Source organism: Nocardia sp. NPDC060255 (assembly GCF_042727395.1).
Lineage (GTDB): Bacteria > Actinomycetota > Actinomycetes > Mycobacteriales > Mycobacteriaceae > Nocardia.
The window spans coordinates 224733-281428 of sequence record NZ_JBHXAU010000006.1 but is presented as its reverse complement, the minus strand read 5'-3'; the positions used below and the strand labels follow the sequence as shown (position 1 = coordinate 281428).

53 protein-coding genes (2 of these 53 cut by a window edge) are annotated in these 56696 nt (G+C 66.9%); 28 read left to right on the top strand and 25 right to left on the bottom strand.

Going from position 1 to position 56696, the window contains the following annotated elements; translation table 11 throughout:
- The 4 genes in view from ACFWF1_RS15020 to ACFWF1_RS15005 are tightly spaced (each overlapping or abutting the next) and all read left to right on the top strand, a layout consistent with a single transcriptional unit that may run on beyond the window.
- Positions 1–5670: the end of an amino acid adenylation domain-containing protein gene (locus tag ACFWF1_RS15020; protein WP_379287983.1), read on the top strand. It extends 7584 nt beyond the left edge of the window; 5670 of the gene's 13254 nt are visible here — the last part of the coding sequence; its start codon lies beyond the left edge, outside the window; its stop codon occupies positions 5668–5670.
- Positions 5667–6668, top strand: a complete 1002-nt coding sequence (locus ACFWF1_RS15015) for an ATP-binding cassette domain-containing protein (RefSeq protein ID WP_379287985.1) — start codon at positions 5667–5669, stop codon at positions 6666–6668. The genes ACFWF1_RS15020 and ACFWF1_RS15015 overlap by 4 nt, the downstream gene beginning before the upstream one ends.
- Positions 6665–7483 carry an antibiotic transporter gene (locus ACFWF1_RS15010; protein ID WP_379287987.1) on the top strand — a complete coding sequence of 273 codons (819 nt, stop codon included), beginning with the start codon at positions 6665–6667 and terminating at the stop codon, positions 7481–7483. Before ACFWF1_RS15015 ends, ACFWF1_RS15010 begins: the two co-directional genes overlap by 4 nt.
- A complete protein-coding gene (locus ACFWF1_RS15005; protein ID WP_379288209.1) occupies positions 7483–8301 on the top strand; it encodes an ABC transporter permease in 819 nt (272 codons plus the stop codon). Before ACFWF1_RS15010 ends, ACFWF1_RS15005 begins: the two co-directional genes overlap by 1 nt.
- Before the next feature lie 29 nt (positions 8302–8330).
- Here the strand turns inward: ACFWF1_RS15005 and ACFWF1_RS15000 are convergent, their stop codons facing one another.
- Positions 8331–9545, bottom strand: coding sequence for a hypothetical protein (locus tag ACFWF1_RS15000; RefSeq protein WP_379287989.1), 1215 nt, complete (start codon positions 9543–9545; stop codon positions 8331–8333).
- 91 nt (positions 9546–9636) lie between these two features.
- Between ACFWF1_RS15000 and ACFWF1_RS14995 the strand changes: the two genes are divergently transcribed.
- From ACFWF1_RS14995 to ACFWF1_RS14975, 5 genes are all read left to right on the top strand, one after another.
- A complete protein-coding gene (locus ACFWF1_RS14995; RefSeq protein WP_379287991.1) occupies positions 9637–10401 on the top strand; it encodes a glycosyltransferase in 765 nt (254 codons plus the stop codon).
- 334 nt (positions 10402–10735) lie between these two features.
- Positions 10736–11698, top strand: a complete 963-nt coding sequence (gene nrdF, locus ACFWF1_RS14990) for a class 1b ribonucleoside-diphosphate reductase subunit beta (protein ID WP_364720028.1) — start codon at positions 10736–10738, stop codon at positions 11696–11698.
- A gap of 135 nt (positions 11699–11833) precedes the next feature.
- Entirely contained in the window at positions 11834–12202 is a 369-nt protein-coding gene (locus ACFWF1_RS14985; protein WP_379287993.1) for a MerR family transcriptional regulator, read from the top strand.
- 74 nt (positions 12203–12276) lie between these two features.
- On the top strand, positions 12277–13128 hold the full coding sequence (locus ACFWF1_RS14980; protein ID WP_379287994.1) for a TIGR03619 family F420-dependent LLM class oxidoreductase: 852 nt from the start codon (positions 12277–12279) through the stop codon (positions 13126–13128).
- A gap of 412 nt (positions 13129–13540) precedes the next feature.
- Positions 13541–14596, top strand: coding sequence for a helix-turn-helix domain-containing protein (locus ACFWF1_RS14975; RefSeq protein ID WP_379287996.1), 1056 nt, complete (start codon positions 13541–13543; stop codon positions 14594–14596).
- A 101-nt stretch (positions 14597–14697) separates the two neighbouring features.
- On the opposite strand, the gene ACFWF1_RS14970 is transcribed toward ACFWF1_RS14975, so the two are convergent.
- The 4 genes from ACFWF1_RS14970 to ACFWF1_RS14955 all read right to left on the bottom strand — a co-directional run bounded on the left by ACFWF1_RS14970 (position 14698) and on the right by ACFWF1_RS14955 (position 17445).
- Entirely contained in the window at positions 14698–15204 is a 507-nt protein-coding gene (locus ACFWF1_RS14970) for a hypothetical protein (protein ID WP_379287998.1), read from the bottom strand.
- 96 nt (positions 15205–15300) lie between these two features.
- The gene (locus ACFWF1_RS14965) at positions 15301–15699 is read right to left on the bottom strand and encodes an FMN-binding negative transcriptional regulator (RefSeq protein WP_379288000.1); all 399 of its coding nucleotides are present in this window, start codon (positions 15697–15699) and stop codon (positions 15301–15303) included.
- A gap of 12 nt (positions 15700–15711) precedes the next feature.
- The gene (locus tag ACFWF1_RS14960) at positions 15712–16239 is read right to left on the bottom strand and encodes an RICIN domain-containing protein (RefSeq protein ID WP_379288001.1); all 528 of its coding nucleotides are present in this window, start codon (positions 16237–16239) and stop codon (positions 15712–15714) included.
- A gap of 117 nt (positions 16240–16356) precedes the next feature.
- Positions 16357–17445 carry an AraC family transcriptional regulator gene (locus tag ACFWF1_RS14955; protein ID WP_379288003.1) on the bottom strand — a complete coding sequence of 363 codons (1089 nt, stop codon included), beginning with the start codon at positions 17443–17445 and terminating at the stop codon, positions 16357–16359.
- 366 nt (positions 17446–17811) lie between these two features.
- Between ACFWF1_RS14955 and ACFWF1_RS14950 the strand changes: the two genes are divergently transcribed.
- Entirely contained in the window at positions 17812–19842 is a 2031-nt protein-coding gene (locus tag ACFWF1_RS14950) for a CocE/NonD family hydrolase (RefSeq protein WP_379288005.1), read from the top strand.
- 18 nt (positions 19843–19860) lie between these two features.
- On the opposite strand, the gene mraY is transcribed toward ACFWF1_RS14950, so the two are convergent.
- The 4 genes from mraY to ACFWF1_RS14930 form a co-directional block, all read right to left on the bottom strand.
- Positions 19861–20937 (bottom strand): phospho-N-acetylmuramoyl-pentapeptide-transferase, encoded by a 1077-nt coding sequence (gene mraY, locus ACFWF1_RS14945; RefSeq protein ID WP_379288007.1) that lies wholly within the window; start codon positions 20935–20937, stop codon positions 19861–19863.
- Between the two features lie 251 nt (positions 20938–21188).
- Complete coding sequence (gene mgtE / locus ACFWF1_RS14940; protein ID WP_379288009.1) at positions 21189–22547, bottom strand: magnesium transporter; 1359 nt, start codon at positions 22545–22547, stop codon at positions 21189–21191.
- 280 nt (positions 22548–22827) lie between these two features.
- Positions 22828–23307 carry a hypothetical protein gene (locus ACFWF1_RS14935; RefSeq protein ID WP_379288011.1) on the bottom strand — a complete coding sequence of 160 codons (480 nt, stop codon included), beginning with the start codon at positions 23305–23307 and terminating at the stop codon, positions 22828–22830.
- A gap of 94 nt (positions 23308–23401) precedes the next feature.
- The gene (locus tag ACFWF1_RS14930; protein WP_379288012.1) at positions 23402–23992 is read right to left on the bottom strand and encodes a DJ-1/PfpI family protein; all 591 of its coding nucleotides are present in this window, start codon (positions 23990–23992) and stop codon (positions 23402–23404) included.
- A gap of 305 nt (positions 23993–24297) precedes the next feature.
- Between ACFWF1_RS14930 and ACFWF1_RS14925 the strand changes: the two genes are divergently transcribed.
- The 12 genes from ACFWF1_RS14925 (at position 24298) to sthA (ending at position 37373) form a co-directional block, all read left to right on the top strand.
- Positions 24298–25698: a glycosyltransferase gene (locus ACFWF1_RS14925; RefSeq protein WP_379288014.1), complete on the top strand. Its 1401-nt coding sequence runs from the start codon at positions 24298–24300 to the stop codon at positions 25696–25698.
- A gap of 65 nt (positions 25699–25763) precedes the next feature.
- A complete protein-coding gene (locus tag ACFWF1_RS14920; RefSeq protein ID WP_379288016.1) occupies positions 25764–26495 on the top strand; it encodes a class I SAM-dependent DNA methyltransferase in 732 nt (243 codons plus the stop codon).
- 92 nt (positions 26496–26587) lie between these two features.
- Complete coding sequence (locus ACFWF1_RS14915; protein WP_379288017.1) at positions 26588–27322, top strand: IclR family transcriptional regulator; 735 nt, start codon at positions 26588–26590, stop codon at positions 27320–27322.
- 298 nt (positions 27323–27620) lie between these two features.
- Positions 27621–28703 carry an ABC transporter substrate-binding protein gene (locus ACFWF1_RS14910; RefSeq protein WP_379288019.1) on the top strand — a complete coding sequence of 361 codons (1083 nt, stop codon included), beginning with the start codon at positions 27621–27623 and terminating at the stop codon, positions 28701–28703.
- Positions 28700–29551 carry an ABC transporter ATP-binding protein gene (locus ACFWF1_RS14905; RefSeq protein ID WP_379288021.1) on the top strand — a complete coding sequence of 284 codons (852 nt, stop codon included), beginning with the start codon at positions 28700–28702 and terminating at the stop codon, positions 29549–29551. Before ACFWF1_RS14910 ends, ACFWF1_RS14905 begins: the two co-directional genes overlap by 4 nt.
- The gene (locus ACFWF1_RS14900; protein ID WP_379288023.1) at positions 29544–30422 is read left to right on the top strand and encodes an ABC transporter permease; all 879 of its coding nucleotides are present in this window, start codon (positions 29544–29546) and stop codon (positions 30420–30422) included. The genes ACFWF1_RS14905 and ACFWF1_RS14900 overlap by 8 nt, the downstream gene beginning before the upstream one ends.
- A 29-nt stretch (positions 30423–30451) precedes the next feature.
- Complete coding sequence (locus ACFWF1_RS14895; protein WP_379288025.1) at positions 30452–31792, top strand: LLM class flavin-dependent oxidoreductase; 1341 nt, start codon at positions 30452–30454, stop codon at positions 31790–31792.
- Positions 31789–33369, top strand: coding sequence for an FAD-dependent oxidoreductase (locus ACFWF1_RS14890; protein WP_379288026.1), 1581 nt, complete (start codon positions 31789–31791; stop codon positions 33367–33369). The genes ACFWF1_RS14895 and ACFWF1_RS14890 overlap by 4 nt, the downstream gene beginning before the upstream one ends.
- Positions 33366–33692: a 4Fe-4S dicluster domain-containing protein gene (locus ACFWF1_RS14885; RefSeq protein WP_379288028.1), complete on the top strand. Its 327-nt coding sequence runs from the start codon at positions 33366–33368 to the stop codon at positions 33690–33692. The genes ACFWF1_RS14890 and ACFWF1_RS14885 overlap by 4 nt, the downstream gene beginning before the upstream one ends.
- 111 nt (positions 33693–33803) lie before the next feature.
- On the top strand, positions 33804–34748 hold the full coding sequence (locus tag ACFWF1_RS14880) for a TauD/TfdA dioxygenase family protein (protein WP_379288030.1): 945 nt from the start codon (positions 33804–33806) through the stop codon (positions 34746–34748).
- A 123-nt stretch (positions 34749–34871) separates the two neighbouring features.
- A complete protein-coding gene (locus tag ACFWF1_RS14875) occupies positions 34872–35864 on the top strand; it encodes an LLM class F420-dependent oxidoreductase (RefSeq protein WP_379288032.1) in 993 nt (330 codons plus the stop codon).
- Positions 35865–35972: 108 nt separating this feature from the next.
- A complete protein-coding gene (gene sthA / locus ACFWF1_RS14870; protein WP_379288034.1) occupies positions 35973–37373 on the top strand; it encodes a Si-specific NAD(P)(+) transhydrogenase in 1401 nt (466 codons plus the stop codon).
- A 229-nt stretch (positions 37374–37602) separates the two neighbouring features.
- Here sthA and ACFWF1_RS14865 read toward each other — a convergent pair whose 3' ends face one another.
- From ACFWF1_RS14865 to ACFWF1_RS14840, 6 genes are all read right to left on the bottom strand, one after another.
- Positions 37603–38490, bottom strand: coding sequence for a sigma-70 family RNA polymerase sigma factor (locus ACFWF1_RS14865; RefSeq protein ID WP_379288035.1), 888 nt, complete (start codon positions 38488–38490; stop codon positions 37603–37605).
- Entirely contained in the window at positions 38483–38881 is a 399-nt protein-coding gene (locus ACFWF1_RS14860) for a VOC family protein (protein WP_379288036.1), read from the bottom strand. The genes ACFWF1_RS14865 and ACFWF1_RS14860 overlap by 8 nt, the downstream gene beginning before the upstream one ends.
- 157 nt (positions 38882–39038) lie before the next feature.
- Positions 39039–41144, bottom strand: a complete 2106-nt coding sequence (gene nrdE, locus ACFWF1_RS14855; RefSeq protein ID WP_379288037.1) for a class 1b ribonucleoside-diphosphate reductase subunit alpha — start codon at positions 41142–41144, stop codon at positions 39039–39041.
- 38 nt (positions 41145–41182) lie between these two features.
- The gene (gene nrdI / locus ACFWF1_RS14850; protein ID WP_379322183.1) at positions 41183–41650 is read right to left on the bottom strand and encodes a class Ib ribonucleoside-diphosphate reductase assembly flavoprotein NrdI; all 468 of its coding nucleotides are present in this window, start codon (positions 41648–41650) and stop codon (positions 41183–41185) included.
- Between the two features lie 34 nt (positions 41651–41684).
- Positions 41685–41918 carry a redoxin NrdH gene (locus ACFWF1_RS14845; protein ID WP_069163300.1) on the bottom strand — a complete coding sequence of 78 codons (234 nt, stop codon included), beginning with the start codon at positions 41916–41918 and terminating at the stop codon, positions 41685–41687.
- A 392-nt stretch (positions 41919–42310) separates the two neighbouring features.
- Positions 42311–42880, bottom strand: coding sequence for an NAD(P)H-dependent oxidoreductase (locus ACFWF1_RS14840; RefSeq protein ID WP_379288039.1), 570 nt, complete (start codon positions 42878–42880; stop codon positions 42311–42313).
- Positions 42881–43005: 125 nt separating this feature from the next.
- On the opposite strand from ACFWF1_RS14840, the gene ACFWF1_RS14835 reads away from it, so the two are divergent.
- Complete coding sequence (locus tag ACFWF1_RS14835; protein WP_379288211.1) at positions 43006–43629, top strand: TetR/AcrR family transcriptional regulator; 624 nt, start codon at positions 43006–43008, stop codon at positions 43627–43629.
- 22 nt (positions 43630–43651) lie between these two features.
- Positions 43652–44479, top strand: coding sequence for an ammonia-dependent NAD(+) synthetase (nadE, locus tag ACFWF1_RS14830; RefSeq protein WP_379288041.1), 828 nt, complete (start codon positions 43652–43654; stop codon positions 44477–44479).
- Here the strand turns inward: nadE and ACFWF1_RS14825 are convergent.
- The 7 genes from ACFWF1_RS14825 to moaA form a co-directional block, all read right to left on the bottom strand.
- Complete coding sequence (locus ACFWF1_RS14825; protein ID WP_379288043.1) at positions 44476–45957, bottom strand: M28 family peptidase; 1482 nt, start codon at positions 45955–45957, stop codon at positions 44476–44478. The two genes, nadE and ACFWF1_RS14825, sit on opposite strands and share 4 nt — an antisense overlap.
- A gap of 134 nt (positions 45958–46091) precedes the next feature.
- Positions 46092–46715 (bottom strand): methyltransferase family protein, encoded by a 624-nt coding sequence (locus ACFWF1_RS14820; RefSeq protein WP_379288045.1) that lies wholly within the window; start codon positions 46713–46715, stop codon positions 46092–46094.
- A gap of 143 nt (positions 46716–46858) precedes the next feature.
- Entirely contained in the window at positions 46859–48106 is a 1248-nt protein-coding gene (locus tag ACFWF1_RS14815; protein ID WP_379288047.1) for an RNA polymerase sigma factor, read from the bottom strand.
- Positions 48107–48108: 2 nt separating this feature from the next.
- Positions 48109–48816, bottom strand: coding sequence for a YciI family protein (locus ACFWF1_RS14810; protein ID WP_379288048.1), 708 nt, complete (start codon positions 48814–48816; stop codon positions 48109–48111).
- A 96-nt stretch (positions 48817–48912) separates the two neighbouring features.
- Complete coding sequence (locus ACFWF1_RS14805; protein WP_379288050.1) at positions 48913–49308, bottom strand: DUF1003 domain-containing protein; 396 nt, start codon at positions 49306–49308, stop codon at positions 48913–48915.
- Positions 49309–49414: 106 nt separating this feature from the next.
- Positions 49415–49657, bottom strand: coding sequence for a MoaD/ThiS family protein (locus ACFWF1_RS14800; RefSeq protein WP_379288052.1), 243 nt, complete (start codon positions 49655–49657; stop codon positions 49415–49417).
- Complete coding sequence (moaA, locus tag ACFWF1_RS14795; protein ID WP_379288054.1) at positions 49650–50708, bottom strand: GTP 3',8-cyclase MoaA; 1059 nt, start codon at positions 50706–50708, stop codon at positions 49650–49652. Before moaA ends, ACFWF1_RS14800 begins: the two co-directional genes overlap by 8 nt.
- Before the next feature lie 139 nt (positions 50709–50847).
- Between moaA and glp the strand changes: the two genes are divergently transcribed.
- The 4 genes from glp (at position 50848) to ACFWF1_RS14775 (ending at position 54684) form a co-directional block, all read left to right on the top strand.
- The gene (glp, locus tag ACFWF1_RS14790; RefSeq protein WP_379288055.1) at positions 50848–52095 is read left to right on the top strand and encodes a gephyrin-like molybdotransferase Glp; all 1248 of its coding nucleotides are present in this window, start codon (positions 50848–50850) and stop codon (positions 52093–52095) included.
- A gap of 24 nt (positions 52096–52119) precedes the next feature.
- Positions 52120–53166 (top strand): bifunctional molybdenum cofactor biosynthesis protein MoaC/MoaB, encoded by a 1047-nt coding sequence (gene moaCB, locus ACFWF1_RS14785; RefSeq protein ID WP_379288056.1) that lies wholly within the window; start codon positions 52120–52122, stop codon positions 53164–53166.
- On the top strand, positions 53153–53587 hold the full coding sequence (locus tag ACFWF1_RS14780) for a molybdenum cofactor biosynthesis protein MoaE (protein ID WP_379288057.1): 435 nt from the start codon (positions 53153–53155) through the stop codon (positions 53585–53587). Before moaCB ends, ACFWF1_RS14780 begins: the two co-directional genes overlap by 14 nt.
- Positions 53588–53676: 89 nt before the next feature.
- Positions 53677–54684 carry an AraC family transcriptional regulator ligand-binding domain-containing protein gene (locus ACFWF1_RS14775; protein ID WP_379288059.1) on the top strand — a complete coding sequence of 336 codons (1008 nt, stop codon included), beginning with the start codon at positions 53677–53679 and terminating at the stop codon, positions 54682–54684.
- 4 nt (positions 54685–54688) lie between these two features.
- Here the strand turns inward: ACFWF1_RS14775 and ACFWF1_RS14770 are convergent, their stop codons facing one another.
- The 3 genes from ACFWF1_RS14770 to ACFWF1_RS14760 all read right to left on the bottom strand — a co-directional run.
- The gene (locus ACFWF1_RS14770; protein WP_379288061.1) at positions 54689–54880 is read right to left on the bottom strand and encodes a hypothetical protein; all 192 of its coding nucleotides are present in this window, start codon (positions 54878–54880) and stop codon (positions 54689–54691) included.
- Between the two features lie 212 nt (positions 54881–55092).
- The gene (locus ACFWF1_RS14765) at positions 55093–56136 is read right to left on the bottom strand and encodes a CobW family GTP-binding protein (RefSeq protein WP_379288063.1); all 1044 of its coding nucleotides are present in this window, start codon (positions 56134–56136) and stop codon (positions 55093–55095) included.
- Between the two features lie 75 nt (positions 56137–56211).
- On the bottom strand, positions 56212–56696 hold the 3' portion of the coding sequence (locus tag ACFWF1_RS14760) for an N-acetylmuramoyl-L-alanine amidase (RefSeq protein ID WP_379288065.1). Its footprint extends 1045 nt past the window's final position; only the last 485 of its 1530 coding nucleotides appear in the window; the start codon falls outside the window, past its right edge; it ends in the stop codon at positions 56212–56214.

The window sequence follows — 56696 nt, the reverse complement described above, 5'->3', positions numbered from 1 at the left end:
GTCAATTCGGCGCTCGGCTCGACCATCGCGCTGCGGGATCTGTTCGACGCCCCCACCGTCGCGCAGCTGTCCGGGCGGGTGGTCCCGAGCGGCGGCCGCCTCGCGCTCGCCCCGCGGATCCGGCCGGACCGTATCCCGTTGTCGCCTGCGCAGCAGCGCATGTGGGTGCTGAATCGGCTCGATCCCGCCTCGCCCGCGTACAACATCGCGGTCGCCTTGCGTTTGACCGGCGAACTCGACGTCGACGCCATGCGCCTGGCCTTGACCGACATCATCGAGCGGCACGAAAGCCTGCGCACGATCTACCCCGCCGACGCCGAAGGCCCACGTCAGGTGATCATGGGCACCGAGCCGGCCGCACCCGCACTGACCGTGGTCGGCACCGAAGATGGTGCGCCCCTGCGGGATCGGATCAATGCGTTGGCGGGCAGCGGATTCGACATCGCCAAGGAGCCGCCGCTGCGTGTCGGCTTGTTCCGCGTCGCCGCGAGTCCGGGGGCAACGGACCGGGCCGAGGTCGGCGGCACTCCGGTATCCGCCGAAACCGGCTCGGTGCACGTTGTCGTGTTGGTGGTGCACCACATCAGCGCGGACGGCGCCTCGATGGCACCGCTGGCCGCCGACTTGGTCGCCGCGTACTCCGAGCGATCCTCCGGTGCGGAGACGACCAGGGTTCCGCTTGCCGTGCAGTACGCCGATTTCGCGCTGTGGCATCGCGAGGTGCTCGGCAGCGAGGCCGATCCGGAATCGCTGGCGGCGCGCCAAGTTCGGTTCTGGACCGACACCCTGGCCGGGGCCCCTGATGTACTGGAGCTGCCCGCGGACCGGCCGCGGCCCGCCGTGCAGACGATGCGCAGCGCCGATGTCGAGTTCGCCGTCGATGCCGAACTGCACAGCGCGCTGGTGGCATTCGCCGGAGCGCACAACGTCAGCGTGTTCATGGTCGTGCACGCGACCCTCGCGGTGCTGCTGGCCCGGCTCGGCGGCACCGACGACGTGGTCGTCGGGACGCCCGTGGCCGGGCGCGGCGAGGAAGCCCTGGACGAGCTGGTCGGCATGTTCGTCAACACGCTCGCGTTGCGCACCGCCGTCGATCCCGGTGCCGGGTTCCTCGACTTCCTCACCGCAGTCCGCTCGGCCGATCTCGACGCGTTCGGGAACGCCGACGTGGCCTTCGAACGACTGGTGCAGGCGTTGAATCCGGCCCGGTCGACGGCGCATCATCCGCTGTTCCAGGTGTCGCTGTCGCTGCAGAACTTCATCGAGCCGAAGCTCGAGCTGCCCGGCCTGCGGTTCGAGGTGGAGGACTTCGACCGGCGCGCTTCGCAATTCGATCTGACCCTGGATCTGCGGGAACGTTTCGACGCGACGGGTCCGGCCGGGCTGGCCGGTGTGCTGACCTACGCGACCGACCTGTTCGACGAGACAACGGTGGCGTCGTTCGCCACGCGCTGGCGGCGCGTGCTCGCGACCGTCATGGCCGAGCCGAACGTGCGGGTCGCCGATATCGACATCCTCGACGACGGCGAGCGCGCGACGCTGGTGCCGGTGCGTGGCCTCGACAGCGTGGGAACGACAACACTTCCCGAGCTGCTCGCCGCGACCGTGGCACGGTATCCGAATCGGCCCGCCGTGGTCGCCGCCGGCGACACGACCACCTACCGGGAACTCGACGCGCACGCCAATCGGCTGGCGCGGCTCCTGCTGGAGGCGGGAGCGGGCCCGGAAACCGTGGTCGCCCTCGGCCTGCCACGCTCGCCGGACCTGCTCACCGGCATGTGGGCGGCGGCGAAGATCGGCGCGGCCTTCCTGCCGGTCGATCCGAAGCACCCGATCGAGCGGATCGATCACATGCTCACCGATTCCGGTGCGCGCGTGGGCCTCACGCTGGTCGCCTACCGATCGATGCTGCCGGACAGCACCCAGTGGCTGGTGCTCGATGATCTGGGCCTGGTGGAACGCTGGTCTGCCGCCAGCCCACATCCACTGCGGGACAGCGAGTTGCCGCGACCGGTCCGGTTGGACAACCCCGCCTGGCTGATCTACACCTCCGGGTCGACGGGCACACCGAAGGGTGTCTCGGTCTCGCATCGCGGTGTCGCGGACTTCGTTGCCGCGCAACGTGACCTGCTCGACCTGGATTCGAGCTCGCGGGTGCTGCACGTCGCCTCACCGAGTTTCGACGCCTCGATCCTGGAGGCGCTGATGGCGTTCGGGTGGGGCGGCGCCTCGGTGGTCGCGCCCGCGGAGGTCTTCGGTGGTAGCGCGCTCGCCGAGCTGATCGACTCGGAGCAGGTCACGCACGTGATGATCACCCCGTCCGCGCTGGCCACCATCGATCCCGCCGAGGTTTCGGGCGTGCGGGTGCTCGCGGTGGGTGGCGAGGCGGTGGGTGCCGAACTCATCGAGCGGTGGATCGGCTCCGACGCGGTGGATCAGCGCGGTCGCGGCGATGCGGCGCGGCGGCGCGGTGCGCGGAACCGGCGGATGGTGAATCTGTACGGGCCGACCGAGTTCACCGTTGTAGCAACGGGTTCCGAACTGGCTACCGGCGCTGCGGTCTCACTCGGCCCGCCCATTCGCGGTGCGTCCGCCATGGTGCTCGACGGTCGGCTGCATCCGGTTCCGATCGGCGTCGCCGGTGAGCTCTATCTCGCAGGGCCCGCACTGGCGCGCGGTTACCACGCCAGGCATGGGCTGACGGCAGGCCGCTTCGTCGCGAATCCCTATGGGGCGCCGGGCGAACGGATGTATCGCACGGGCGACCTGGTGCACTGGACGCACGATTCGCCAGAGCACGCGCTGACACTGGAGTACTTGGGCCGCACCGATTTCCAGGTCAAGGTGCGCGGGCAGCGGATCGAGCTGGGCGAGATCGACGCCGTGCTCGGCCGGATCGACGGCGTCGACTTCGCCCTCACACTCGGTGTCAAGAGCCCCGCAGGCTCGACCGCATTGGCGGCCTATCTGGTGCGTAAACCGAACGTAGCGCTCGACATAGCTCGGGTGCGCGCCATCGCGGCGGACACGTTGCCCGGCTATATGGTCCCGTCCGCCTTCGTCGTCCTGGACGAGATCCCGCTCACCGCGGTCGGCAAGCTCGATCGAAAAGCCTTGCCCGCGCCGCAATTCGGTGCGGAGGATACCGAGTATCTGGCGCCCCGGACACCGACGGAGCAAGCGCTGGCGCAGATCGTCGCCGAGTTGCTCGGTCGCGACAAGGTAGGTGTCGACGATTCGTTCTTCGAGCTCGGCGGCGACAGTATCCTCGCCATCCAGCTGGTGTCGCGGGCAAAACAGCGGGGCATCGTCTGCACACCGCTGCAGGTGTTCGAGCACCGCACGGTAGCGGCGCTGGCCGCAGCGGTGGACACCGGCAGTGCCGTGGTGACCCTGGCCGAGCTGCCCGGCGGCGGCATCGGCGAGGTGCCGCTCACGCCGATGATGCGGTACCTGATCGAGCGAGGAGGGCAGCTCCGTTCGGCTCGGACGGCAGTGCTCGAGCTTCCGGTCGGCATCGAGCGGGCACAGCTGGTGGCCACGCTCGCGGCGGCCGTCGACCGGCACGACATCCTGCGTGCGCGGCTGGCGAACGAGGTGGACGGCTGGCACCTGGTGGTAGGCGCGCCCGGCTCGGTCGATGTCGACGCACTGGTGCGACGCGTCGAGTTCGACAGGGCCGCCGATTCGATCGATCTGCGCGAATACGTTGCCGCGGAACTGAATTCCGGGTCGAATCGACTGGATCCGGCGAACGGCATTGTGCTGCGGTTCCTCTGGCTCGATCCGGTCGGCGACGCGGGGACGCGGACCAGGGCCGGTCGGCTCATCGTGCTGGTGCACCGCCTGCTGATCGACGATGCCTCGTGGGGCATTCTGCTGCCGGACCTGATGGCCGCCTGGGCGCAGGTGTCGGTCGGCAACGCCCCGGTGCTCGCCGAGACCGGCACCTCGATGCGGCGGTGGGCGCACGCCCTCGTGGACGAAGCTCGCTCGGCCGAGCGAGTTTTCGAGCTCGGGCATTGGCAGGGCGTGCTCGCGGGCGCGGACCCGCTGCTCGGTTCCCGCGCGCTGGACTCGACCGTGGATCAGGCACACACACTGCGCACCGTGCGATGCGAGGTGTCGCCGGAGGTCACCACCGCGGTGCTCACCACGTTGCCCACCCAGTTCGCGGGCACCGCCGGCGACACTCTGCTCGCCGCGCTCGCGCTGTCGCTGATGCGCTGGCGTGCCCGACGATCCGGGGAGACCGGGACCGGCATCATGATCCGGGTCGAGGGTGACGGCAGGGTGCTCCCCGGTGCGGCGCTTTCTCGCACGATCGGCTCGTTCAGCACCGGCTACCCGGTGCGGCTCGAGCTGGACGGCGTCGACGTCGACGACGCGTTCGCGGGCGGGCCGGCGCTGGGTGCGGCGATCCGCGCGGTGAAGCATCAGCTGAAGTCGGTGCCGGACAACGGAATCGGGTTCGGACTGCTGCGCTATCTCAATCCCGACACGGCACCGCAACTGGGCGGGGCCAACTCGGGCCAGGTCAGCTTCAGCTATCACGGCCGCAGCACTGCGGGCGACGTCCCGGCCGGGCTGGACGGCCTCGGCTGGACGCCGACCGACGAGTTCGGTGATCTGCCCACCGGCGAAGATCCGCGGGCGCCCGCGCAGTCGGTGCTCGAGGTGAACGCGATGGTGGCCGGTGATCGACTGCGGGCGGACTTCACCTACCCGAAGACCCTGCTGGACCGTGGTGAGGTCGCCGAGCTGGCGGGCCTGTGGGTCGACGCGCTCCGTGCGGCGGCCGCGTTCACCGAAACCCCGGCAGCGCAGGCCGCCGCGGCCGAGGAGGCAGCGGCCGTCGCGGCCGGTCAATCGGCCCTGGAAGCCACCCTCGGGCTGGACGTGGTGTTGCCGATCCGGACGCAGGGCACCGAGCCCGCGTTGTTCTGCATCCACCCGTCCTCCGGAATCTCCTGGAGCTACCTGGGATTCGCGCAGGCGCTGCGCCCGGGCCGCCCGATCTACGCGTTGCAGGCACCTGATCTCAGCGGCAACGAACCGACCCTGCGCTCGATCGAGGAGTTCGCCGCCCGGTACGTGCGCGAGATCCGCGCCATCCAGCCGTCCGGCCCGTACCACCTGCTCGGCTGGTCGTTCGGCGGGCTGATCGCGCACGCGATGGCGGCCCTGCTGCAGGAAACCGGTGACCGGGTCGGGCTGCTCGCGCTGCTGGATTCCGATACCGCCGACGTCGACGGTGACGCCGTCGAGCAGCTCACGGCGGGGGCCTTCGTGAACAGTTTCGGCGCCATCTTCGGGATCCATGATGTGCCCGCCGAGGCCACCGCGAGCGAGGCGGCCGACCTCATCCGCGACCGGCTCGGCGGCGTGACGGTCGTCGACGCGGACATGATCGAGCGGCTGGCCGAGTCGTACAACGCGGCGGCGCGCGCCCGAGCGGGCTATCAGCGGCCGGTATTCGACGGTGATGTGCTGTATTTCAGCGCGACCGTGGACAGCTCCGACGTCGTCGGCCCGGACGGCTGGCGGCCGTACGCGACCGGGGACGTCATCAACTACGACATCGACGTCACCCACAACGAGCTGACCGCACCGCACGTGCTGCCGGTCATCGCGCGCGTACTCGACGAACATTTGAAGGGACAGGCATGAATTCCGATCAGGGCGTAGTCGTCGAGGGAGTCGAGAAATCCTTCGGCACCGTAAAGGCATTGCGCGGCGTCGATTTCGCGGCGGCGCCGGGTGAGATCCTCGGCATCCTCGGCCCGAACGGCGCGGGCAAGACCACCATGGTGAACATCCTCTCGACGCTCATCGCGCCGGACCGGGGACGGGCGCTGGTCGCCGGGCACGATGTCGTCGCCGATCCGGCGTCGGTGCGCCGCTCCATCATGCTGACCGGGCAGTATGCCGCGCTCGACGACATGCTCAGCGGTTACGAGAATCTCGTGATGTTCGGCAGGCTGATGGGGCTGCGCAAGCGGGCCGCCCGGGCTCGCGCGGACGAGCTGATCACCGAGTTCGATCTGGTCGGCGCGGCGGGCCGCCGGGTCGGCACCTATTCGGGAGGTATGCGGCGACGCATCGACATCGCCTGTGGTCTCGTGGTCCGACCGGATGTGGTGTTCCTCGACGAACCGACGACCGGGCTGGATCCGCGCAGCAGGCAAGGGGTTTGGGACCTGGTGCGCAGCTTCAAGAAGGCGGGCATCACCACGTTGCTCACCACCCAGTATCTGGAAGAGGCCGACGCGCTGAGTGATCGGATCATCGTGATCGATCACGGCGTGGTGATCGCCCAGGGCACCGCGGACGAACTGAAGTCGCGGACCGGTGGCAGTTATTGCGAAGTGGTGCCGCTGGATCTGAAGGATCTGTCCGTCATCGCCGAGGCGCTCGGAACGTTGCTGCCGGAAGACAATCGGGCCGCGATGACACCTGACTCGGACCGCATCACCATCCCCGCGCCGGACGGCGCGAAAACGCTCGCGGAGGCATTGCGGCGGTTGGACGGGGCGGAGGTGGAACTGGTCGACATCGCGCTGCGCAGGCCGTCACTCGATGATGTGTTCCTCCAGTTGACCGGGCACCTTGCGTCCACCGACGGCCAGGCCGACGCGAAAGCTGTTGAAGTGGAGGCTGTCTCGTGACCGCCGGTACCTGGCTGGCCGATGTCAGAGCGACGCCGGATCGCGCGCGGCAGTGGTGGGTGCTCACGACGCGGCTGATCGTTCCCTCGGTCAAGACCGGTGAGGTGTTGACCTCGCTCTTGGCGCCAGCGACCTTCACGGCGGGGTTCTACATTCCGCTGAAGACGGTGATGACGTTCGCGGGCACCGGATTCAGCAGCTATGCGCAGTTCATGATGCCGCTCGTCGTGCTACAGGCCGCCGCGTTCACCGCCATCTCGGCGGCTTTCCGATCGGCCACCGACTCGGTCGCCGGTCTCAATCGGCGATTCGGGTCGATGCCGGTCGGGCGGCTGGTGCCCGCCGCGGCACGGATGTCCGGCAACATCTTCCGGCTAACGCTCTCCCTGTGTGCTGCTATCGCCTGTGGCTATGTGATCGGGTTCCGGTTCTATCTGGATACCGCGCACACCATCGGCTTCCTCCTGTTGTCGATGCTTATCGGGACCGCATTGACGCTCGGAGCTGACGTGATCGGTACGGTGTCACGCAGCCCGGAAGCGGTCACCCAGGCACTTGTGCTGCCGCCCTTGATCTTCGGCATGCTGTCGGCGGGCCTTGCTCCGGCGCACCAGTTTCCGGCATGGGTGCAGCCGTTCGTGCGCAATCAGCCGGTGTCGCAGTTCGTGCTCGCGCTGCGCGCATTGGCAGGCGACACGTTGGGGAACGCGGGCCAGGTGACGTGGGCGCTGATGGGACCGTCGCTGGCCTGGACGGCCGCGATTCTCATCCTGTGTATTCCGCTGACCATCCGGCTGAGCTCGGGGAGGGCATGATGGCACTACTCGCCGATCGCACCGAAGAGGTTCGCATCCAATCCGAGGTGTCGTCCGCATCGCTGGTGCGGCACACCATGATTCAGACGCAACGCCTGTTGCTTCGCTGGGTGCGCAACCCGATCACTCTGCTGGAAGCCCTGATCATCCCCTGCCTGCTGCTGATCATGCTGGAAACAGTTGTCGGCGGCCAGATTCGGAAGTTCACCGGCGACAGCGCCCTCTACGGTTCCGTCCCGATGGTCACCATCACCGGCGCCGTCTCCGGCGCCGTCGCCTGCGGTGTCCTACTCGGACGTGAACGCGAAGCAGGCCTACTCGCCCGCTTCTGGGTACTCCCCGTACACCGCGCCTCCGGTCTCGCCTCCCGCATCCTCGCCGAAGGTTGCCGCATCTTCGTAGGCACCCTGGCCATCATCGTCGTCGGCTACCTACTCGGCTTCCGCTTCCACCAAGGCTTCCTCCCCACCCTCGTATTCCTCACCATCCCGGTACTTTTCGGCCTGGCCTTCGCCACCGTCGTCACCTCGATAGCCGTCTTCACCGCCAAAGCCGCCCTGGTAGAGGGCATCACCATCCTCACCTCCCTGATGATGTTCTTCAGCACCGGTTTCGTGCCTTTGGCCGCCTACCCGCGGTGGATCCAACCGGTAGTACGCAACCAGCCCATGTCGGTCGCCGTGGACGCCATGAAAGCCCTTGCCCTCGAAGGCCCCTTGGCCCGCCCCCTGACCCTCACCCTCATCTGGTGCCTCGGCGCGATCATCCTCTTCGCGATCCCCGCCACCATCGGCTACCGCCGCGCCAGCAGGCGATAACAGCCGAACCCGTCTGTTCAGGGTGATCGCTAGTCGCTGCGCTCGCCGGACAAGCGGCGGGCGATGAGCCAGCTGCCGCCGATTATCAGGAGGGCGAAGAGGAGGAGACCGGCGCCGAGGACAGTGACGATCCACAGGCGCTCGGACAGGCGCAGATTGCCATTCAGGGAGACATTCAAGGAGCCGACGGCGAAGGCGATGACAGCCGCGAAGATCGAGACGACCTCGATGGTGCGCAGCATCGAGTTGCGCACCGTGTCGGTCATTCCGGCGATGCTGTGCTCGTGTCGCTGCACGCGGGCACGGTCGGCCGCGGCGCGCTGTGCTTCGGTGCGGCCGTTGAGAATCGCTTCGCGCTTGGTCAGGTATTGGCCTTGAAACAGTTCGTGACTGACCCGCCAGCCGATCGCGGGCAGCAGGCGCAGGGCGGTGTCGATGCTGTTCAGCGCGGCATCGTGGGCTCCGGACAGATATTGGCCGGTGGCCAGCCGGTAATGGAAGAGGTGGCTGTCGGGATAGTCGGCCAGCGCCTCGGTCGCGTGGGTGCTCAGTAGTTCGCCCTGATCGTCGAAGGGCACACCGACGGCAAGACCGTTGAGCGCGATATCCGTTGCCGCGTATGTCCGCTCAGGCGCGCTCCACGCGCGGTCGAGCAGGCTGCGCGCGAACTCCTCGGTGATCCGGCGGCTGCCGAACGCCGCGAAGGCCTGCAGTGCCACGAAAAGCGTTGTCTCGCGATGTGATCCGGCGGCCATCGACAGCGGCGACGACTCCAGGAACTGGTTGAGCTCGTCGAAACAGAAGTTCGCACGCAGCTTTCCGGCGTGATAGAGCGTGGCGAAATAGGCTCGGCTGCACTCCTGGTCGTCGTTGGCGACGATGTCGCGGGTCGCGTCGGCCACCTCGTCCAACGACTCCACCGAGTCGCGGGTGATGAATGCGTAACCGAGCGCCCACTTCTCGCGTATCGCGGTGCGGCAGCCCGGTGCGACGTGCTCGCGGAGCCACCCCGCGCATTCGACGGCGATCTGCAGGGTCGGTTCGTTGGTCAGCCGGTAATTCCAGTATCGGTCGGCACAGATGAGATAGGGATCGCTATCGAAATCCGTTGAGCTGACATCGAACTGTGGTTCCACCCCTTCGGCGATATAGCGCCGCGCATAGAGATCGCAGTCGCGGTCCAACTGTCGCGAACCCGACGCCACCAGTGCGGCGAGTGCCTGTTCGACCACTTCGTGATCCATGCCTGCCCCTGCCTCCCGACGACCCCAGAATGCCCGAGTCCACTGCCTACCACATCCGAACCACGATCGTCACGATGGCACACTGCTCGATATGCGGGTAGAGGTCGTCACAGCGGTGCACGCCGACTACGCCCGCTATCTACCGGCGGCGTGGCGGTCGCTGCGCGCGCAAACCCATCCGGACTGGCACTGGTTGGTGCAGGTCGACGGCGACGCCGCGGCGGTGCGCGCGACCCTGATCGACTGCGGCGCCGCGGACGATCCGCGAACCCGCCTGGCGTTCAACGGCACCCGCGAGGGCCCCGCGATTACCCGGAACGTCGCGCTCGGCCGCGCCACAGCGGCACTGATCCAGAACCTGGACGCCGACGACGAGCTCGAACCGACCGCCTTGGCGATACTCAGCGCCGCGCTGTACCGGCATCCGTCCGCCGGTTTCGCCGTCGGCCCGGCCGGTGACCTGCTGAATTCCGGTGAGCTGGTAGATGTTCCACTCCCCTTCGAGCCCGGCCTGCTCCCCCGCGGCGCGCTGTTCGACGCTTGGACAACCGACCCGGAACATCGCCTACCTGTGCACCCCGCCGGTGTGATGTGGCAGCGCGATCTCCTCCTCGCCACCGGCGGCTGGGCGGCCATGCGCGGCATGGAGGACACCGGCCTGATCATGTCCGCGTCCGCGTTGTCCCCCTGCGCGATCGTCGATACCCGCACCCTGCGCTACCGCCGCCACCGCAACCAACGCTCTACCCAGAAGTCGCTTTTCACAGGGGGGGGGGATCAGATTTCGCTGATTCGCCAGCGCGCCGCGACGCTTCGCGCTGGACCAGGGTGGTTCGGCCTACTCCCCAACAGGTGAGCAGCACTCAGCAGGTCATCGGTGCTCGGTTCAGGTCGGGCAAACGTGTCGCGCCTCGATCAGCCGGTGGTGCCCGCGCACGGCGGACCAGGAGAAGTCCGCAAGCAAACAATTGGCGATCTCGTGCGGCGCGCCAGCACCGATGTGGCTGTTCGCGCGATCGTGGCGCAGAATAGGGGCCGCGCGCGATGGCTCCCGGCGATTCTCGCCTCGGTGACACGCATCGCAGCGACACAAGGTGTTGTGCTGCACGGACTTGTCACCCCCAAGGAGTAGTGTCCCGGGGAGAGAAGATCCGTCACGGCAGCGGGCTCGGGAAAGGTGTGGAGGCAGGATGAAACTGATCGATCGGGTATCGGCCATCAACTGGAATCGGGTGCCCGACGAAAAGGATGCCGAGGTCTGGGACCGGCTGACCGGCAACTTCTGGCTGCCCGAGAAGGTTCCGGTCTCCAACGACATCCCCTCCTGGGGCACGTTGACCGCCGACGAGAAGCAGCTCACCATGCGGGTCTTCACCGGCCTCACGCTGCTGGACACCATCCAGGGCACTGTCGGCGCGGTGAGCCTGATCCCGGACGCGCTCACCCCGCACGAGGAGGCGGTGTACACCAACATCGCGTTCATGGAGTCGGTGCACGCCAAGAGCTACAGCTCGATCTTCTCCACGCTGTGCTCCACCAGGGAGATCGACGACGCGTTCCGCTGGTCGGAGGAGAACCGCAACCTGCAGCGCAAAGCCGAGATCGTGCTGGACTACTACAACGGCGACGATCCGCTCAAGCGCAAGGTGGCCTCGACGCTGCTGGAGAGCTTTCTGTTCTACTCCGGCTTCTACCTGCCGATGTACTGGTCGTCGCGGGCCAAGCTCACCAACACCGCGGACCTGATCCGGCTGATCATCCGCGACGAGGCCGTGCACGGCTACTACATCGGCTACAAGTACCAGAAGGGCCTGGAGCTGGTCAGCGAGGCCGAGCGCGACGAGCTGAAGAACTACACCTTCGAGCTGCTGTTCGAGCTGTACGACAACGAGGTCGAGTACACCCAGGACCTCTACGACGAGGTCGGCCTCACCGAGGACGTCAAGAAGTTCCTGCGCTACAACGCGAACAAAGCGCTGATGAACCTCGGCTACGAGGGCCTGTTCCCGAAGGACGAGACCGAGGTGAATCCGGCCATCCTGTCGGCGCTTTCGCCGAACGCCGACGAGAACCACGACTTCTTCTCCGGGTCGGGTTCGAGCTACGTGATCGGCAAGGCCGTAAACACCGAAGACGAAGACTGGGAGTTCTGAGCGACCCACCCGGTAGCGACGGCGGCGGATTCTTCCGCCGCCGTTTCGCGTCTCGGGGATGGGGTGCGGCGACGCTTGCGTTGACACCGGCGACAACGTTTAGCGTGGCCGTGACGGTCGCTCGGAGGAGGTCGGATGCTGATCGGTGAGCTGGCGCAACAGGCCGGCACGAGTACCCGCACCCTGCGGTACTACGAGCAGCACGGGCTGGTGCGGGCGCGGCGCTCCACCAACGGGTATCGCGTCTACGACGAGACGGAGCTGCCGGTCGTCCGGCAGATCCGGCGGCTGCTCGACGACGGTTTCGATCTCGACGACATCCGCCCGTTCGTCACCTGCCTGCGGGCGGGCAACAGTTCCGGCGACGGCTGCCCGGATTCGGTGGCGGTGTTGCGGCGCAAACTCGACGAGGTGGACGACGCGCTCACCCGGCTGACCGCGTTGCAGGCCGAACTCCGGCTCCGGCTCGCCGGTGCCGGGAAGCCTGCCTGCGAATTCGGGTAATCACCTGTCCGGCAGCCGGTTTCGATAGGCCGGTTGTGCGATCGTCGCTGCCCACGTCACCCGAGGAACGCTCGATGAAGTTTGCGATCAGTTACAGCACACCGTTTTACGGCACCGATCCCGATCGGCTCATCGCCTTCGCCCAGCATGCGGAGGCCTGCGGATTCGAGGGGCTGTATCTCCCGGATCACATCGCGCTGTATCCGGGAGCGAAGGTCGGCAATTTCGAGATGCCTGCCACCCTGCCCTATCCCGATCCGCTCGATTGCCTGAGCTTCGTCGCCGCGGCCACCCAGCGGATCCTGCTCGGCACGGGGGTGCTGCTGCTGCCGTATCGGCACCCGGTGGTGCTGGCCAAGCGGCTCGCGACCATCGATGGGTTGTCTCGCGGACGCATGCGGTTGTTGACCGTCGGGCTCGGGACATTGCCCGGCGAGGCCACCGCGACCGGCGTCGATTTCGCCACCCGTGGTCGGCGGACCGATGAGGCGATCGATGTGCTGCGGCTGCTGTGGTCTGGCGGGGCGGACGGGGTCAGCTTCGACGGTGAGTTCTTCGGTTTCGACTCGCTGGTCAGTTTCCCGAAACCTGTTGGCGTGTCCCAGTTGCCGATCCACGTGGGCGGTTCCAGTCGAGCCGCCGCCCGGCGGGCCGGGCGACGGGGCGACGGGTACTTCCCCGGTGGCATGCTCAGCCCCACTGAGCGCGGCATCCAATTGGACCTCGCCAGGTCCGAAGCCGTTGCCGCGGGGCGTGATCCGGCGGCGCTCGAGTACACGCGGTGGGGATCGATCGATATGCCCGTCGAACGGGTCGAAGGGCTTGCGGCAGAGGGCGTTACCCGAATCGTCGTCGGCAGCATCGATCCCGAGGACCAGTTCGACGAAATGTCGCGCTTCGCTGAGCGATTCGGTCTCAGCGGCTGACCTGACCGATCAGCCGTACTCGGCCCCGGCACTCCCCTCCGAATGCCGGGGCCGAGCGCTGTCCGCCCCGGTTGCCCGCCTAACACCTGCGGCTATAGAGGTCCCGGAGCAGGCACAGCACATCCGCGCTGTCCGCCGCGAGACCGCCCACATCGAACCGGACGGCACCGACGGCTGCCTCCAGCGATCGCAGTCGCTCCTCGATCCGCCCCGTTCGGTCCGCGAGCGCCGATAGCCCGAACTCCACGTGGGACTCTCGATTTTCGATGGCATCCAGCCGACATTTCATGTTTCCGCACACTTTCTATTGAACCTTTCCGATAAGGAATTGCCGTTCTGGATTGTTCCTGTTGTCGTGCGGCACTGAGCAATTCGGCAATTCGGTGCACCTCCATTACAGTCAGCTGATTGTATGAGCACGGAAGCCGATTGGGGTCGGCTTTCTGACAGACCAGCAGTACAACTTTCGCAGCCAAACATTTGGAACATTCCAGGACTGAGCTCGCCAGCATTTCTGGAATGTTCCACAGTTGCTGCCGCATATGAATTCCACAACAGACCCTCTTCAGCAACCTTCGGAGAAGCCACCATGACGACTGGTTCGACCCTTCCGCGCAGGCTACTGGCCCGCGAGCTTCGCAACGCCCGTGCGGCGGCGCGTATGAGCTCGGAAGCCGCGCGGAATCAGATCGGTGTCAGCAAACAAACGTTCTGGCGGATGGAGAACGGAATCCCGACGCGGTTGAACCCGTTGTTCGTCAAGCGGTTATGCGAAATCTACGGGATACCGGCCGACCTGACGCAGACACTGCTCACGCTCGTCGAAGAGACGAAGGACAAAGGGTGGTGGCATGCGTTCGACGAGGCGGTCCCCAAGAGCTTCGAACTATTCCTCGGGTTGGAAGACGCGGCTCACCGGGCTATTTCATATCAGACAACGTTCCTGCCTGGAATGTTGCAAACCAATGAGTACCGCCGCGCACTGCTGTGGATCGAGAAGCCGAACAGGCCGGAATCGAATGTCGAGACGGCGATCAATATCGTGGCACTACGACGGGCTCGGCTGTTCAGTGACGACAACCCCATGACACTGGAGGTGTTCATCGACGAATCGGTGCTACGCCGCTCGACCGGCGACGCGGGAGTCATGGCCGGTCAGTTGACGCATCTCGCCGAAACCGCACAGCGGCCGAATGTTTCCGTGCGGGTGGTGCCGACTTCGGCGGGCACCTATCAGGCGCTGACGTTCGGCACGTTCGTCCTGCTCGAGTTCCCGCCACACCCCGTCGCGCACCTGACGGAGCCGCCGGTGGTCTACGTCCAAGGCTTTACCGACGATTTGTATTTGGAGAACCCCGGGGAGGTGGCGATGTATCGATCGGCGCACAGAGACCTCGAGCGCCTGGCATTGAGTGCGGCCGATAGCGAAGCTGTCATCGTTGCTATCGCAAAGGAGTTCGGGGCATGAACAGCGCCACCCGCGTTGCGCACGGCGATTTCAGCCGCCAATAGAGCGACTCAGCACACGAGGCCCCCACTTCCCGTGGGGGTCTCGTGCGCTGCGTCGAACTACTTGTCGCCGTTGGGCTTCCGCAAAATACTCAGGATCTGTGCGACATCGGTCTTGATATCGCCGACCCCCGACTCCACTGTCGCCAGCCGACCATACATCGACCCAATCCGATCATCCATCGACCCAATCCGATCATCCATCGACCCGATCCGATCATCCATCGACCCGATCTTGGCGTCCATAGAATCCTGCCGAGACATCAAATTTCCGATGTCGATACTCATCGAGATCAATCGGGACGCAACCGAGCGCCCGTCCAAATCGCCGATACGCCCGTCCAAATCGCCGATACGGCTGTTCAAGTCGCCGATACGGCCGTCCAAGCCATCGATACGGCCGTCCACCAAGGCGATGCTGGCTCGAATGTCACGCAGGCGTGCGTGGACGGCGTCGAACTTCTCCCCGAATCCGGTCACTGTGACAGTATCGCGCGTGATTTGCTGATCCCGCCACCTTTCCAGCTCACAAACACGTGCTTCCAAAGACTCCTTGCTACCGCTCATGGTCGAGTTCTCCCCTCGTCCGGTACTGCATCGAAAATTACGAGCGGAGCGTAGCTCGGGGCACCGACACTTAATTGCTATGCGAGAGAGCGGTTTTCAGGATGTGTGCGATTGCCGCATTGCCTCGGCAACGTCGTCGTGACCGTCGGCGGCCAACCCCGAGATCACGCCATCGATGTCCGCGGCCGACCGGTTCTGACTGAGCTTGAACTTGGCCTCGACGCGAGTGATCGCCAACTCGACTCCGACAATGGCGCGCAATTGACCCGCGATGAACCGCAGCGGCGCGTCATCGACGGACCACGGTTGCGGCCGGCCCGCCTCGTGGCGTTCGGTCAGGTCGCGCACCAGCCGTTCGACCCAGGCCGGGTCGTCGTGCACGGTGAGCCGTCCATAGACGTGCGCGGTGACATAGTTCCAGGTGGGCACCACCCGCCCGTGCTCGGCCTTGCTCGGATACCAAGTCCACCAGAGCCACTTCGCCCCCGGTGGCACTGGTGAACAAGGTCAGTGGCCGACTACTACCAGGACGAATTGTTGGGTCGGGTTGTTCTGTGCCGGGCGGCTTACTACGCCGTAGTCCTTTTCGGCGTATTCGTGGGCGTCCATGTAGCGGTTGTTGGAGGCTTGCTGGATGGTGTACTTGCCTGCGCCGATGGAGTTGATGTGCCAGACCTGGGTGGAGTTGTTCTGGGCAGGGCGAGTAACCAGGTGGTAGTCGAGGGACTCGATCTCGTGGGCGTCGAGGTAGCGGTGGCTGCTCACTTGCTGCACCGTGCCGGTTCCGGTGCCGCTCTGATCCCAGTGAATGCGCCATTGCTGGCTGGCGTCGCCCTGCTTCGGTCGGGTGACGACGTTGTAATCGTGCGTACCGTCGGCCCATGCGTCGAGATAGCGGCCACTGGAGAACTGCTGGATCGTGACGACGTCGTCCGGCTGTGCGGCGTTCGCGGTGGCGGGAACTGCGACGATGCTGACGGCGGTCAGGGTTCCGAAGAGCAGTCCTGCTGCTGCGCGGCTGATGAATTTAGTCAAGGACTGATCTCTCTGGTGGAAGTTGTTGCGTTGCTTGCCTGAACCAATGTTCGAGCAATCGCAACCACTTCATAAGGCACCCTTGGGCGGTAGCTGGGCCGCAACGGGGTGCGGAAATCACCCCCGAGGGTGGCAGTTCGTGAACGAGAGGGAATTGTCCCGGTGCCGCACCGTGACTTGTGCTTCGCCACCACGTCGGGCGCGGGCCGCGCGGCGGATCTGCTGGGGGGTCGCACCGAACCATCGGCGCGCCGCGCGGGTGAGCGCGGACTGCTCGCGTAATCCGATCAGGGTGGTGATGCGCGACAGCGGCATGTCGGTTTCGCACATCAGCCGGTATGCGGCGTCACGGCGGGCGCCGTCGAGGATTTCGGTGAACGTGGTGCCCTCGGCGGCGAGCGCCCGCTGCAAGGTGCGCTCGTGGATCGACAGCGTTCGAGCGACCGCGTCGATATCAGGCCTGGCGTGCGTGATCAGACCCTCGATCGCGACCCGGACCTGGACCGAGATGGACTTGTCCCGCTCGGAGAACTTTTCGGTCAGGAAATGCATCGCCATCGTGTACGTGGTGGCGTTGCTGCCCGAGATCGGCCGCGCCAGCAGCTCTTCGGGGATCCGCAGCAAGGTCGTCGCGGAGTCGAAAAATACTTCGGCGCTGAAGAATTCGACGTATCGCGCGGCAGGCGCGAGCGGCGGATGCGGCAGGTGGACCGAGCGCGGACCGTAGTCGCCCGCGACGGCTTGCCGCAGTGCCCGGTGGATGTTCCCGGCGGCCAGATCGATGCTCTGGGCGAATCCGTTGGACTCGGCCGGGTCGCGGAAATTGATCGCGACCGTGCCCGGCTGCTGGTGCGGATCCGCGATCAGCGCGATCGAGATTCCGGGATGGTTGGTGAACAGGAAACGCGACGCACAGGCGATGGCCGCACCCACCGTCGCGGCATTGGCGACCGCGATCGCCAGCGGTCCGGTCACCGTACCGAGTTGGCGCTCGGCGAGCCGCAGGCCGAAATCGGAGCAGCCGAGCTCAGCGGCGGCGATCTCGAGCGCCCAGCCCACCGACTCGCCCGACACGACGGCGTCGTCATTGTCGGTCGCCGCGGCCGTGATGCCGAAACGCTCGAGCATTGCCGCGCCGTCACCACCGAGTTCATCGACGAGCGCGGGGTATCCGCGCAGGTTCGCGGCCCTTGTCATCACCACCATCGCCGACTCCCTTGCCTCCGCTCGAGACACCTCGTCCCGTCCGGAGGCAGGTAGACCCGATTGCCGGAGCGTAGCGGAGGTGCCGGTCCGCCCGGAAGGTAAATCTTTGTCGCCTCAGGGCAATTCCGCGCGCTGCCGGTCTGGACATAATCAGTCGGCTCGAGATCAGCAACCAGGCTGGCCACAGTTCCGAGACACTGTGGCGGGCGCGGTGCCGTGACCAGACCGGTCGGTGCCCCGCCGGCCTGCCACTCACTGCGCGCGACCTCGCACATCAGCGATCCGGCAGCGAGATTCAGCGTCGACTTGGAATGGATCGAGATGAGATTGCGGGCACGGACAAAGCGGTTCGCCCCACGAGTAACGGTGATCGTTGCGGTCGTCGTATGCGCTCCCTTCGTCACACCGCTGGCCGGGGCCGAGCCGCCGGACGGTTTCACCGATATCGACGGCGGCGGATACGCACCCGCCTGGACGGCCGCGGTCGACGGGCCCCAGCCGTACACCGGGATCTTTTCCGATCTCGCGATACCGGTCACCATGCGCGACGGCACCGTGATCAAGCTCGACGTTCAGCGACCGGGGAACGGCCGCGCGACCGACGAAAAGCTACCGACCATCGTCGAGTTCGAGACCTACAGCAAGCTCGCCGTCAACGTGGCCTCCGCGCTGCTGCAGATTCCCGGCATCGACGACGTGCTGCTACCCGCACTGGCCTCCGTCGGTGCGCCGCCCGGCTCCGGCCTGGAAGGTTTGACCGATTTCAGCAGGCAACTCGATGCCGGCGTACTGCAGACCGCCGCACACAATTTCGACCTCGTCAGAGGCGGCTACAACCTGGTGCACGTCGATATCCGCGGCACCGGAAGCTCGACGGGACAGTGGCAGTTGTTCGGCGACAAGGAGCGCGACGACGCGGCCGAGGTGATCGACTGGATCACCGCGCAACCGTGGAGCGACGGGGCAATCGCGGTGAAAGGCACCTCCGCCACCGGCATCGCGGCACTGCGCGCCGCCGACCGCGGCAACCCCGCTATCAAGGCCGTCTTCAGCTACCTCGCCAGCGGCGACCTGGTCGACGACATCGTGATCCCCGGTGGCGCTGTGGGATTCGGTTTCGCGGCGTTCTGGCCGCTGGCGGTGAACCTGGCCAAATTCGCGCCGGACGTCGAGTCGGTCATCGCGGGGCGGTTCGACCCGGCGCAACAGTTGCAATGGCTCAAAGACCGCCTCGCCGAACCACTGACCTTCATGGACGTGGTCGTCAACGCGTTCACCGCGATGGACACCGGTCAGCTCACCCCGAAGACCCGCGAACTCGTCGATCCGGACTCGGATCTGCGAAAAGGGTTGCAGGCGAACATGGCACAGATCACCGCACCGACGTTCATGGTCAGCGCATGGTGGGACGAGTTCGGCAGCACACCGACCGAAACATACGGCGACATCACGCAATCGCCGGAGCGGAAGAAACTGATCGTCGGCGAGGGATACCACACGGGCGGTGGCCTGGCCGGGTTCGGGCACGCCGGTATGCCGCCCCGCCTTGATGTGCTACAGCGGGCCTGGTTCGACAAGTGGCTCAAGGGAATCGACAACGGCATCGACAAGTACAGCCCGCTCACCCTGAAACAGCAAGGTGGCCAATGGACCTCGGCACCGTCGTTTCCGCGTGCGCAGCACACCCAGCAGCGGATGTACCTCGATGATCGTCGTTCCGGCACCGCGAATTCGCGATACGACGGCAGCCTGTCCGCCACCGCGGCGCAGCGCGCCGTCACCGACTTGACCGTCGCACCGAGCTTGCTGAGCCTGTGCTCCCGTGACACCTCCCGAATCTGGGCGGGCGTTCCGGCCGTCATCCTGGCCTGCGACCAGGATTCACGGATCTGGGAACGCGACGGGCTCACCTTCACCAGCAACCCGGTCGCCGAACGCACCGTGATCTCCGGACCGATCAACGCGCACCTCAACACCGTCCTCGACCATCCCGACGGCTACTGGGTGGTCACGGTCAACGATGTCTTTCCCGATGGACGCTCCCGCGAAATCAGCTCCGGCCAGCTGGTTTCGTCGCTGCGGCAGATCGACGACGCCAAGAGCACCACATCACCCAATGGCGACTACATCGATCCGGCGTATTACCTCGACCTCGGCCGCCGCGACCTCGTCACTCCCGGACAGCCGGTCGTCCTCGACATCGGGATCGACCCGACCGACGCGGTACTCGAACCCGGCCACCGGCTGCGCGTCGACGTCTACGCCAGCAATCTCCCGAAAGGGTTGCCGCCCATGCCGGTGCTGGTCGACAGCCAACTCGCGCCGCAACATCTGCGACTGGACCCCGGCCAGCCGAGCTGGGTGAACATCCCGCTCAGCGTCGCTATCCCGGAATGAGCTGTCGGCCAACGCGGGTCAGCCGATGGCTGCGAGGTATTCGCCGTAGAAAAGCATCAGGCCTACTGCGGAGGCTATCCCTGCCAGTAGCCAGAAGCGGATGATGACGGTGGTTTCGGCCCACTCGCTGAGTTCGAAATGGTGGTGGAAGGGGGCTAGTTTGAATAGTCGGTTGCCGGTGGTGCGGAAGACGACGATCTGTAGCAGCACCGAGAGGATTTCGGCGAAGAACAGGGCGCCGACTACCGCGGTGAGCAGCTCGGTGCGGGTGGTGATGGACAGCCCTGCGAGCATGCCGCCGAGTGCGAGGGAACCGGTGTCGCCCATGAATATTTTGGCCGGGGCCGCGTTCCACCACAGGAAGCCCATGCAGGCGCCCGCGCCCGCAGCGCAGACCACGGCGAGGTCGAGCGGGTCGCGGACGTCGTAGCAACCGGCGTTCGGGGTGGCCGCGCAGGAGTTGGTGTACTGCCAGAAGGTGATGATCACGTAGGCGCCGAGCGCGAAGCTCATCGATCCGGCGGCCAGGCCGTCCAGACCGTCGGTGATGTTCACCGCGTTGGACCAGGCCACCACCAGGAAACTGACCACCAGCAGGAAGCCGATCAGCCCGAACGACACCGTCTCCACGTCTCGGACATAGGACATGTGCCGACTGCCCGGCGTCAGCCCGGTGCTGTCCGGAAACCGCAGCGCGAGCACCCCGAAAATGATTGCGGCAGCGAGCTGGCCGATGTATTTGCCGGTCGCGGTCAACCCGAGGTTGCGCCGCTTGTGGATCTTGATGAAGTCGTCGAGGAAACCCACCACGCCGAGCGCGGTGGCCAGGCCGAGCACCAGCAGCCCCGACACGGACAACCCTTGCGGATCGTGTCGGACGCCGAGCAGGTGCGCTCCGAGATATCCCGCCCACATGCCGATCAGGATCGCGATGCCACCCATCGTCGGCGTGCCGCGCTTGGCCTGGTGGCTGGCCGGCCCCTCGGCTCGGATCTCCTGCCCGACCTTTCGCCTGGTCATCACCTTGATCAACAAGGGTGTCAAGGTGATCGAGACCGCCAGCGCGATCATCGCCGAGTACAAAATCTGTCTCATGCGCCCCTCATGCGGCCGTCATCGGAAAGTCGGGTAATTGAAACATCAACGCACGGGCACCTTTTCACTGCCCGGCCTGGTCCATACCCGACGCATGCGCGCACCACCGTTGTCACCGAACCCACCATCGTCCCTCGCGAATTGCACCGACGTTAGCAAGCCGAACGGATCCGTGCGGTGTCCTGAAGGTGCGCTAAACACCGCTGCCGCGACCGTCCGGCGGGACGGCCGCGGCAGCGGAAGGCGTCGGCTCAGATGCCGAGGACCAGCTTGGCGGTGGTGAAGTAGATGATCAGGCCGGTGGCGTCGACGAGGGTGGTGACCATGGGCGCGGACACCACGGCCGGGTCGATCCGCAGCTTCTTGGCGAGCAACGGCATGGTGCCGCCGATGGTCGCGGCCCAGCCGCAGATCAGCACCAGGGTGATGCCGACGACCACCGCGACGCGCGGCCCGACGAACAGCCCGCCGATCACCAATCCGGCTGCGGCGAGCATGGATCCGAGCACCAGACCGACCCGGCATTCGCGCCAGATCACCTTGAACAGGTCGGACACCCGCACCTCGCCGACGGCGAGCGCCCGCACACAGGACGTGGCGGCCTGCGCCCCCGCGTTACCGCCCGCGCCGATGAGCAGCGGAATGAACAGCGCGAGATGCGCGGCCTGTTGCAGCGTGCCCTCGAACATGTCGGTGACGCTGACCGTCAGGGTGGCGGCGAACAGCAACAGCAGCAACCACATCGCGCGATACCGGGCCAGCTGGAACACGCCTGCGGCCATGTAGTGGCCCTCCCAGGGCGCCGAGCCCGCCTGCCTGGCCACGTCCTCGCTGTCCGCGGCCTCGATGACCTCGACCGCGTCGTCGATGGTCAGCAGACCGACGAGCCGATTCTCGCTGTCCACCACGGGCATGTTGAGGTCGTTGGTCTCGCGCATCAGCCGGGCCGCCTTCTCGGCGGAGTCGGTGGCGCGGGCGCAGACCGGTTCGGTGACGACCAGTTCGGCGATCATCGTGTCCGGCTTGCTGAGCACCAGCTCGCGCAGTTCGACGATGCCGGTCAGCCGTCGGCCCGCGTCGACAACGGGCAGCGTGTAGACGGTTTCGGCGTTGGCGCCCTTGGCCCGCACCATGGCCAGCGCCTCGGCGACGGTCAGGTTCTGCGGCAACGCGACGACCTCGGGGGTCATGTACTGGCCCGCCGACCCCTCCGGGTAGCCGAGCAGCGCGGCGGTCATCCGCCGTTCGCGCGGGCTGAGTCCGGCGAGCACCTTCTTGGCGACCTTCGCGGGCGCCTCACGCAGCATCCTGGCCCGGTCGTCGGGGGCCATGCCCTCGATCAGGTCGCGGAAGCTCTGGTCCCGCAGGCCCTGCAGGATCTGCTGCTGGTCGACCGGTTCGAGTTCTTCGAAGACCGCCAGCGCCAGGTCCTTGTCGAGCAGCCGGAACGCCATCCCGGCCTGGACGGCGTCCATCCGGGCGAGCTGGTCGGCGATGACATGCGGCGGGTGGTTGTCGAGCCAGGCGAGCGCGGCGTCGACGCGGTGGCTGTCGTCGATGTCCCGCAGGGATTCGGACAGCGTCGGACGTACTTCGATGATCTGCGACATGGGATGTCCTCAGCAAATACGCGTGAGTGAATGGGAGCGCGAAAATTCACACCGCGGGCGCCGGCCCCATCCGTCGCTGACTACTCAGGAGTGCGAAGGGGCGACGCCGCGCGGCCTTCGACTGGGAGGTTCGCTGCGCATGGCAACCCCACCTCCTTCTCGTCGCTGCCGCAGACCTGACTCGCCTGCACCATCAGTGAAACGTTGATCGAATGCGAAAGCATCCTTGTGCAGGATACAGCCAAAAGGTTGAAGTTCTCACCACGAACGAGCGCGATGGTCAGTCGATCAGGGTGGCTGTGACGGCCGTCTCCACGTCACGCCAGGCAGGCACGTGCTGGACCCAGTCGGGCACCGGCTCCGATTGCACGCCGAACAAGTAGAGGTGCGGCACCAGGTCGCGCAGCGCGCGGTGCACGTCGATCCGGTCATCGATCATGTGCGTGATGCCGAGGTCGGCACAGTGGCCCGCCTTGTCCGCACGCTTGCGGCAGAAGCGCAGGTTGTCGCGCGAGATCCCGGTCCGGTCATAGAAGTCGTGATGGTCGAGCCATTGCCGGGTGCGCTGTTCGATCCGCTCCCCGCACTTGGAGATCACCCACGCCCGGCCCTCGAACAGCTGGACCAGCCGGGGTAGGACGTCGAAAGCGTTGGGGCTGGGCGGAGTTCGCAGGGCCTCGTCGAGTCCGCCTGCGAGAAATACCGTGTCCGCGACACCGGCCCGCAAGGCCGCCCCCTGGATGACCCGACCGAAATCCACGCCGAGTCTTGGTTGTCTATCTGTATTCATTCTCGTCCAAGCATGACCCGGACGGGCGGGCCGAGTCCAGCGAATTTCCTTCCCGCGCAGCGGATCAGACGGGCGGCATCGGGTCGTACTGGATGAGGCGGCGCACCGCTTCGGCGCGCTCGGCGCTCGCCAGCCGTCGCACCAGGTGCAGTGCCATATCGATGCCGGCGGAGACACCCGAGGAGGTGATGATGTCGCCGTCGTCGACGTATCGATCCTCGGCGCGTACCTCGATGGTCGGATCCAGTTCGGCGAGCCGACCGAGTGACTTCCAGTGCGTGGTGGCCGGCCGCCCGGCCAGCAGCCCGGCCGACGCGAGGACCAGCGAACCGGTGCACACGCTGGCGATCAGCGGTGTCGTTTCGCGTTGGGCCCTGGTCCAGGTCAGCATCGCCTCGTCGTCGATCATCGGCCGGGTGCCCATGCCGCCGGGGAAGATCAGCACGTCCCGGCGCGGCGCGGTGCCGAACGAGTACTCCGCCTCGATCGTCATCCCTTTCGCGCACTTGATCGGTCCGCCGTCCATCGAGAACGTGAAGGCCGTGTAGCCGTCGTCGGGGTAGTACTGGGTCCAGAAGGCGAGCACCTCCCACGGGCCGACCGCGTCGAGCTCTTCGACTCCGGGGAACAGCAGCAGGCCGATGGTGCGCGTCATGGTTCTCCTCACGCCGGGAGCTCGTTGGATCTGGTATCGACCGTAGCGGTCGATGGCGGACGGCAAGGTGTCCCGAACTGTCAGCCAATCGTTTGCCAAGAAACTCACGATGAGTTAGAGGCTTTCGCATACCTCAAGTTTGGTTCCCACCCGGCTGACGGACCGGACATCGCGGTCGCCTGGCATAAAGCCGCTGGCATCAAGCGTTATGGTCCATAGAATCACGGACTGCAGCCCACTTCCATGGCCCATAACGTTATCTTCGAACAGGTGACGCGACTATTAGCTGCAAGTTAGCCTGTGGCATGACCAAAATACTGGCATTCACCTCACCGGCAAAAGGACACCTGTATCCGGTCGCGCCGGTCCTGGCGGAGCTGGTATCGCGTGGCCACGACGTGACCGTGCTGACGCTGCCCGGCAGCGAGGAGGCGTTGGAACCGTTCGGCATCACGGTGCTCGACCTGCCGCCGGCGCTGGCGCGCGACACCCTCGACGACTGGGCGACCACCTCGCGGATCGCGACCCTGCGCGCGGCGCTGCGCGCCCTCATCGGCCGCATCCCGGACGAGATCCAGGCCTTGCGCAGCGCGATCATCGCCGAACGACCGGACGCGCTGCTGATCGACGTCACCGCGCCCGGCGCCCACATCCTCGCCGAGGCCAGCGGGCTGCCGTGGGCGTCCTGGGCACCGGCGCTGCTGCCGATCCCCTCGCGCGACGCACCGCCCTTCGGCCCCGGACTGCGGCCGCGCACCGGCCTGCTCGGCCGGGCCCGCGACAACAGCCTGGCCTGGTTCCTCAATCGCCGGTGGAACGAGGTGCTGCCGCAGCTCAATCACATGCGCCAGTACTACGGGCTGGATCAGTTGGACAACACCGTCGACTATCTGCGGCAGCCGCCTCTCATGCTCAACTTCACCGCGCCACCGTTCGACGACGCGCGCGGCGACTGGCCGTTGACGGTGCACCAGATCGGGCCGGGCCTGTGGGCACCGGACGTCGAACCGCCCGCCTGGCTGGCCGAGATCGATCGGCCGCTGGCGCTGGTGACCTGTTCGACCGAGTTCCAGGACGACGGCAAGCTCGCGCAGGCCGCGATGGACGCGCTGGCCGACAGCGGGCTGTACACGGTCGTCACCTCGGGCGCCATCGACCCCGGCACGTTCACCGTCCCGCCGAACGCGCGGGTCGAGCAGTTCGTGCCGCACCACCTGCTCCTCGACCGGGCCGCCGTCGTCGTCTCGCACGGCGGCATGGGGATCACCCAAAAGGCCTTGGCCGCAGGCGTTCCGGTGTGTGTGGTGCCGTTCGGCCGTGGTCAGTCCGAGGTGGCGCGGCGGGTGGTCACCAATGAGGCGGGTAGCTGGGTGTCCGCGAAGCGGCTCACCGTCGCCACCCTACGCGCCGGTATCGACAAGGCGATGGCCTGTCGCCCAGGTGCCGCCGGAGTGGCCGCCGGTTTCGCCGCCGCCGGTGGCACACTGCGCGGCGCGGAGCTACTCGAACGGCATTTCGCCGGGCACCCGATCGGACACCAGGCCAAGACCGGTGCCATGCCGATCCACAGTTCACATCCCTATCCGACCAATGAGGTTGCGCCGGAGATCACTCAGGGCGAGCCGGACCCGATTGTCCTGCCGCCCAACGACTCTCCGCCCACCGAAGACCGCTACTGGACGACCTGGCAGCGGCGCGATCGCTGACCCGGCAGACCAGGACGCGTGAAAAGCATGTGCGCCGTGTGGGTTTGGCGCGGTACGGTCCGGCCATGGACGACCACTTCGGCGAGCGGGTAGCGGCCAAATACGACGAGTCGTACGCGGAATTGTTCGAGCCGGACGTCGTCGGACCGATAGTCGAGCTGCTCGTGCGGCTCGCGGACGGTGGCCGGGCCCTGGAGCTCGGCATCGGCACGGGCCGGGTCGCCTTACCACTGGCACGCCGCGACGTCCCAGTGCACGGCATCGACCTGTCGCCCGCCATGGTCACCCGGCTACACGCCAAACCCGGCAGCGCCGCGATCGGCGTGACCATCGGCGACTTCGCGACGACCCGGGTGGACGGCCCGTTTTCCGTCGCTTACCTGGTCTTCAACACCATCATGAACCTGACGGCACAAGCCGAGCAGGTCGCGTGTTTCGCCAACGTCGCCGCCCATCTCGAGCCCGGCGGCTCCTTCGTCATCGAGGTCGGCGTCCCCGACCTGCGCAGCCTGCCGCCCGGTCAGACCATGGTCCCGTTCCACGACAGCCCGACCAGCTGGGCCTTCGACCGCTACGACGTCGCCACCCAGCAGATGAGCTCGAACTACCTCGATATAGCCGACGGCCGCGGCGAATACCGATCGATCCCGTTCCGCTACGTGTGGCCCGCCGAGCTGGATCTGATGGCGCAGCTCGCCGGGCTGCGACTGCGCGAGCGCTGGGGCGGCTGGCTGCGCGAACCGTTCACCAGCGAAAGCCGCAAACACGTGTCGATCTGGGAAAAGCCCCTCGGCTGACAGGGTTAGAAGCATCCGGCGTCGAAGGGTTGTTCGCGCCGTCGTGCCACGGGAGAGTTGGCCGGTTGGAGCGAAACAGCCAGGAGGGCGCTATGGCTACTGCCGACCAGCCACGTTCGGGATCGCAGGCCGTCGAGCGGGCGGTGCATCTGCTGAATTGCTTCGAGGGTGACGATCCGGAGCTGTCGATCAGCGAACTGGCGCATCTGGCGGGGGTGCCGGTGAGTACGGCGCATCGGCTCGCCCAGGCGTTGGTGCGCGGGCGGCTGCTGGAGCAGGATCCGGTCACCGACCGGTACCGGGTCGGGCAGGGGCTGGCGACGCTGGCTCGGCCCGCGCTGACCAGGCTCGGGATCGACTCGGCCGCACCACATATGTACGCCCTCGCGGCGGGGATCCGGATCACGACGAGTCTGAGCGTCGCCGACGCGCGCGATGCGGTGACGGTGCTGCAGGCGCGGCCGCCGGTGCGGTTCTGCACGCATCAGCTGCCGCGGTTGCGGCAACCGCTGGGGTCGAGCGCGTCGGGGCGGGCGCTGCTCGCCCATCTGCCCGCCGCCGCCTACCTCGCCACCGAGCTGGATCTGGTGCGGCGCAAGGGTTTCGCGGTCGAGGAGTTCGAGGGTGCGGACGATCCGATCCGATCCGTCGCGGTGCCGGTGTTCGGCGCGGACAAGCAGGTGTGGGGCGCGTTGAGCGTGCAGGCGCGGTCGGCGCGGCTGAACGAAGAACTGGTGCGCGAGATCCTGCCCGCGATGCGCCAGATCGCCGTGCGGATCGGCGGGGTCGTGCAGAACAGCTCCGCCCAGGGCATATACACGCCGTAATTAAACTCACCGCGGTTTTCACAATGTGGAATGGCCGTTGTCTGGCGCAGCGCAGGGCAACACCATAGAAGGCCACGGGCACCGAATCCGGCGCCCGCCACAGTTCACGGAAGTCTCGAAGAGTTGACACCTACCGCGCTGATCCGCCGCCGCGCGATCGACCTGATGCGGGTGCCGCACGGGATCTGTCGCCGCTGACGCCAGTTTTTCCGGCGCCCGCATTCCATTGTCGCTTCTCTTCTGTTGTCGCCGTGCCCTTTTCCCTTTCGCACGCGCTTTTATTCGAAGGACTTCCATCATGCCCTCCTCCGCTCCCCCACGCCGCGCGGTCCGCGCGTTCGCCGTGGCCCTCGCCCTGCTCACCGGCGTTTCCGTACTCGCAGGCTGCGGCAAGTCCGAGCCGGGCAGCACCGCCGACGGCAAGACCGTGCTCCGTTATCAGGGCGCCACCGGTCAGGTCTCCGCCTACGAATTGGCCGAGGATCTCGGCTATTTCAGCAAAATCGCGTTGCGCTGGGAGGGCGACACCACCAGCGGCCCGGCCAATATTCAGGCGGCGGCCACGAATCAGGTGGAATTCGGTAGCGCATTCAATGGCGCGGTGGTGAAACTGATCGCGGGTGGCGCGAAGGTGACCGCGGTGCTCAGTTCCTATGGTTCGGACGAGGATTCGTTCACCGGCTACTTCGTCCGCGACGATTCCGGCATCAATTCGGCCCGCGACCTCATCGGCAAGAAGGTCGGCGTGAACACCCTCGGTGCGCACCACGAGTTCATCACCCGGGAATGGCTGCATCAGCAGGGCCTGTCCGACAAGGAGATCAAGCAGGTGGAACTGACGGTGGTGCCGCCGGCGAACACCGAGGACGCGCTGCGCAAGAACCAGATCGAGGTGGGCACGCTGGGCAGCGTCTTCCGCGAGACCGCGGTCGAGCGCGGCGGTATCCACCCGCTGTTCACCGACAAGGGGCTGTTCGGCACCTTCGACTACGGCACCTACGTCTTCCGCAACGACTTCATCGCCAAGAACCCGGCGGCGGTCCAGGATTTCGTGCAGGGCACCGCACGCGCGACCCGCTGGCTGCAGGTCACGCCCCGTGATCAGGTACTCGCGCGGTTCACCTCGATCATCGAGAAGCGCGGGCGCAACGAGAACACCGGGCTGATCAAGTATTGGAAGAGCTCGGGGATTCCGGTGCCCGGCGCCGTGATCGCCGAGAAGGAACTGCAGATCTGGATCGACTGGCTGGTCCGCAACGGCGAGCTGAAGGACGGCCAGCTGAAGGCGGCGGATCTGTTCACCAACAAGGACAACCCGTACGCCAACGGCACCTTCACCCCGCAGAGCGGCCCGACCGGCGAGGCGGTGGCATCGAAATGACCGCGAAACTGTCGCTGACCGGGGTGCGCAAGCAGTTCGCCATCCGCGGTTCGAACGAGAAATTCACTGCCATCGACGACATTTCGCTGGAGCTGCGCGAGGGTGAGTTCCTCGTGCTGGTCGGTCCGAGCGGATCCGGCAAGTCGACCCTGCTCGATCTGCTCGGCGGGCTGAGCAAGCCGACCTCGGGCGAGATCCTCCTGGATGGCAAGCCGATCACCGGGCCGGGACTCGATCGCGGCATCGTGTTCCAGCAGTACGCGCTGCTGCCGTGGCGCACAGCGCGCGGCAATATCGAATTCGGCTTGGAGGCCAAGGGATTACGCCGCAGGGCCCGGCGCGAGATCGCCGAGCACTACCTGGAGTTGGTGGGGCTGACCGGGTTCGGCGATCGCTACCCACATGAGTTGTCCGGCGGCATGAAGCAGCGGGTCGCCATCGCGCGCAGCCTGGCCTTCGATCCGGAGGTGCTGCTGATGGACGAGCCGTTCGCCGCGCTCGACGCGCAGACGCGGGAGTCGTTGCAGGACGAGCTGTTACGTATCTGGCGGGCCACCGGCAAGACCGTGCTGTTCATCACGCACGGCATCGACGAGGCGGTGTACCTCGGCCAGCGGGTCGCGGTGCTGACCTCGCGGCCGGGTCGGATCAAGGCGGTCGTCGAGGTGGCGATCGATCGGGAGGCGGGCGGCGACATTCGTTCGTCCGAGCGGTTCCGGGACTACCGCCACGAGATCTGGACGCTGCTGCAGAGCGAGGTGCAGCGTGCCGCGTCGTTGGAGCGAGAGTCACTGTCGGACAAAACAACCCAGGCCGAAGCGCCCATCGAGAGGCTGACCCATGTCTAGTGCAGTGGACTTCACCGAGCGGACGATCGCAGTACGCGTGGCCCCACCTGATCGACCCGCGCCGGATCGGTCGTTCGACGCCGGATCACGTGCGATCCGGCTGGTCGGTCGCTTCGCCTGGCGGGTGTTCAAGCCGACCATCGTGATCGCGCTGTTCCTGCTGCTGTGGCAGGTCGCGCCCGCGCTCGGGCTGGTGGACGAGGTGTTCCTGCCGCCGTTCTCGGTGGTCGCGCAGGCCTTCGTCGACCTGGTGGTGAGCGGTGAGCTGTGGACGCACATCTCGGCCAGCCTGAGTCGCTCGCTGGCCGGTTACGCGATCGCGCTGACCGTGGCCATCCCGCTCGGCGTCTCGATCGCCTGGTACAAGCCGGTGGCGGACTTCCTCAACCCGATCCTGGAGCTGTTCCGCAACACCGCGGCGCTGGCCCTGCTGCCGGTCTTCATCCTGATCCTCGGCATCGGCGAGACCTCGAAGATCGCCCTGGTGGTGTACGCGAGCGCCTTCCCGATCCTGCTGAACACGATCAGCGGCGTCCGTACCGTCGAACCACTCCTGATCAAATCCGCAGTGTCGCTCGGCCTCTCGCCGATCCGGTTGTTCCAGAAGGTGATCCTGCCCGCCGCGCTGCCGTCCATCTTCACCGGCCTGCGGATGGCGGCGGCCAGTTCGATCCTGGTGCTGCTGGCCGCCGAAATGTTCGGCGCCAGAGCCGGACTCGGCTATCTGATCACCGCGGCGCAGCAGAACTTCCAGATCCCGAACATGTACGCGGGGATCATCGCCATCTCACTGCTCGGGCTGGCCTTCAACGGCCTGCTGGTCGCCCTCGAACGCCGATTCTCGCGCTGGCGCACCGAACCGAACGCCTGACCATCCGCTCCGCAACGCAAGGAAGAACCATGTCCGGTAAACAGTTCCACCTCAATGCCTTCCTGATGGGCGTCGGTCATCACGAGGCCGCATGGCGGCATCCGCGCACGGAAGCGCACCGGGTCCTCGATGTCCGGCACTTCCAGGAGTTGGGTCAGATCGCCGAACGCGGCAAGCTGGATTCGGTGTTCTTCGCCGACGGGCTCGCGGTCGGTCCGCGGATCAAGCGCAACACCCTCGCCGTCTTCGAGCCGATCACGCTGCTGGCCGCGATCGCCGCCGCCACCACGCATGTCGGGTTGATCGCGACCGCGTCGACGACTTACCACGAGCCGTTCAACCTGGCCCGCAAGTTCGCCTCGCTCGACCACATCAGCGGCGGTCGCGCCGGGTGGAACATCGTCACGTCGGCGGGCGAGGACGAGGCGTTCAACTTCGGCTACGACGGCGTGCCCGAGCACGCCCGGCGGTATGAGCGAGCGCAGGAGTTCGTCGAGGTGGTCAACCAACTGTGGGACAGCTGGGAGGCCGAGGCGATCCTGCTCGACGCGGAGTCCGGCATTTTCGCCGACCCGGACAAGGTGCACACCATCGACTACGACGGACCGCGCTTCCGGGTGCGTGGACCGCTGAACTCGCCGCGCACACCGCAAGGTAGACCACTGCTCGTGCAAGCCGGATCATCGGAGAGCGGAAAGGAATTCGCCGCCAGGCACGCCGAGGCGGTGTTCACCGCGCAGCGGACCCTGGCGGAGGGGCAGGCGTTCTATCAGGATCTGAAGTCGCGGATGGCGAAGTACGGCCGCGCGGCCGACGAGCTCAAGGTGCTGCCGGGGCTGGTGCCGTTCATCGCCGACAGCACCGAGGAGGCGCAGGCGCTCGAGCAAGAGTTCACCGATCTGATCTCGCCGGACTACGCGCTGCGCCAGCTGTCCACCATGCTCGGCGTCGACCTCACCGAGCACGCGCTCGACGCGCCGCTGCCACCGCTGCCGACGGAGGACGAGATCGAAACGCACAAGAGCAGATTCACGTTGGTCAAGGAGTTGGCGGCGAACGAGAACCTGACCGTGCGGCAGCTGATCGGCAAGCTCGGCGGCGGGCGCGGGCACCGGACGTTCGCGGGCACGCCGACCCAGATCGCCGACGAGTTGCAGAGCTGGTTCGACAACGGGGCCGCCGACGGGTTCAACATCATGCCGCCGTATCTGCCCGGCGGGCTGGAAGACTTCGTCGACCAGGTGGTGCCGATCCTGCAGGAGCGCGGGCTGTTCCGCACCGACTACCAGGCGGACACGCTGCGTGGGCACTACGGGCTCGGGCCGGTGGAAAGCAGGCACACGCAGGAACGGACCGAGGCGAGCGCATGACTGTCGACGTCCTCGTACTCGGCGGCGGCCCGGCCGGTACCTGGGCGGCGCTGAAGGCCGCGGCGGCCGGCGCCTCGGTTATCTTGGCCGACAAGGGTTTCTGTGGTTCCAGCGGTGCGACGGCCGCCGCGGGGACCGGGATCTGGTACGTCCAGCCCGAACCGGAACTGCGCGAGAAGGCGATGGCGAGTCGCGAGGCGCTCGGTGGGTATCTCGCCGATCGCGGGTGGATGGCCCGGGTGCTCGACGAGACTTATGCCAGGGTCAATGAACTCGCCGAGGCCGGTCGGTATCCGTTTCCGGCCGATCGCGAGGGGCGGCCGCTGCGGACCGGCGTGCAGGGGCCGGAATACATGCGGCGCCAACGACTTCGGGTGCAGCGTGCGGGCGTACCGATTCTCGATCATGCTCCGGCGATCGAATTGCTCACCGCCGGCGACGGTTCGGTAGCGGGTGCCCGCCTGCAACGGTTGTCCACCGGTGAGCTCATCGATATCACCGCGCGCGCAGTCGTGCTCGCCACCGGCGGGTGCGCGTTCCTGTCGAAGACGCTGGGCTGCAACGTCAACACCGGCGACGGGGCCCTGATGGCGGTCGAGGCAGGCGCCGAGCTCTCCGGCATGGAGTTCTCCAATGCCTACGCCATCGCGCCGGAGTTCACCTCGGTGACCAAGACCGCCTACTACTCCTTCGCGACCTTCTACCTGGGCAATGGCGAACCGCTGGCGGGTGCGTCGGGCAAGAGCCGCTCGCCCATCGCGCGGGCGCTGATGGACGGGCCGGTGTACTGCACGCTGGATCGGGCCGACGCGGCGCAACGGCGGGCGATGCGGCTCGGGCAGCCGAACTTCTTCCTCACCTTCGACCGGCTCGGGATCGACCCGTTCACCGATCGGTTCCCGATCACCCTGCTGCTCGAAGGGACCGTGCGGGGCACGGGCGGGGTTCGCGTCGCCGGCGCGGATTGCTCGACCAGCGTGCCCGGGCTGTATGTCGCGGGCGATGTCGCGACCCGGGAACTGATCTGCGGCGGTTTCACCGGCGGCGGCAGTCACAATGCCGCGTGGGCGATGTCGTCGGGCAGTTGGGCGGGCGCGGGGGCGGCGGAATACGCACGGCAGCACGGTGATTCGGTCGACGATCGGCAACGGTTCGGTGCGGGCGGGGTGGGTGTCCGGCCCACCGGGCGGCCGGACGCCGAGTTGCGGCCCGTCGATGTCGTCGCGGTGGTGCAGCGAGAAGTGCTGCCGTACGACAAGAACTACCTCCGGCACGGCGATCGGCTGCGGCCCGCGTTGACGACGTTGCACGAGATGTGGCAGCAGGCTCGGACGAGTTTGACCTTCGCGGAACAGGATCCGTCCAAGGTGCGCTCGGCGGCGGCGATGCTCGCGCACGCGCGGTGGATGTACACGGCGGCGCTCGCCCGCACCGAGTCGCGCGGCATGGCGCGTCGTCAGGAGTTCCCCGAGCTCGATCCGGCGCAGCATCATCGGCTGATCACCGGCGGGCTCGACGAGGTGTGGACCGCACCGGAACCGACGTTCCTGGCTCAGTCACAGCTGGTGTCAGCATGATCGAACTGGTCTCGGTCGACCGATGCATCGAATGCGACAAGTGCATCGAGGTCTGCCCCACCCACGTCTTCGATCGTGGCGCGGACGGAATCCCTTTGCTCGCACGGCAATCCGACTGCCAGACGTGCTTCATGTGCGAGGCGTACTGCCCGGCCGACGCGCTGTTCGTCGCCGCGCGCACGGAACCACTCGCACCGGACGACGCGCAACGCGACGAGGCCTACCTGATCGAGCACGGCCTGTTGGGCAGCTATCGCAAGGCGCTCGGCTGGGGCGGCGGCCCACTGGGCGCGCGCTACGCGATCGGACCCGAATTGCCATGACGCCGTTGACGAAACGCCGCGAGGTCGACTTCATGCGCAGGTGCCGCAGCGCCTGTCGTCCGGGCGATCGAACCCGCCTCCCCCACTCCACTTCTCCCTAGCGAGGTCCCCATGACCACGGTGCACGAACCAGCCACGCTCGCCACCACGGACACCCTGCAGATCACCCCGGTCGCCGGGTACATCGGCGCCGATATCGCCGGCGTCGATCTGCGCGCGACGCTGACCGACCAGCAGGTCGAGCAGATCACCGCCGCACTGCACAAGCACAAGGTGCTGTTCTTCCGTGACCAGCACATCGGCCACGCCGAGCAGATCGCGTTCTCCCGGCGGTTCGGCGCGGTCACCCCGTCGCACCCCTACGACACGGACGCGCCGACCGAGTTCCCGGAGATCCTCGCCGTGGACAGCCGGTTGTACGAAAAACGGTTCGGTGTAAAGAAATTCAGCTACACCAACTTCTGGCACACCGATGTCTCGCCGCTGATCAACCCGCCCGCCGCCTCGATCCTGCGCGCCGAGATCGCGCCCGCGCAGGGTGGTGACACCGGCTGGACGAACCTGGTCGCCGCCTACGAGAACCTGCCGGAATCGCTGCGGCGTTTCGTCGAGGGACTGCGCGCCGAGCATCGGTTCGGCGGGCGCAGGCCGGTCTGGCAGGAGGACAGCGACTACGCGAAGAAGGTGGCCGCCGCGCCGTTGGTCACCGAGCATCCGGTGGTCCGGGTGCACCCGGTGACCGGTGAGCGGGCGCTGTTCGTCAATCCTGGCTTCACCACCCGCATCGTCGGATTGAGCCCCAATCAGAGCGACGCGCTGCTGAAGCTGCTGTTCGACGAGGTGTCCAACCCCGCCTACACCGTCCGGTTCCGCTGGGCGAAAGGCAGCATCGCGTTCTGGGACAACCGGGTGACGGCGCATCTCGCGCCGAGCGACCTCGATCATCTCGACGTCACCCGGGTGCTGTACCGGACGACGTTGGAGGGCGACATCCCGGTCGGCGTGGACGGTGCGCCGTCCACGTCCATCGCCGGGGCGCAGTTCACCGGCGCGTAGGAGTAGACAGGTAGGTGCCCGGCCGGGCGGCGCTCGGCCGGGCACTGCGCTGCCGCCACGCCACGATCGACCCGGCACGGGATGATTGACTAGGTTTGGGGCAAACACACGAAGGAGAAATCTGTGCGCTTCGGCATCTTCATCCCGCAGGGCTGGCGGCTCGACCTGGTCGGCATCGACCCGGCGGACCAGTGGCGGGTGATGCGGGATCTCGCGCAACGCGCGGATGCCGGCGACACCTGGGAGTCCCTGTGGGTGTACGACCACTTCCACACCGTTCCGCTGCCGACCGAAGAGGCGACGCACGAGGCGTGGACCCTGATGTCGGCGTTCGCGGCGTCCACCTCGCGGATCCGGCTCGGGCAGATGTGCACCGCGATGAGCTACCGCAATCCGGCCTACCTGGCGAAGGTCGCGGCCACCGTCGACCTGATCTCGGGCGGCCGGGTCGAGATGGGCATCGGCGGCGGCTGGTACGAACACGAATGGCGCGCTTACGGTTACGGCTTCCCCGGCGCGGGCGAGCGGCTCGGCCGGTTGGACGAGGGCGTGCAGATCTTCCGGCAGGCGTGGACCACCGGTAAGGCCACCCTGGACGGCAAGCACTACCAGGTCGACGAGGCCATCGTGCGGCCACTTCCGCTGCAGGACGGCGGGATTCCGATCTGGATCGCGGGCGGCGGCGAGAAGAAGACCCTGAAGATCGCGGCGAAGTACGCCCAGTACACCAACTTCAGCGGCGCGCCCGACGAATTCGCGGCCAAGTCCGAGATCCTGCGCGCCCACTGCGCCGACGTCGGCACCGACTTCGACGCCATCGTGCGCTCCTCGAACTTCAACGCGGTGATCGCGTCCACCGAAGCCGAGGTCGAGGAACGACTCGCCGAGATCCAGGCCAAGCTGGCCTCGGTGATCGGCGACGACCAGGCAAAGACCTTCGTCGACAACATGTTCCGCCCCTCCGCCGCCGTCGGCACCCCGGAGCAGCTCATCGAACGCCTCCTCCCCCTCCGCGACCTCGGCCTCGGCTACGCCATCTTCAACTTCCCCGAGTCCGCCTACGACACCTCCGGCATCGAGCTCTTCGAAAAAGAAGTAGCTCCCGCCCTCGCCTGAGCAACGGGAACCGGTGCCGCCGACCTCTCGGCCGATGTCGGCGGCAGTTCGCTCGATCGGTTACCCGAAGCGACCGTGGATTTCATATTCCACTGTCAGACTTGGCGCATGTACGACTACGACGTGCTGGTGCTCGGGTCGGGTCCCGGCGGCCAGAAGGCGGCGATCGCCACCGCGAAGCTCGGGAAACGGGCGGCCGTGGTGGAGCGGCGGGACATGGTCGGCGGGGTGTGTATCAATACCGGCACCATTCCGTCCAAGACGCTGCGCGAGGCGGTGCTCTACCTGACGGGTCTGAGTCAGCGCGAGATGTATGGGCAGAGTTATCGGGTCAAGGACGACATCACCGTCGCCGACCTGCTGTCCCGGGCCCAGCACGTGATCGGCCGTGAGGTCGACGTGGTCCGTAATCAGTTGTCCCGCAACCGGGTTGCGCTGCTGCCCGGCCTCGGCTCGTTCGTGGACGAACACACCGTCGAGGTGATCGACGGCACCGGTCAGGAAGCGAAGGTGACTGCGGCGAACATCGTGATCGCGACGGGCACCCAGCCCGCGCGGCCGGACACGGTGGACTTCGACGGCAAGACCGTGATCGACTCCGACGGCATTCTGGAGTTGGAGCGGGTGCCGCAGTCGATGATCGTGGTCGGCGCCGGCGTGATCGGCATCGAATACGCGTCGATGTTCGCGGCGCTCGGGTGCAAGGTGACCGTGGTGGAATCGCGGGAACGGATGCTGGACTTCTGCGATATCGAGGTGGTCGAGGCGCTCAAGTATCACCTGCGCGATCTCGCGGTGACCTTCCGCTTCCAGGAGACGGTCACCGCGGTCGAGCGGCATCCGCGCGGGGCCATCGCGATCATGGCGAGCGGCAAGAAGATTCCGGCCGAGGTGGTCATGTATTCGGCGGGCAGGCAAGGCATGACCGCGAGCCTGCGGCTGGAGAAGGCCGGGCTCAGCGCGGACAGGCGTGGCCGCATCGAGGTGGACGAGTTCTTCCGCACCGAGGTGCCGCACATCTACGCGGTCGGCGACGTGATCGGGTTTCCCGCGCTGGCGGCGACCTCGATGGAGCAGGGGCGGCTGGCCGCGCACCACGCGTGCGGCGAACCGGTGCAGGCACTGTCGTCGTTGCAGCCGATCGGCATCTACACGATTCCGGAGATCAGTTTCATCGGTAAGACCGAGGACGAGCTCACCGCGGCACGAATTCCGTTCGAGGTGGGCGTTTCCCGGTACCGCGAGCTGGCCAGGGGCCAGATCATCGGCGACTCCTACGGCGTGCTCAAGCTTTTGGTCTCGTGCGAGAACCGGTCACTGCTCGGTGTACACGTATTCGGCACCGGTGCAACCGAACTCGTGCACATCGGCCAGGCCGTGATGGGTTGCGGTGGCATGGTGGACTATCTGGTCGACGCGGTGTTCAACTACCCGACGCTCGCCGAGTCCTACAAGGTGGCCGCGCTGGACGCGATGAACAAGATCCGGCAGATCGAGCGGATGGACTGACCGGCGTCAGCGCGGGCCCGGTAGATGGCGCGAGGATCGCGATGCGGACGGCCGCCGCGCCGCCGGGCGAGGACTGCGCATCGTCCGGCGGCGGTGGGCTCGGTGGCGGCGAATCCGGCTCGGACGCTGGTCATCTGACGCATCGCTCATGCATTCCCCCGAATACGGTTGCTCGCATAATATCCGAATCCGCTACTCGCCCAGCCATTTTCACTCAACTGCGGAAACCTCAGTGCACCGCGGACTCAGGCGGGTCCGGGAGGCGCAGTGTCGCGAGTTCGGCGGGGTCGGACACGATCGCGATGGCTTTGATGCGGTCGTCGATGACGGTGAACGAGATGACGGAGTACACGGAGCCGTCCTTACGCCAGGAGACGTAGCCGGGCAGGCCGTTGACGAGCACCGCCCGCTGTTGCGCGACCGCGCCGGCGACCAGCTGCGCGCCTGCCGCGACCTCGGTGGCGCCGAGAACGACCATCTCACCGCCCTGGGCGGCCACGGTCAGTCGCACATCCGGGTCGAGCACCCGCAGCAACGCCGCGAAATCGCCGCCGAACGCCGCGGCACGGAAGGCTTCGGCCACCGCTCGCTGCTCGCGTCCCGCGGCGGCCGGCGGCGCGGTCGACCGCACCTTCCGGCGGGCCCGGCTGGCGATCATCTTGGTGGCGTCGGCGGATTTGCCGAGGATCTGGCCGATCTCGTGGAACGGCACCGCGAACATATCGTGCAGCACGAAGGCCAGTCGCTCGCTCGGCCCCAGCGAGTCGAGGACGACGAGCAGCGCGAGGCCGACCGAGTCGGCGAGCGCCACGTGCTCCGCGGGCTCGGGACCATCGTCGGGCGTCACCACGAACTCCGGCACACTGTCGCCGTACGTCGCTTCGGGATGAGTGTGCCGCGACCGCAACACATCCAGGCTGATCCGGCCGACCACCGTGGTCAGCCAGCCTGCCAGGTTATCGATGGCCGCCGCGTCCTGACGCGCGAGCCGCAGCCACGCTTCCTGCACCACGTCCTCGGCGTCGGCGTGCGAGCCCAGCACGCGGTACGCGACCGCGCGCAGCCGATCGCGCTGGGCCTCGAACGCCGCGGCCACCAGGTCCGGGTGGTCAGCCATCGGCGCGGCTCTGTTGACGGAGCGCGATCCGGTTACCGTCCGGATCTACCGCGTCGATGCGAACCCCGAACGGATAATCCTCCGGCTCGGGCCGGGTAAACGTCACGCCTCGCTGCCGAAGCACCTCGAAATCGTTTCTCAGGTCATCGGATTCGAGAATTACCGGCCCGGGAATCTCCGCCGAGGCCGCCGCGGCCGGCTGCCCAGCGGACGGCGCATGCGACCACAGGATGAGCCCGACCGGACTGCCGGGAACGCCGACGGTGAGGAACCGTCCAGCGGGCCCCTGGGCGTCGATACGCTTCTCCATCCCGAGCGCCTCGGTGTAGAACGTCAGCGCCCCGTCTTGATCGGTCACGTAGATCGTCGTGTACATGATGTTCGTCAGCATTGTGTTCTCCACTCCCATTGTCACCCGGACGACCTCGGAAATTCCGATCGTCGTCTGTATGACGGATGCTGACGGGAGAAGGTAACAACGAATCAGCCGGAAACACGAAAACCTCAGTGCGGCTATGGCACTGAGGTTTTCGCGAGCTAGCTGATCCCTACAGCATGCAGGAGACGCAGCCCTCGACTTCGGTTCCCTCCAGGGCCATTTGGCGCAGGCGGATGTAGTAGAGGGTTTTGATGCCCTTGCGCCAGGCGTAGATCTGGGCGCGGTTGAGGTCGCGGGTGGAGGCGGTGTCCTTGAAGAACAGGGTCAGCGACAGGCCCTGGTCGACGTGCTGAGTGGCGGCCGCGTAGGTGTCGATGATCTTTTCGTAGCCGATTTCGTAGGCGTCGTCGTAGTACTCGAGGTTGTCGTTGTCGAGGTAGGGGGCCGGGTAGTAGACGCGGCCGATCTTGCCTTCCTTGCGGATCTCGATCTTCGACGCCACCGGGTGGATGGAGCTGGTGGAGTGGTTGATGTAGGAGATCGAACCGGTCGGCGGGACGGCCTGCAGGTTCTGGTTGTAGATGCCGTGCTCCATGACCGAGGCCTTGAGCTCGCGCCAGTCGTCCTGCGTCGGGATCCGCACCTCGGCGTCGGCGAAAAGCTGAGCGACCCGTTCGGTTTTCGGCTCCCACACCTGCTCGGTGTACTTGTCGAAGTACTCGCCGCTGGCGTACTTGGACTCGGGGAAGCCGCCGAAGTAGCTGCCGCGCTCCTTCGCGATCAGGTTCGACGCCCGAATCGCGTGGTAGACCACGGTGTAGAAGTAGATGTTGGTGAAGTCGATGCCCTCTTCGGACCCGTAGTGCACCCGCTCGCGGGCCAGGTATCCGTGCAGGTTCATCTGGCCGAGGCCGATCGCGTGCGACTCGTTGTTGCCCTGCTCGATCGACGGCACCGAGTAGATGTGCGTCTGATCGGACACCGCGGTGAGCGCCCGGATGGACGTCTCGATGGTCTGCGCGAAGTCGGGCGAGTCCATCGCCTTGGCGATGTTGAGCGACCCGAGGTTGCAGGAGATGTCCTTGCCGACCTTGGCGTAGGACAGGTCGTCGTTGAAGATCGACGGCGTCGAGACCTGCAGGATCTCCGAGCACAGGTTCGAGTGGGTGATCTTGCCCGCGATCGGGTTGGCCCGGTTCACCGTGTCCTCGAACATGATGTACGGGTAACCGGATTCGAACTGCAGCTCGGCGATGGTCTGGAAGAACTCGCGCGCCTTGATCTTCGACTTGCGGATCCGCTTGTCGTCGACCATCTCGTAGTACTTCTCGGTGACGTCGATGTCGGCGAACGGCTTGCCGTAGATGCGTTCCACGTCGTACGGCGAGAACAGGTACATGTCCTCGTTCTTCTTCGCCAGTTCGAAGGTGATGTCGGGGATCACCACGCCGAGCGAGAGGGTCTTGATGCGGATCTTCTCGTCCGCGTTCTCCCGCTTGGTGTCCAGGAACCGGTAGATGTCCGGGTGGTGCGCGTGCAGGTACACCGCGCCCGCGCCCTGACGCGCGCCGAGCTGGTTGGCGTAGGAGAACGAGTCCTCCAGCAGCTTCATGATCGGGATGACGCCCGAGCTCTGGTTCTCGATCTGCTTGATCGGCGCGCCGTGCTCGCGAATGTTGCTGAGCAGCAGCGCGACCCCGCCGCCGCGCTTGGACAGCTGCAGCGCGGAGTTGATGGAGCGCCCGATGGACTCCATGTTGTCCTCGATGCGCAGCAGGAAGCAGGACACCGGCTCGCCGCGCTGCTTCTTGCCCGAGTTGAGGAAGGTCGGGGTGGCCGGCTGGAAGCGGCCGTCGATGATCTCGTCGACCAGCTTGCCCGCGAGCACCTCGTCCCCGGCGGCGAGGGTGAGCGCGACCATGCAGACCCGGTCCTCGAACCGCTCCAGGTAGCGCTTGCCGTCGAAGGTCTTCAGCGTGTACGAGGTGTAGTACTTGAACGCGCCGAGGAAGGTGGGGAACCGGAACTTCTTGGCGTAGGCCTGCTGGAACAGCTGCTTGATGAACCCGCGGCTGTACTGCTCGAGTACCTCCGGCTCGTAGTACTTCTCGTCGACCAGGTAGTCCAGCTTCTCGTCCAGGTTGTGAAAGAAGACGGTGTTCTGGTTGACGTGCTGCAGGAAGTACTGGTGCGCCGCCTCGCGGTCCTTGTCGAACTGGATCTCGCCGTTCGGGCCGTACAGGTTCAGCATCGCGTTGAGGGCGTGGTAGTCCATGACCTCGCCGGCCTCCGCACCGCGGCCCGATGCCTGCTCTAAGCGAGCCGTTTTTCCGGCCGGTGCTGTCGTTGTTGTTGCCAAAACAATCCCAATCCCTCTCGGACGCGCTCGACGTCCTCAGCGGTTCCCATGAGTTCGAAGCGATACAGGTACGGCACCCCGCATTTACGCGAGATCACGTCTCCCGCATAGCAGTAGGTATCGCCGAAGTTCGTGTTTCCCGCCGCGACCACCCCGCGCAGCAGAGCGCGGTTGTGCGGATCGTTGAGGAACTTGGCGACTTGCCGCGGCACGAAATCCTTGTCGGATCTGTTCCCACCCAGGACGTGCCGACCGCCCCCGTAGGTGGGGACGATCAGCACGAAGGGTTCGTCGACGCGCAGCGAATCGGCGGTGTGCAGTGGAATGCGAGTTGCCGGGAGACCCAGCTTCTCGACGAAGCGGTGCGTGTTCTCCGAGGCGCTGGAGAAGTAGACGAGCGCGGCCTGATCGGACACGGTCACCCTCTCCTCTCGGAGGAACGGAAAGCGGAGGCGGTCAGGCCGCCACGGTGGCGAGCGACTTGATGCGATCGGGACGGAAGCCGGACCAGTGGTCCTCGCCGGCGACGACGACCGGAGCCTGCAGGTAGCCGAGGGCCATGACGTAGTCACGTGCCTCGTCGTTCTCGGAGATGTCGATCACCTCGTAGTCCACCCCGGCCTTGTCGAGGGCCTTGTAGGTGGCATTGCACTGGACGCAAGCGGGCTTGGTGTACACGGTGACGGTCATTGGTATCCCTCTTCTCCTTGTGCCTGATCCACAGCCTGATGATCCGTATGCAGTGCACGATCGGCCTTGCTGCGCAAACTCCTGGATCTGGCTGTAAATCCCCTGCTCAACCCCTTCGGGCTGGTGCTCGCAGAGCGGGGTGTCATGCCGTCTTCCAGTACCGAAGACACTACACCTAGTGGCCGACAGAATCATCCAACACGACATGTTGCGAGTCACATTGATGAAATTCGAAGGCAGTAAGTACCTGGACGCTCGATTCGCAACCCGACACGACCGTGGTGCAGATCACAATTTCGTACCGTAGCTGATTTCCAGCAAACCTTCCGGGCAGACAAAGAGGGCCACCTCCACCGCCTGGAGATGACCCTCGAGAAGACCGGACGCGAAGCTTACACGGCGGCGAATTCGCCCCGAGCGGCCTGGACCAGTTCGTGCACGGTGGCGGCCAGCTTGGTGAGCGCCTCGGCGTCCTCGCGCGGATGCGTCGCGCCGAACCGCTCGCCGATCGTGGCGAAGTGCAGGTGCGCGGATTCCACCACGCCGGCGCCCGCCACGCCGAGCGACTTGACCGTGTCGCCGTGCGCCCACTGCGCGGCGTTCGGGCTGATCGACGCGCTGACCACGGCGGTCGGCTTGCCCTTGATGGCACCGGCGCCGTACGGACGGGAGGCCCAGTCGATCGCGTTCTTCAACACGCCGGGCAGCGTGCCGTTGTATTCGGGGGTCACCACGAGCAGGCCGTCGGCGGCGGCGACCGCGTCGCGCAGCGCCTGCGCGGCGGCGGGTACCGCACCCTCGACATCGAGGTCTTCGTTGTAGAAGGGGATGTCGGCGAGGCCTTCATAGATGGTGATCTCGACGCCTGCGGGGGCCGTCTGTGCGGCGGTCTCGGCAAGCTGCCGGTTGATCGAGGCGGCGCGGAGGCTGCCGACGAGAGCGAGGATGCGGGTCTGGCCCATGACAACTCCTGGTGTACTGAGTAAGTGGTGTCCGAACTTTCATTGATGACTAACCGGACCGTGGTCCGATTACTTCCCGCGGAGAATGTGTGGCTGCTGTGAGCTACCCCACATCGGATCTCCCCATGCCCGCGGCACGTCCGCTGCTCGGGATCGGCGCGCCGCCACCCGGCGCGGCCGCACCGACCGAACGCGCCGACGCGGCACGCAACCGGCAGCTGCTGCTGGACGCCGCGCAGCAGCTGGTGCGCGAGCAGGGCGTCGACGGCCTCACCATGGACGCACTGGCCAAGCGCGCCGGGGTCGGCAAGGGCACCGTCTTCCGGCGGTTCGGCAGCCGGTCCGGGCTGCTGCTCGCGCTACTCGATCACTCCGAGCGCAAGGCGCAGGAGGCGTTCATGTTCGGGCCGCCGCCGCTGGGACCCGGCGCGGCGCCGGCGGAGCGGCTCGTCGCGTTCGGGCGCGCGCGGCTGCTCGATATCGATGTGGAGGGCGAGCTGTATCGCGCCGCGGAGGTCGGCGAGGCGCGCGATCGATACTCGGGTGCGCCCTACCTCTTACTCAAGGCGCACGTATCGATGCTGCTGCGCCAGGCCGGGGTGCCCGGCGAGATCCCGTTGGTCGCCGACAGCCTGCTCGCCGCGCTCAGCGCCGCGCTGATCATGCATCAGATGCGCGCGCAGGGATACACCCGCGATCAGATCGGTGACAACTGGGAAGCCTTGGTTCGCCGCGTTGTTTCGCGGTGAACAGTCAGTAAAGTGGGCTGCCATGCGGAACCTGCGCGAACAGATCATCACGGAATTGGGCGTCCAGCCGACCATCGAACCGAAGACCGAGGTGCGGCGGCGGGTCGATTTCCTCAAGGATTATCTGAAGGCCACTCCCGCAAAGGGTTTCGTGCTCGGCATCAGCGGCGGACAGGACAGCGCGCTGGCCGGGCGGCTCTGCCAGTTGGCCGCGGAGGAGCTCCGGGCCGACGGTGCGGACGTGACCTTCCTCGCGGTGCGGCTTCCGTATGGCGTGCAAGCCGACGAGGTCGACGCGCGCACCGCGCTGCGGTTCATCCAGCCGGACAAGTCGGTGTCGGTGAATGTCCGCCCGAGCGCCAACGCGACCGCGGGCGAGGTGGCGTCCGCGCTGAAGATCGATAAGCTCCGGGATTTCGTGCGCGGCAATATCAAGGCGCGCGAGCGGATGGTGATCCAGTACGCGCTGGCCGGTCAGGAGAACATGCTCGTGGTCGGCACCGACCACGCGGCGGAGGCGGTCACCGGCTTCTTCACCAAGTACGGCGACGGCGGCGTCGACCTGACCCCGCTGACCGGGCTCAGCAAGCATCAGGGCGCGGCGCTGCTGCAGGAGTTGGGCGCGCCGGCCAGCATCTGGTCGAAGGTCCCCACGGCCGACCTGGAGGACGATCGGCCGTCGCTGCCCGACGAGGAAGCGCTCGGCCTGACCTACCGCGAAATCGACGACTACCTCGAGGGCAAGGACGTCACCCCCGAGGTCGCCGAGCGAATCGAGTCGATCTACCTGAACACCAGGCACAAGCGCGCGGTTCCGGTCACTCCGCTCGACACCTGGTGGCGCGACTAGCTGGTCGCGGTGCCGGGCGGGTCGGCGCTGGCGGCGTAGTTCTGCATCGCGTCGGCGATCGCGCCGGTGTTGTCGGTCAGCGCCTTGTCGCTGATGTTGGTGGTCGTGTCGCAGGACCGGTGGTAGCAGGAGTCGTAGGCGCGGCCCACCTGGCCGCCGAACATCCGCTGTTCCTGCTGAGTCTTGATGCCCTCGGCACCGGTGAACAAGCCGCCGACCGCGATGCCCGCACGCATGAACGCGCCGTAGTCCGAGCGGCCGTCGAGCGCAGCACCGTTGTGCCGCAGGCCCTTCGAATCGAAGTAGCGGGCGAAGTTCTGCTCGATCCGGTCAGAACCGGCCGGGCCCTGGCTGCCGTTGTAGATCTTGTAGGCGTAGTTCGGCGAGCCGATCATGTCGAAGTTGAGATAGAGCTCGAGCTTGGCGCGGTTGGCTGCGGACAGGTTCGCCACGTAGTACTTGGAGCCGACCAGGCCGAGTTCCTCGGCGCCCCACCAGGCGAACCTGACCTTGTTCTTCGGTGTGGTCGTGGCCATTTGGAGGGCGACCTCGAGCAGACCCGCGCTGCCGGAACCGTTGTCGTTGATGCCCGCGCCGGCGCGCACGGAGTCGAGGTGTGCCCCGGCCATGACGACCTTGTCCGGGTTGCCCTGCGGGGACTCCGCCAGGATGTTGTGCGTGGTGGCGGGGAGCGCCTCGGTGTCGGTCTTGAGCCGGACCACCGTGTTCGCCTTGGCCAGGTCCTTGCCGACGGCGAAGCTGGTGGCGACCACCGGCACGGTGATGCCGGTCTCGTCGAGCGGCTCGGCGAAGGTGTCGGTGCGGCCGGGCTGGCCCTCGTTGCAGATGATGACGCCGGAAGCCCCGGCGGCCTGGGCGTTCCGGGCTTTATCGGCGGACGTGCAGGTGCCGCGCTGCAGCAGCGCGATATTGCCGCGAGTGAAGTTGGCGAAGTCCGCGGTATCGCAGCCGGAGGTCGAGGCGTTGGCCGTCGAACCAGGCGACAAGGCGAGATCGACGCCTTGGACGGTCGCCTTCGTTTCGCCCGAGCCCGAATAGGTGAGGGTGGCGAAGTCACCGAGCTGGTTGCGGTCCGGTGCGGTCGGCTTGTACGCGATGCGGGCGGACGAGACCTGCTCCAGCACGGGCGTGGTCCGCTCCCGGAAGGACTGGAAGGTGAACGGCTGCAACGTCACCTGGTAACCCGCGCGGCGGAGTTCGCCGGCCACGTAGTCGCGGGAGGCGTCGTAGCCCGCGGTGCCCGCGGCCCGGGTGCGGCCGTTGGCGTTGGCGATCGACTGGAACTTCTCCAGGTGTTGCTTGACGGCGGGCGCCTTGATCGAGTCGGCCAGTCGCCCGGGCGGCGGACCGGGGTCGGCGTACGCCGACCCCGCGATGGCGAGGGATAGCGCTACTGGCAGCGCGGCGGCGGTGGCGAAGACGCGACCGGCGGTGGCACTGCGGAAGATTCGGGGCATAGTCAGCTCCTCCAAAGGGACGGATGAATCCCGATGGATCGGAGGTTAAGCCGGGGTGTCAGCCTGATGAAACCCCAGTTGTAGTGGGGAAATGGGTTGGGCCGGTGGGCAATCCGCCCGCACACGCGCCGATCTCACCCCGCGTGCGGCGCGCGCGATCGCCTGCCGACGGCCGGGACGAAGCGCCCGACCTCGGCGGTATAGGCGTGGTAGCGATCGCCGTGCACGTCACGCAGATATGGCTCCTCGACCACGCGCACCTGTAGCTCGAGCACGGCGACGAGTAGCAGAAAGCCCACTACCGCAACAGGATTGGGTGCCATGAGGGTTACGCCCGCGGCGAAGGTGAACATGCCGGTGTAGATCGGGTTGCGCACCATGCCGAACACGCCGGACCGCACCAGGGTCGTGCGTTCGGTGGCGTCGACGCCGATCCGCCAGGATTCACCCATCGCGTGCTGCGCGTAAAGGGTGCCCGCGACACCGGCGAGCGCGACGGCGAGACCGATCCACTGCACAATTGGCTTGTCCAACAAGTGAATTGGTGCGAATACGTCGGCCAGTTGAAGTATCGGGGCGGCGAAACTCAGGATGAGCACGACGACCAGTCCCACTCCGGCAAGCCATTCCAGCGAACCGGGGCGACCGGCGATGCCGTGAAACCCAGTCGATCCGGTGCGGTGCCACTGCCACCAGCTGCGCCAGCCGAACGCTGCTACAGCGAATACCAGATACAACACCAGCGCGGCTGCCACCATGGCACTCCCCTTCCTTGCCTTGCGGTCACCATATATGCAGTACTACGCATGTGTCTACAGCTTCGGAAGACTCTGCCGCTCAGCAGTTCCCACCGCGACCTCCCACACAGCGCCATGCCGCCTGGCACACACCACCTACCTCGTCAAAGGGCGTGGCGGCACGCCGCTGACTCCACTTCGGCGAGACGCCGGGACAGGAAGCGGTGTACCTGTTCGTTCGGTGTGCGTTCCAGTGCGGTGCGGTAGTTCGTCGCAGATTCCGTGTAGCGCCCCGCGCGGCGGAGCAGGTCGGCCCGGGTGGCGGGGACGAGGTGCGAGGCGGCCAGCCGTGGATGGTCGGCTACCTCGTCGAGGGCGGCGAGGCCGGCGTCGAAGCCGCGCAGGAAGCCGACGGCGATCGCGCGGTTCACCGTAACCATGGGCGAGTCGGAGTACTCGAATAGCTCGTCATAGGCGGAAACTATTGCCGCCCAGTCTGTTTGCTCCCAGGTGGCGGCGATGGCGTGGGCACCGGCGATACGGGCCTGGGCGAGGTAGGGACCGACACCATCCGCGGCGGCGGAGATCAGACAGCGCAGCCCGGCTTCGATCTGCGGGCGGTTCCACGCGGTGCGATCCTGGTCCTCGATCGGCACCAATTCCCCTTCCGCACTGCGACGTTGGGCGCGCCTGCTGTCGTTGAGCAGCATCAGCGCGAGCAACGCCCGCGCCTCCGAATCGTCCGGCAGCAGACCGCACAGCAACTTGCCGAGCCGAATTGCCTCGTCGCACAGCTCATCCCGGACCACGGTCGGGCCCGAGGTGGCGAAGTAGCCTTCGGTGAAGACCAGATAGACGCACGCCAGCACCGCGGGCATACGCTCCGGCAACAGCGGCGCGGGCGGCACCCGCAGCGGAATCCCCGCCTGCCGGATCTTCGCTTTCGCTCGAGTAAGTCGTTGCGCCACTGTATGTTCCGGCTGCAGGAAGGCCCTGGCGATCTCCGCGGTTCGCAACCCGCACACCAGCCGCAGCGTCAGCGCCACCTGAGACTCCGGCGACAGTGCCGGATGGCAGCAGGTGAAGATCATGCGTAGCTGGTCGTCCGATACCGCCGACATGTCGGCCTCCTCGCTCGGCGCGGTCAGCAGGAAGGCGTCCTGCTCCTTGCCATTTCGGGCCGACTCGCGCCGCAGCCGGTCCACTGCGCGATTGCGAGCCGCGGTGGTGATCCAGGCCCCCGGATTAGCAGGCACACCACGGTCCGGCCAGCTGCGCAACGCGTCGGTGAACGCCTCCTGCACCGCGTCTTCGGCCAGCCCGATGTCGCCGACCAGCCGGGCGACGGTGGCCAGGGCCCGGCCGAATTCGGCGCGGTAGATACCGTCGATCGAGACCGCCGGGCCCGCCATCGTCAGAAACCGACGTCGACGATGCGGCGAACCTCCGAGCGCCCCTGCGGACCCCGGGGGATCAGGGCCGCGATGTCCGCCGCTGCCGCCGGACCGGCCGCGGTGAAGACGTACAAACCATCGACCACCTCCGCGCCCTCGGTGAACGGCCCGTCGGTGAGCAGCAATTTCTCGTCGCGCACCCGAACGGTGGTCGCCGTCGCCGGTGGCTGCAGCGCCCCGCCGCCCCGGATCGCGTCGCCGACCTTTTCGGCGAACTGCCCGTGTCGCACGATCATCGCGTCCCACTCCGGCGAGCCCGGCGCGATCACGTCCGCCTGCGGCTCCCACAGCAGCGCGACCCACCAGTCGGCCGACGGTGTGTCGTGCGGCGCCCACATCACCATCGGACGCACCTCGACCGCACCGCGCGCGGCCGCCGGGATCTGCCGGGCGAGCTGGATGGCCTCGTCCAGGTCCTTCGCGTCGAACACGTAGAACCCGGTGACCACCTCGGCCTGCTCGGTGAACGGCCCGTCGGTGATCAGCGTCCGGTCGCCGCGGTGCCGGACGTTGACCGCGGTGGCCGACGGGAACAACGCCGCACCGCCCGCGATCGCCGCGCCCGCCGCCTCCTGGAAGGCCGCGTACTTCGCCACCCCCGCGGCGAACTCCGGACTCCCCGGCTGAGCGCCCTGCCCATCTCCCACAATCGTCGCCAAGTAGTGCATGGTCGCCAACCTTCCTCGAATGGAAGAGTCCGTCACCCTTCCCTACCCAGACGACGAACGACAGACAGCCATATACACACGGCCGCGAAACTATTTCTACTCCGGTTTCGCGTGATCCCGACGCAGAAGTTCGGTGGTCATCGCATGAATCGCCCTGGTCAGCTCGGTATTGGTCTTGAGCTCGAGCTCCTGCTCGGTGAAGTCGTGGTCGGCCTTGATCTGCTGGAACTGGGCCTGGCGGTTCTGACCGATCATCACGAACGTGGACAGGAAGATCGCCTCGAGCGAGACCACCAGGGTCAGGGTCGGCCATGGGCTCGTCTCGAACCACACCATCCACAGGGCGAACAGCACGGCGTGGATGTAGACGAACTGCATGGACCCGGCGAACTTGGTGATGGCGTCGGCGACCCGGAGCTGCAGGCTGGACGCCCGGATCTCCTGCTGTCGCAGAATGGCGGGATGGCGTAGGAACTGCGGCGGCTGTGACATGTCCGGTCGGCCTCCTCGAGCGGCGAAAGGCGTTGGCGCGCCGATGCTAACCCGCTCGTGCCGACCGAGCAGGTAACCGCGAACCGCAACGCGCCCGAGGGCGGGTTCAGCCGCCCGCGAACGGCGGCAGCACGTCCACCCGCGGCGTCAACGCGGTGTGCGGGTCGCGGGTGAGTTCGTCGCCGACGAGGTAGGCGCACACCGACAGCATCTTGTCGAGGTTCGGCCCGTACGAGGCGGACAGCGTCGAGCGCAGGTCGGCGACGGTGGCGCCGATCGGCAGGTCCAGGGTCTCGCGGTCCTTGCCGACGGCGTCGGCGATGGCGGCGAAGTAGCGGATCTCAACCACCGATGGCTCCCATCGTGCGTTCCGGCGGCACGAAGCCCTCGATGTCGATGCCGTGGCCCGCCCACTTGTTCCACATCGCGCCGCGCCACAGCGTGGCCAGTTCGGCGTCGCCGGCGCCGGAGCGCAGCACCTGCCGCAGGTCGTACTCCTGGTCGCTGAACAGGCAGGAGCGCAGCATGCCGTCGGCGGTGAGCCGGGTGCGATCGCAGGTGTCGCAGAACTTGCGGGTGACCGAGGCGATGATGCCGACGGTGGCGGGACCGCCGTCGACCAGCCATTTCTCGGCGGGAGCCGAGGGATCGTCGCGGCCCGCCGGGATGAGGTCGAAGCGGGCGCCCAGCACGCCGAGCAGTTCGGCGGCGGTGACCATGTTGGCGCGGGCCCATTCGTGGTCGGCGTCGAGCGGCATCTCCTCGATGAACCGCAGCGAGCACGATTCGTCCAGGCACCATTGGAGCAGATCCGCTGCGCCGGAGAGGGTTTCGCGCATCAGGACGGCGTTCACCTTGACCGGGGCGAGCCCGGCGGCGCGGGCGGCGCGAATGCCCGCCAGTGCCGAGTCGAGCCGGTCGCGCCGGGTCAGCGTGGCATATCCGGCGCGGTCTACCGTGTCCAGCGAGACGTTCACCCGGCTCAGTCCGGCCGCGGCGAGCGCGTGCGCGCGGTGCTCGAGTCCGACGCCGTTGGTCGTCATGGCCAGGGGTGTGTCCGGCACCTGTTCGTGGCAGCCCGCGATGATCTTTTCGAGGTCGCGGCGCATCAACGGCTCGCCGCCGGTGAACCGGACCTCTTGCACGCCGAGTTCGCGCACCGCCAGCGTCACCAGGCGCACGATCTCCTCGACGGTGAGCAGTTCGTGCTGCGGTATCGCGGGCAGCCCCTCCTCGGGCATGCAATACGTGCAGCGCAACGAACACTTCTCGGTGATGGAGACGCGCAGATCGCGAGCCACGCGCCCGAATCGGTCCAGCAGGAACGGCGTATCGGGCCGCCCGTCGAGCGAGGGACGCCCGGAACGCACGGCAGGAATCCCCATCTCGACCAGAGTCACCTGTCCATTATGACCTCTGCCCGCCATTGGTCAGTCGCAGAAGGTACGGAATCGCGCACCGCGCGCCCCACGAGATTGTGAGGTTCACACAAGCCAGACGGCCGATTGACCTCGATCGGCGGACGTTAGGCTGGCTCACATGAACCCTCGGCCCGCCAGCGTCTCGGCCCGGCCCGTCGACGACTACCGAGACAGCATCGAACAGCTGTTGCGGCCATTGGCCGCGCGCTCGATCGAGGACGTCGCGGTGCCTGCGGCGCTCGGCAGGCAACTGGCCGACGACCTCCGTTCCCCGGTGGATCTGCCGGTGTTCCGCAACTCGGCGATGGACGGCTACGCGGTGCGCGCCGCGTCCGTGGTGGTCGCGCCGGTCACACTGCGGGTGGCCGGTGTGGTCGCGGCGGGCAATGCCGGGCAGACGCCGCTGCCACCCGGCGCCGCGATCAAGGTGATGACCGGCGCGCCGATCCCGCCCGGCGCGGACTGCGTGGTTCCGGTGGAGGACGTGCGCGCCGACAACGGCACCATCACCATCGAACGCGGCCGCAGCGCAGGCGAATTCGTGCGCGAGGCGGGCACCGACGTGCGGGCCGGTGACCTGCTCGTGCCCGCGGGCAGCACGCTCGATCCACGGCATATCGCGGCGCTCGCGGCGGTCGGTTTGCCGACCGTGCCGGTGTTCCGCACGGTCCGGGCGGCGGTCATCACGACCGGCGACGAGCTCATGCCCGCGGGCAGCACGCTGGCGCCGGGGCAGATCTACAACTCCAACGGCATCGCGCTGGCCGCCGCGCTCACCGCGAACGGGGTCACTGTCGTCTCGGTCGCGCACAGCACCGACGATCCCGGCCAGTTCCGGGCGCTGCTGGCGGACGCGACCGGATCCGCCGACGTCGTTTTCACCTCCGGCGGGGTGTCCAAGGGCGACTTCGAGGTGGTCAAGGACGTACTCGAGCCGCTCGGCGGCACGTTCGGCTCGGTCGCCATGCAGCCCGGCGGGCCGCAGGGCCTGACCGTCGTCGACGGCGTGCCGGTGCTCAGCTTTCCCGGTAATCCGGTCAGCACCATGGTGTCGTTCGAGGTGTTCGCCCGGCCGATCCTGCGCGGTCTCGCCGGGCTGCCGCACGTCGACATCTACGAGCTGCCGCTGCGCAATGAAGTGGCCCGCTCGCCGCACGGCAAGCGGCAGTTCTTGCGCGGCAAGCTGATTCGCGCGAAGCACGGCGATCTGCCCGCGCTGCACCAGCATCCCGAGGCGGTGGAGGTGGTCTCCGGTCCCGGGTCCCATCTCGTCGCGAGCATGGCGTGGGCGGACGTGCTGATCGATATTCCGGCCGAGGTCACCTCGCTGCCCGCGGGTGCCGTCGTACGCGTGTGGTCGCTGTGATCCGCCCTGTCCCAGGAGTTTTCGATGAGTGAGTTGTCCCATGTGGACGGCGAGGGCCGCGCCCGCATGGTCGATGTCAGCGCCAAGTCCGACACCACCCGGATCGCGGTGGCCGGTGGCGAGCTGCTGACCACCGCCGAGGTGATCGCGCTGGTGCGCGCCGACGACCTGCCCAAGGCCGACGTGCTGTCCACCGCGCGGATCGCGGGCATCGCCGGGGCGAAGAAGACCTCGGAGCTGATCCCGCTGTGCCATCAGCTCGCCCTGTCCTCGGTAAAGGTCGAATTCGGCTTCACCGAGTCCACCATCACCATCGAGGCCACGGCAAAGACCAAGGGGCCCACCGGCGTCGAGATGGAAGCGCTGACCGCGGTCGCGGTCGCCGGGCTGACTTTGCACGACATGGTGAAGGCGGTCGATCCGGCGGCGACGCTCAACGGAGTGCGGCTGCTCACCAAAGAGGGTGGCAAGCATGGACATTGGGTGCGTCCCGAGTCCGCTGACCATCATCAGGCAAGCGCCGCAACGGAATCCGTCCCGAATGCCAGTGAATCCGCGACGAGTGGCGCTTCGCCGGAACCCATTTCGGATGTTCGTTCCGCGGTTGTCCTCGTCGCCTCGACCGGAGTCGCGGCGGGCACCCGGGAAGACACCACCGGGCCCGTCCTCACGGAATGGCTTGCCGGTCTCGGCTTTTCGGTCCGCGGACCGCTCGTCTACGCCGACGCCGACATCGCCGTCGGACTGGCCGACGCGCTGCGCTTCGAACCGTCGCTGGTGATCAGCACCGGCGGCACCGGCGCCTCCCCCACCGACGCCACCCCGGAGGCCACCCTCGCCGTACTGACCCGCGAGCTCCCCGGCGTCGCCGAGGCGATCCGGCAGCGCGGCACCGCGAAGTTCCCCCTAGCAGCGCTGAGCCGCGGCGTGGCCGGGCTGGCCGGACGGTCGGTGATCGTGAACCTGCCGGGCTCCCCCGGCGGTGTCAAGGACGGCATCGCGGTGCTCGAACCACTGCTCGATCATCTGCTCGCGCAAGTAGCCGGAGGCGGAAGCCATGACAACAACTGAACCCACCGTCCGGCTGGCCCGGATCAGCGACCAGCCGCTCGACGCCGCCGCGGTCGAGGCCGCGGTGACCGGACCGCACTACGGCGCCGTCGTCGTGTTCACGGGCAAGGTCCGCGACCACGACGGCGGACAGGCCGTTTCCGCGTTGGAGTACTCGGCGCATCCCGAGGCCGAGCGCTTCCTGCACAAGGTCTGTGCCGAGCTGGCCGAGTCCGCAGGCCTGCCGGTCGCCGCCGTACACCGGATCGGCGCGTTGACCGTGGGTGACGACGCGATCGTCGTCGCGGTCGCCGCCGCGCACCGCGCCGAGGCCTTCACCACCTGCGCGGCCCTGGTGGATCGGATCAAGCACGAGGTGCCGATCTGGAAAAGACAGCTGTTCGCCGACGGATTATCCGAATGGGTCAACGCCTGCGGTTAACCGATCCGTGACAAGAACCCCATGACGAATCAACACGCCGAAGATAGCGTTTCCGCACACGCAGTTCGCCGGAGGCGCGGGAGGACGCGATGGGTACCGATCAGGTTTTGCTGCACCGGTTCGTCATCTCTCAACTCAGCGCGGCCGGTCTCGATCGCGATCGACTGATTCGCGAGACCGGGCTGCCCGAGTGGACGCTGGCCGATGACCAGGTGCACCTGCCGAGCCACACCTTCTCCCGGCTGTGGGAGATCGGTGAGCACGGGCTCGGCGATCCGGACGTCGCGCTGAACGTGGCCAGGCGCTACCAACTGCCCACCCTCGGTCTGTACGACTATCTGTTCTCCACCGCGCCCACCCTCGGCGCGGGCCTGGCGACCTGCGGGCCCTACGTCACCGCGGTCACCACCAACCACCGCTTCGACCTGGTCGCCGAGCAGGACGGCGAGGTGACGCTCTACCTCGACATGATCAAGGGCGAGGGCCGTGGCCGCGACCTCACCCAGCTGTGGGGCCTGGCCGCCGTGCTCAGCCGGGCCAGGCGGGTGGTCCGCGAGCCGGTGGTCCCGCTGCGGGTTTCGCTGCGCCAATCGGCACCGGTCAAGGTGGAAACGTTCGTCGAGGTGTTCGGCACCGCCGCCATCGAATTCGACGCGCCGTTCGACGCGATGGTCTTTCGTGCCAGCGATATGGAGCTGCCGCTGACCACCAGCGATCCGGTGCTCGCCGCGGTACTGCAGCCACTCGCCGAGGCCTTGCCGCCACCACCGCCGCTGGCCACCGCCTGGCCCGAGCGGGTCGCGGCCGCGCTGGCCGACGCGCTGGAAACCGGCGAGGTCTCGCTCGATCAGGTGGCACACCGGCTGGCCACCAGTCCACGCACGCTGCAGCGCCGTTTGATGGAGGCGGGCACCACCTGGCGGCACGAACTGGATCGGGCGCGCACGGCGCGGCTCAACGAGGCGACATCGGCCGGTCCGCTCACCAGATCACGGCAGGCCGAACTGCTCGGCTACTCCGACGCGGGCTCGATGCGCCGCGCGGCCCGGCGGTGGTCGGCGGCGCCCCGCGGGCAACAGGCCGCGCGCTTCGACTGAGATCTCACTGTTTGAGGAAACGCGCCACGGTTCCCCAGAACGTGGTGTCCTCGATCGCGCGGAAATCCCAGCCGTTGGCGATGGCATGCGATTCGGCAACAATGCCGGGAACGTCGAAGTCGTAGCGCGTGGCGGTCCCCTTGGCCTCCAGCGCTTCGATCACGTACGCGGTGGCGCTCTCCAGCGAATCTGACATGGAAAACTCCCATCGGTCGCAAAACGAATCTGCTCGAACATGAATCGGTGCGCCGACCCGACACCACGCGCGGCATGTCGCACCATTGCGCATGTGCCGACGCGGCGGGCACCAGGACAGTCTCATGTCCGCCCGACGCCGCCGCTAGCACCGAACGCGCCAGATTGGGGCCGAATGCGCCAAACTCGTCGTTTGGGAGACGGTGGGTGAACTCAGTGCGGCGTGTAGCGCCACACGCCGAGCAGGGATTGCGGGTCCAGCGGGGCGTCATCGAGGTGCACGGTGTCCTGCAATCGTTTCGTAGCCACCTCGGCGTCCATGCCTGCGCCGATCAGCACCAGCTGAGTGGTGCGGGATTCGCCGCGCGCCCAATTCGCCGGCTTGAATACGAGATGGCGGCCGACGAGGTGCAGCACGAACTTGCGGCGCTCGTCCGCGACGGCGAAGGCGGCGAAGCCCTTGGCGCGGAACAGGCCGGGCGGTGGGTCCTCGAGGAAACCGATCAAACCGCGTGGGTCCAGCGGCTGCTCGCTGGTGAAGGAGACGCTGAGGTAGTCGTCGTGCAGATGACGGTGCTCGGCGTGGTCGTGATCGTGGTTGTCGAGCAGTTCGTCGAAACTCAATTGCTCAGCAACCGTGGATGTTTCGCGCAACGGCTCGTCGAACAGCAGGCCCGGTTCGAGCCGGCCGTGCGTGGTCGCATACACCGGTACCTGGCCGATCAACTCCGCGATGTCCTGTCGCAATGCGCTCAGCTGCGTGGCGGGCACCCGGTCGGCCTTGTTGACCACCACCAGGTCCGCCAGCCGCAGATGCGTGGTCAGCTCGGGATGACGCGCGCTGCTCGCCGGGAACTGCTCGGCGTCGACCACCTCGACCAGACCGCCGTAGCGGATGCGCGGGTTGTCGCTGCCCACCACCATCCGGATGAGGTTGCGCGGTTCGGCGAGGCCGCTGGCCTCCACCACGATCACGTCGATCTTGGCGCGCGGCTGTGCGAGCCGGGTGAACAGCTCGTCCAATTCGCTGACGTCGACCGCGCAGCAGACGCAGCCGTTGCCGAGCGAGACCATGGCGTCGACCTGCCCGGCGACCAGCATCGAGTCGATATTGATCGCGCCGAAGTCGTTGACAACCACGCCGATTCGCGTGCCACGGCTGTTGCGCAACAGGTGGTTGAGCAGCGTTGTTTTCCCGGAACCGAGAAACCCCGCGACGATCACAACAGGAATCCGGTCAGCCACGCCGACCACCATACTTGGCGGCTCGATGACTCCGGAAAGGCCGAATGTCACCCTCGGCGCGGGTGACATTCGGCCGTGCCGCGGGTGCTATTTGGCGGGGGCGATGAACTTGGCCGCCAAGGCGTAGGCGAGGTTGATCAGCTCCGCTGTCACCAGGTTGTTGTCCACGCCGAGGGACTTGGCCAGCGGCATCAGCAAGGTCAGGACCATGTCCATGATCTCGCGGACGGACTGCATGTCGCTCGACTCGCCGGGCACGGTCGGCTGGGTGCCCGGCATGGTCGGGCTCTGCTGGGTGCCGGGGGTGGTCGGCGATTGCTGGGTGCCCGGCCACGGTGTGGTGCCCGGGCTGGTCTGCGCCGGTGGCGTGAAGGGCGACGCCTGACCCTGGGGTGCGGTCTGTCCCTGGGGTGCGGTCTGGAACTGCGGTGCGGTCTGGAACTGCGGTGCGGTTTGTCCCTGCGGTGCGACCTGGCCCTGCGGTGCGTTCAGCGCCTGCGGTGCCTGGGCACCTGCCGGAGGTTCAGTGGACGCCGGATTCGGCTGCAGTTGCGGCGGATTCGACTGCACCT

What these genes read in the sequence shown, in the direction of transcription:
- ACFWF1_RS15015 (WP_379287985.1), top strand. Translation starts at nt 5,667, where the DNA reads ATGAATTCCGATCAGGGCGTAGTCGTCGAGGGAGTCGAGAAATCCTTC.
- ACFWF1_RS15005 (WP_379288209.1), top strand. Translation starts at nt 7,483, where the DNA reads ATGGCACTACTCGCCGATCGCACCGAAGAGGTTCGCATCCAATCCGAG.
- ACFWF1_RS15000 (WP_379287989.1), bottom strand. Translation starts at nt 9,545, where the DNA reads ATGGATCACGAAGTGGTCGAACAGGCACTCGCCGCACTGGTGGCGTCG.
- ACFWF1_RS14995 (WP_379287991.1), top strand. Translation starts at nt 9,637, where the DNA reads ATGCGGGTAGAGGTCGTCACAGCGGTGCACGCCGACTACGCCCGCTAT.
- nrdF (WP_364720028.1), top strand. Translation starts at nt 10,736, where the DNA reads ATGAAACTGATCGATCGGGTATCGGCCATCAACTGGAATCGGGTGCCC.
- ACFWF1_RS14985 (WP_379287993.1), top strand. Translation starts at nt 11,834, where the DNA reads ATGCTGATCGGTGAGCTGGCGCAACAGGCCGGCACGAGTACCCGCACC.
- ACFWF1_RS14980 (WP_379287994.1), top strand. Translation starts at nt 12,277, where the DNA reads ATGAAGTTTGCGATCAGTTACAGCACACCGTTTTACGGCACCGATCCC.
- ACFWF1_RS14975 (WP_379287996.1), top strand. Translation starts at nt 13,541, where the DNA reads ATGAGCACGGAAGCCGATTGGGGTCGGCTTTCTGACAGACCAGCAGTA.
- ACFWF1_RS14970 (WP_379287998.1), bottom strand. Translation starts at nt 15,204, where the DNA reads ATGAGCGGTAGCAAGGAGTCTTTGGAAGCACGTGTTTGTGAGCTGGAA.
- ACFWF1_RS14955 (WP_379288003.1), bottom strand. Translation starts at nt 17,445, where the DNA reads ATGGTGGTGATGACAAGGGCCGCGAACCTGCGCGGATACCCCGCGCTC.
- mraY (WP_379288007.1), bottom strand. Translation starts at nt 20,937, where the DNA reads ATGAGACAGATTTTGTACTCGGCGATGATCGCGCTGGCGGTCTCGATC.
- mgtE (WP_379288009.1), bottom strand. Translation starts at nt 22,547, where the DNA reads ATGTCGCAGATCATCGAAGTACGTCCGACGCTGTCCGAATCCCTGCGG.
- ACFWF1_RS14930 (WP_379288012.1), bottom strand. Translation starts at nt 23,992, where the DNA reads ATGACGCGCACCATCGGCCTGCTGCTGTTCCCCGGAGTCGAAGAGCTC.
- ACFWF1_RS14925 (WP_379288014.1), top strand. Translation starts at nt 24,298, where the DNA reads ATGACCAAAATACTGGCATTCACCTCACCGGCAAAAGGACACCTGTAT.
- ACFWF1_RS14920 (WP_379288016.1), top strand. Translation starts at nt 25,764, where the DNA reads ATGGACGACCACTTCGGCGAGCGGGTAGCGGCCAAATACGACGAGTCG.
- ACFWF1_RS14915 (WP_379288017.1), top strand. Translation starts at nt 26,588, where the DNA reads ATGGCTACTGCCGACCAGCCACGTTCGGGATCGCAGGCCGTCGAGCGG.
- ACFWF1_RS14910 (WP_379288019.1), top strand. Translation starts at nt 27,621, where the DNA reads ATGCCCTCCTCCGCTCCCCCACGCCGCGCGGTCCGCGCGTTCGCCGTG.
- ACFWF1_RS14905 (WP_379288021.1), top strand. Translation starts at nt 28,700, where the DNA reads ATGACCGCGAAACTGTCGCTGACCGGGGTGCGCAAGCAGTTCGCCATC.
- ACFWF1_RS14900 (WP_379288023.1), top strand. Translation starts at nt 29,544, where the DNA reads ATGTCTAGTGCAGTGGACTTCACCGAGCGGACGATCGCAGTACGCGTG.
- ACFWF1_RS14895 (WP_379288025.1), top strand. Translation starts at nt 30,452, where the DNA reads ATGTCCGGTAAACAGTTCCACCTCAATGCCTTCCTGATGGGCGTCGGT.
- ACFWF1_RS14890 (WP_379288026.1), top strand. Translation starts at nt 31,789, where the DNA reads ATGACTGTCGACGTCCTCGTACTCGGCGGCGGCCCGGCCGGTACCTGG.
- ACFWF1_RS14885 (WP_379288028.1), top strand. Translation starts at nt 33,366, where the DNA reads ATGATCGAACTGGTCTCGGTCGACCGATGCATCGAATGCGACAAGTGC.
- ACFWF1_RS14880 (WP_379288030.1), top strand. Translation starts at nt 33,804, where the DNA reads ATGACCACGGTGCACGAACCAGCCACGCTCGCCACCACGGACACCCTG.
- sthA (WP_379288034.1), top strand. Translation starts at nt 35,973, where the DNA reads ATGTACGACTACGACGTGCTGGTGCTCGGGTCGGGTCCCGGCGGCCAG.
- ACFWF1_RS14865 (WP_379288035.1), bottom strand. Translation starts at nt 38,490, where the DNA reads ATGGCTGACCACCCGGACCTGGTGGCCGCGGCGTTCGAGGCCCAGCGC.
- ACFWF1_RS14860 (WP_379288036.1), bottom strand. Translation starts at nt 38,881, where the DNA reads ATGCTGACGAACATCATGTACACGACGATCTACGTGACCGATCAAGAC.
- nrdE (WP_379288037.1), bottom strand. Translation starts at nt 41,144, where the DNA reads ATGGACTACCACGCCCTCAACGCGATGCTGAACCTGTACGGCCCGAAC.
- ACFWF1_RS14845 (WP_069163300.1), bottom strand. Translation starts at nt 41,918, where the DNA reads ATGACCGTCACCGTGTACACCAAGCCCGCTTGCGTCCAGTGCAATGCC.
- ACFWF1_RS14840 (WP_379288039.1), bottom strand. Translation starts at nt 42,880, where the DNA reads ATGGGCCAGACCCGCATCCTCGCTCTCGTCGGCAGCCTCCGCGCCGCC.
- ACFWF1_RS14835 (WP_379288211.1), top strand. Translation starts at nt 43,006, where the DNA reads ATGCCCGCGGCACGTCCGCTGCTCGGGATCGGCGCGCCGCCACCCGGC.
- nadE (WP_379288041.1), top strand. Translation starts at nt 43,652, where the DNA reads ATGCGGAACCTGCGCGAACAGATCATCACGGAATTGGGCGTCCAGCCG.
- ACFWF1_RS14825 (WP_379288043.1), bottom strand. Translation starts at nt 45,957, where the DNA reads ATGCCCCGAATCTTCCGCAGTGCCACCGCCGGTCGCGTCTTCGCCACC.
- ACFWF1_RS14820 (WP_379288045.1), bottom strand. Translation starts at nt 46,715, where the DNA reads ATGGTGGCAGCCGCGCTGGTGTTGTATCTGGTATTCGCTGTAGCAGCG.
- ACFWF1_RS14815 (WP_379288047.1), bottom strand. Translation starts at nt 48,106, where the DNA reads ATGGCGGGCCCGGCGGTCTCGATCGACGGTATCTACCGCGCCGAATTC.
- ACFWF1_RS14810 (WP_379288048.1), bottom strand. Translation starts at nt 48,816, where the DNA reads ATGCACTACTTGGCGACGATTGTGGGAGATGGGCAGGGCGCTCAGCCG.
- ACFWF1_RS14805 (WP_379288050.1), bottom strand. Translation starts at nt 49,308, where the DNA reads ATGTCACAGCCGCCGCAGTTCCTACGCCATCCCGCCATTCTGCGACAG.
- glp (WP_379288055.1), top strand. Translation starts at nt 50,848, where the DNA reads ATGAACCCTCGGCCCGCCAGCGTCTCGGCCCGGCCCGTCGACGACTAC.
- moaCB (WP_379288056.1), top strand. Translation starts at nt 52,120, where the DNA reads ATGAGTGAGTTGTCCCATGTGGACGGCGAGGGCCGCGCCCGCATGGTC.
- ACFWF1_RS14780 (WP_379288057.1), top strand. Translation starts at nt 53,153, where the DNA reads ATGACAACAACTGAACCCACCGTCCGGCTGGCCCGGATCAGCGACCAG.
- ACFWF1_RS14775 (WP_379288059.1), top strand. Translation starts at nt 53,677, where the DNA reads ATGGGTACCGATCAGGTTTTGCTGCACCGGTTCGTCATCTCTCAACTC.
- ACFWF1_RS14770 (WP_379288061.1), bottom strand. Translation starts at nt 54,880, where the DNA reads ATGTCAGATTCGCTGGAGAGCGCCACCGCGTACGTGATCGAAGCGCTG.
- ACFWF1_RS14765 (WP_379288063.1), bottom strand. Translation starts at nt 56,136, where the DNA reads ATGGTGGTCGGCGTGGCTGACCGGATTCCTGTTGTGATCGTCGCGGGG.